Annotated in this window: 61 protein-coding genes and 1 pseudogene (1 of these 62 cut by a window edge); 17 read left to right on the plus strand and 45 right to left on the minus strand. The window is 41.3% G+C overall.

Features of this window, described 5'->3' with window-relative positions; translation table 11 throughout:
* The 6 genes and pseudogenes from FN732_RS00630 to rpoN all read right to left on the minus strand — a co-directional run.
* Positions 1-302: helix-turn-helix domain-containing protein (locus FN732_RS00630; RefSeq protein ID WP_142933554.1), on the minus strand; the 302-nt coding region annotated here is incomplete at its 3' end.
* A 33-nt stretch (positions 303-335) separates the two neighbouring features.
* On the minus strand, positions 336-1,016 hold the full coding sequence (locus FN732_RS00635; protein ID WP_185954189.1) for a hypothetical protein: 681 nt from the start codon (positions 1,014-1,016) through the stop codon (positions 336-338).
* Positions 1,009-1,644 carry a hypothetical protein gene (locus FN732_RS00640; RefSeq protein WP_142933558.1) on the minus strand — a complete coding sequence of 212 codons (636 nt, stop codon included), beginning with the start codon at positions 1,642-1,644 and terminating at the stop codon, positions 1,009-1,011. Before FN732_RS00640 ends, FN732_RS00635 begins: the two co-directional genes overlap by 8 nt.
* On the minus strand, positions 1,623-4,277 hold the full coding sequence (locus FN732_RS00645) for a [protein-PII] uridylyltransferase family protein (RefSeq protein ID WP_142933560.1): 2,655 nt from the start codon (positions 4,275-4,277) through the stop codon (positions 1,623-1,625). Before FN732_RS00645 ends, FN732_RS00640 begins: the two co-directional genes overlap by 22 nt.
* A complete protein-coding gene (locus tag FN732_RS00650) occupies positions 4,274-4,729 on the minus strand; it encodes a hypothetical protein (RefSeq protein ID WP_142933562.1) in 456 nt (151 codons plus the stop codon). The genes FN732_RS00645 and FN732_RS00650 overlap by 4 nt, the downstream gene beginning before the upstream one ends.
* Before the next feature lie 13 nt (positions 4,730-4,742).
* Positions 4,743-5,891: pseudogene (gene rpoN, locus FN732_RS00655) on the minus strand (RNA polymerase factor sigma-54); the annotation flags it as partial.
* A 137-nt stretch (positions 5,892-6,028) separates the two neighbouring features.
* Between rpoN and FN732_RS00660 the strand changes: the two are divergent.
* From FN732_RS00660 to FN732_RS00670, 3 genes are read left to right on the plus strand one after another with little or no spacing between them, the layout of a single operon-like run.
* Positions 6,029-6,913 (plus strand): M48 family metallopeptidase, encoded by an 885-nt coding sequence (locus tag FN732_RS00660; RefSeq protein ID WP_142933566.1) that lies wholly within the window; start codon positions 6,029-6,031, stop codon positions 6,911-6,913.
* On the plus strand, positions 6,837-7,793 hold the full coding sequence (locus FN732_RS00665) for a KpsF/GutQ family sugar-phosphate isomerase (protein ID WP_142933568.1): 957 nt from the start codon (positions 6,837-6,839) through the stop codon (positions 7,791-7,793). Before FN732_RS00660 ends, FN732_RS00665 begins: the two co-directional genes overlap by 77 nt.
* 56 nt (positions 7,794-7,849) lie before the next feature.
* A complete protein-coding gene (locus FN732_RS00670; RefSeq protein ID WP_142933570.1) occupies positions 7,850-8,080 on the plus strand; it encodes a hypothetical protein in 231 nt (76 codons plus the stop codon).
* 1 nt (position 8,081) lies between these two features.
* Here FN732_RS00670 and FN732_RS00675 read toward each other — a convergent pair whose 3' ends face one another.
* Positions 8,082-9,365 carry an anthranilate synthase component I family protein gene (locus FN732_RS00675; RefSeq protein WP_142933572.1) on the minus strand — a complete coding sequence of 428 codons (1,284 nt, stop codon included), beginning with the start codon at positions 9,363-9,365 and terminating at the stop codon, positions 8,082-8,084.
* A gap of 87 nt (positions 9,366-9,452) precedes the next feature.
* Here FN732_RS00675 and ilvB point away from each other — a divergent pair, with 87 nt between their 5' ends.
* The 3 genes from ilvB to ilvC are packed head-to-tail and all read left to right on the plus strand — an operon-like array spanning position 9,453 to position 12,751.
* Positions 9,453-11,192 (plus strand): biosynthetic-type acetolactate synthase large subunit, encoded by a 1,740-nt coding sequence (gene ilvB, locus FN732_RS00680; protein WP_142933574.1) that lies wholly within the window; start codon positions 9,453-9,455, stop codon positions 11,190-11,192.
* A gap of 10 nt (positions 11,193-11,202) precedes the next feature.
* Positions 11,203-11,718: an acetolactate synthase small subunit gene (gene ilvN / locus FN732_RS00685; protein WP_142933576.1), complete on the plus strand. Its 516-nt coding sequence runs from the start codon at positions 11,203-11,205 to the stop codon at positions 11,716-11,718.
* Between the two features lie 25 nt (positions 11,719-11,743).
* Positions 11,744-12,751 (plus strand): ketol-acid reductoisomerase, encoded by a 1,008-nt coding sequence (gene ilvC, locus FN732_RS00690; RefSeq protein ID WP_142933578.1) that lies wholly within the window; start codon positions 11,744-11,746, stop codon positions 12,749-12,751.
* Positions 12,752-12,764: 13 nt separating this feature from the next.
* On the opposite strand, the gene FN732_RS00695 is transcribed toward ilvC, so the two are convergent.
* Together FN732_RS00695 and cysE are read right to left on the minus strand one after the other, a co-directional pair.
* Positions 12,765-13,289, minus strand: a complete 525-nt coding sequence (locus FN732_RS00695) for a hypothetical protein (RefSeq protein WP_142933580.1) — start codon at positions 13,287-13,289, stop codon at positions 12,765-12,767.
* The gene (cysE, locus tag FN732_RS00700; protein WP_281279902.1) at positions 13,282-13,962 is read right to left on the minus strand and encodes a serine O-acetyltransferase; all 681 of its coding nucleotides are present in this window, start codon (positions 13,960-13,962) and stop codon (positions 13,282-13,284) included. Before cysE ends, FN732_RS00695 begins: the two co-directional genes overlap by 8 nt.
* A gap of 27 nt (positions 13,963-13,989) precedes the next feature.
* Between cysE and FN732_RS00705 the strand changes: the two genes are divergently transcribed.
* Positions 13,990-14,289 carry an ArsR/SmtB family transcription factor gene (locus FN732_RS00705; protein WP_142933585.1) on the plus strand — a complete coding sequence of 100 codons (300 nt, stop codon included), beginning with the start codon at positions 13,990-13,992 and terminating at the stop codon, positions 14,287-14,289.
* On the opposite strand, the gene mraY is transcribed toward FN732_RS00705, so the two are convergent.
* From mraY to FN732_RS00740, 7 genes are read right to left on the minus strand one after another with little or no spacing between them, the layout of a single operon-like run.
* Positions 14,290-15,366, minus strand: coding sequence for a phospho-N-acetylmuramoyl-pentapeptide-transferase (mraY, locus tag FN732_RS00710; RefSeq protein WP_142933587.1), 1,077 nt, complete (start codon positions 15,364-15,366; stop codon positions 14,290-14,292). It abuts the gene before it with no gap.
* Between the two features lies 1 nt (position 15,367).
* Positions 15,368-16,426: an ABC transporter permease gene (locus FN732_RS00715; RefSeq protein WP_142933589.1), complete on the minus strand. Its 1,059-nt coding sequence runs from the start codon at positions 16,424-16,426 to the stop codon at positions 15,368-15,370.
* Positions 16,419-17,408 (minus strand): ABC transporter permease, encoded by a 990-nt coding sequence (locus FN732_RS00720; RefSeq protein ID WP_142933591.1) that lies wholly within the window; start codon positions 17,406-17,408, stop codon positions 16,419-16,421. The genes FN732_RS00715 and FN732_RS00720 overlap by 8 nt, the downstream gene beginning before the upstream one ends.
* A 1-nt stretch (position 17,409) precedes the next feature.
* Entirely contained in the window at positions 17,410-18,072 is a 663-nt protein-coding gene (locus tag FN732_RS00725) for a 2,5-diamino-6-(ribosylamino)-4(3H)-pyrimidinone 5'-phosphate reductase (RefSeq protein ID WP_142933593.1), read from the minus strand.
* Between the two features lie 2 nt (positions 18,073-18,074).
* The gene (locus tag FN732_RS00730; protein ID WP_142933595.1) at positions 18,075-18,698 is read right to left on the minus strand and encodes a CDP-alcohol phosphatidyltransferase family protein; all 624 of its coding nucleotides are present in this window, start codon (positions 18,696-18,698) and stop codon (positions 18,075-18,077) included.
* Positions 18,698-20,029: a UDP-glucose dehydrogenase family protein gene (locus tag FN732_RS00735; RefSeq protein WP_142933598.1), complete on the minus strand. Its 1,332-nt coding sequence runs from the start codon at positions 20,027-20,029 to the stop codon at positions 18,698-18,700. Before FN732_RS00735 ends, FN732_RS00730 begins: the two co-directional genes overlap by 1 nt.
* Positions 20,014-20,934, minus strand: coding sequence for a Ppx/GppA phosphatase family protein (locus FN732_RS00740; RefSeq protein ID WP_142933600.1), 921 nt, complete (start codon positions 20,932-20,934; stop codon positions 20,014-20,016). Before FN732_RS00740 ends, FN732_RS00735 begins: the two co-directional genes overlap by 16 nt.
* Positions 20,935-20,988: 54 nt before the next feature.
* Between FN732_RS00740 and FN732_RS00745 the strand changes: the two genes are divergently transcribed.
* Positions 20,989-21,591, plus strand: a complete 603-nt coding sequence (locus FN732_RS00745; RefSeq protein ID WP_142933602.1) for a riboflavin synthase — start codon at positions 20,989-20,991, stop codon at positions 21,589-21,591.
* Here the strand turns inward: FN732_RS00745 and FN732_RS00750 are convergent, their stop codons facing one another.
* From FN732_RS00750 to FN732_RS00760, 3 genes are read right to left on the minus strand one after another with little or no spacing between them, the layout of a single operon-like run.
* On the minus strand, positions 21,592-21,927 hold the full coding sequence (locus tag FN732_RS00750) for a class II SORL domain-containing protein (RefSeq protein ID WP_142933604.1): 336 nt from the start codon (positions 21,925-21,927) through the stop codon (positions 21,592-21,594).
* A gap of 27 nt (positions 21,928-21,954) precedes the next feature.
* On the minus strand, positions 21,955-22,899 hold the full coding sequence (locus FN732_RS00755) for a SufB/SufD family protein (RefSeq protein WP_142933606.1): 945 nt from the start codon (positions 22,897-22,899) through the stop codon (positions 21,955-21,957).
* The gene (locus FN732_RS00760) at positions 22,899-23,633 is read right to left on the minus strand and encodes an ATP-binding cassette domain-containing protein (RefSeq protein WP_142933608.1); all 735 of its coding nucleotides are present in this window, start codon (positions 23,631-23,633) and stop codon (positions 22,899-22,901) included. Before FN732_RS00760 ends, FN732_RS00755 begins: the two co-directional genes overlap by 1 nt.
* A gap of 144 nt (positions 23,634-23,777) precedes the next feature.
* On the opposite strand from FN732_RS00760, the gene FN732_RS00765 reads away from it, so the two are divergent.
* Genes FN732_RS00765 through FN732_RS00775 form a run of 3 tightly spaced genes read left to right on the plus strand, consistent with a single transcriptional unit; the run spans position 23,778 to position 28,036 of the window.
* Positions 23,778-25,199 (plus strand): NAD-binding protein, encoded by a 1,422-nt coding sequence (locus tag FN732_RS00765; RefSeq protein WP_246051258.1) that lies wholly within the window; start codon positions 23,778-23,780, stop codon positions 25,197-25,199.
* Between the two features lies 1 nt (position 25,200).
* Positions 25,201-26,367 (plus strand): cation:proton antiporter, encoded by a 1,167-nt coding sequence (locus FN732_RS00770; RefSeq protein WP_142933612.1) that lies wholly within the window; start codon positions 25,201-25,203, stop codon positions 26,365-26,367.
* Complete coding sequence (locus FN732_RS00775) at positions 26,348-28,036, plus strand: radical SAM protein (RefSeq protein ID WP_142933614.1); 1,689 nt, start codon at positions 26,348-26,350, stop codon at positions 28,034-28,036. The genes FN732_RS00770 and FN732_RS00775 overlap by 20 nt, the downstream gene beginning before the upstream one ends.
* 2 nt (positions 28,037-28,038) lie before the next feature.
* On the opposite strand, the gene FN732_RS00780 is transcribed toward FN732_RS00775, so the two are convergent.
* The 7 genes from FN732_RS00780 to FN732_RS00810 form a co-directional block, all read right to left on the minus strand.
* Positions 28,039-28,836, minus strand: a complete 798-nt coding sequence (locus tag FN732_RS00780) for a 2-amino-3,7-dideoxy-D-threo-hept-6-ulosonate synthase (RefSeq protein WP_142933616.1) — start codon at positions 28,834-28,836, stop codon at positions 28,039-28,041.
* A 64-nt stretch (positions 28,837-28,900) separates the two neighbouring features.
* Positions 28,901-29,512, minus strand: a complete 612-nt coding sequence (gene gmhA, locus FN732_RS00785) for a D-sedoheptulose 7-phosphate isomerase (RefSeq protein WP_185954190.1) — start codon at positions 29,510-29,512, stop codon at positions 28,901-28,903.
* A complete protein-coding gene (rho, locus tag FN732_RS00790) occupies positions 29,509-30,780 on the minus strand; it encodes a transcription termination factor Rho (RefSeq protein ID WP_142933618.1) in 1,272 nt (423 codons plus the stop codon). Before rho ends, gmhA begins: the two co-directional genes overlap by 4 nt.
* 26 nt (positions 30,781-30,806) lie before the next feature.
* Positions 30,807-31,556 carry a twin-arginine translocase subunit TatC gene (tatC, locus tag FN732_RS00795; protein WP_142933620.1) on the minus strand — a complete coding sequence of 250 codons (750 nt, stop codon included), beginning with the start codon at positions 31,554-31,556 and terminating at the stop codon, positions 30,807-30,809.
* 8 nt (positions 31,557-31,564) lie between these two features.
* Positions 31,565-31,813, minus strand: a complete 249-nt coding sequence (gene tatA / locus FN732_RS00800; protein WP_142933622.1) for a twin-arginine translocase TatA/TatE family subunit — start codon at positions 31,811-31,813, stop codon at positions 31,565-31,567.
* 14 nt (positions 31,814-31,827) lie between these two features.
* The gene (trpA, locus tag FN732_RS00805) at positions 31,828-32,610 is read right to left on the minus strand and encodes a tryptophan synthase subunit alpha (RefSeq protein ID WP_142933624.1); all 783 of its coding nucleotides are present in this window, start codon (positions 32,608-32,610) and stop codon (positions 31,828-31,830) included.
* Positions 32,585-33,217, minus strand: a complete 633-nt coding sequence (locus FN732_RS00810; RefSeq protein WP_142933626.1) for a DedA family protein — start codon at positions 33,215-33,217, stop codon at positions 32,585-32,587. Before FN732_RS00810 ends, trpA begins: the two co-directional genes overlap by 26 nt.
* A gap of 67 nt (positions 33,218-33,284) precedes the next feature.
* Between FN732_RS00810 and rpmE the strand changes: the two genes are divergently transcribed.
* Complete coding sequence (gene rpmE, locus FN732_RS00815; protein WP_142933628.1) at positions 33,285-33,491, plus strand: 50S ribosomal protein L31; 207 nt, start codon at positions 33,285-33,287, stop codon at positions 33,489-33,491.
* Position 33,492: 1 nt separating this feature from the next.
* Positions 33,493-33,879 carry an FAD-dependent thymidylate synthase gene (locus tag FN732_RS00820; protein WP_142933630.1) on the plus strand — a complete coding sequence of 129 codons (387 nt, stop codon included), beginning with the start codon at positions 33,493-33,495 and terminating at the stop codon, positions 33,877-33,879.
* On the opposite strand, the gene FN732_RS00825 is transcribed toward FN732_RS00820, so the two are convergent.
* The 3 genes from FN732_RS00825 to FN732_RS00835 are packed head-to-tail and all read right to left on the minus strand — an operon-like array spanning position 33,876 to position 36,832.
* Positions 33,876-34,856, minus strand: a complete 981-nt coding sequence (locus tag FN732_RS00825) for a hypothetical protein (RefSeq protein ID WP_142933632.1) — start codon at positions 34,854-34,856, stop codon at positions 33,876-33,878. The two genes, FN732_RS00820 and FN732_RS00825, sit on opposite strands and share 4 nt — an antisense overlap.
* A gap of 7 nt (positions 34,857-34,863) precedes the next feature.
* Positions 34,864-35,775 (minus strand): cysteine synthase A, encoded by a 912-nt coding sequence (gene cysK / locus FN732_RS00830; protein WP_142933634.1) that lies wholly within the window; start codon positions 35,773-35,775, stop codon positions 34,864-34,866.
* On the minus strand, positions 35,747-36,832 hold the full coding sequence (locus FN732_RS00835) for a tRNA (guanine-N1)-methyltransferase (protein ID WP_142933636.1): 1,086 nt from the start codon (positions 36,830-36,832) through the stop codon (positions 35,747-35,749). The genes cysK and FN732_RS00835 overlap by 29 nt, the downstream gene beginning before the upstream one ends.
* A 54-nt stretch (positions 36,833-36,886) precedes the next feature.
* Between FN732_RS00835 and argJ the strand changes: the two genes are divergently transcribed.
* Together argJ and FN732_RS00845 are read left to right on the plus strand one after the other, a co-directional pair.
* Positions 36,887-38,059: a bifunctional glutamate N-acetyltransferase/amino-acid acetyltransferase ArgJ gene (gene argJ, locus FN732_RS00840; RefSeq protein WP_142933638.1), complete on the plus strand. Its 1,173-nt coding sequence runs from the start codon at positions 36,887-36,889 to the stop codon at positions 38,057-38,059.
* Positions 38,040-38,747: a type III pantothenate kinase gene (locus FN732_RS00845; protein WP_142933640.1), complete on the plus strand. Its 708-nt coding sequence runs from the start codon at positions 38,040-38,042 to the stop codon at positions 38,745-38,747. The genes argJ and FN732_RS00845 overlap by 20 nt, the downstream gene beginning before the upstream one ends.
* Here the strand turns inward: FN732_RS00845 and FN732_RS00850 are convergent, their stop codons facing one another.
* The 15 genes from FN732_RS00850 to FN732_RS00920 form a co-directional block, all read right to left on the minus strand.
* Complete coding sequence (locus tag FN732_RS00850; protein WP_142933642.1) at positions 38,748-39,002, minus strand: hypothetical protein; 255 nt, start codon at positions 39,000-39,002, stop codon at positions 38,748-38,750.
* 79 nt (positions 39,003-39,081) lie between these two features.
* Positions 39,082-39,948: a 4Fe-4S binding protein gene (locus tag FN732_RS00855; protein ID WP_142933645.1), complete on the minus strand. Its 867-nt coding sequence runs from the start codon at positions 39,946-39,948 to the stop codon at positions 39,082-39,084.
* Between the two features lie 11 nt (positions 39,949-39,959).
* The gene (locus tag FN732_RS00860) at positions 39,960-40,637 is read right to left on the minus strand and encodes a 4Fe-4S dicluster domain-containing protein (RefSeq protein WP_142933647.1); all 678 of its coding nucleotides are present in this window, start codon (positions 40,635-40,637) and stop codon (positions 39,960-39,962) included.
* A complete protein-coding gene (locus FN732_RS00865; RefSeq protein WP_142933649.1) occupies positions 40,615-40,986 on the minus strand; it encodes a chaperone NapD in 372 nt (123 codons plus the stop codon). The genes FN732_RS00860 and FN732_RS00865 overlap by 23 nt, the downstream gene beginning before the upstream one ends.
* Positions 40,987-41,073: 87 nt before the next feature.
* On the minus strand, positions 41,074-43,719 hold the full coding sequence (locus tag FN732_RS00870; RefSeq protein ID WP_142933651.1) for a molybdopterin oxidoreductase family protein: 2,646 nt from the start codon (positions 43,717-43,719) through the stop codon (positions 41,074-41,076).
* A 27-nt stretch (positions 43,720-43,746) separates the two neighbouring features.
* Positions 43,747-44,157 carry a hypothetical protein gene (locus tag FN732_RS00875; protein ID WP_142933653.1) on the minus strand — a complete coding sequence of 137 codons (411 nt, stop codon included), beginning with the start codon at positions 44,155-44,157 and terminating at the stop codon, positions 43,747-43,749.
* A gap of 43 nt (positions 44,158-44,200) precedes the next feature.
* Complete coding sequence (locus tag FN732_RS00880; protein WP_185954191.1) at positions 44,201-44,746, minus strand: cytochrome c3 family protein; 546 nt, start codon at positions 44,744-44,746, stop codon at positions 44,201-44,203.
* Between the two features lie 79 nt (positions 44,747-44,825).
* Positions 44,826-45,320: a tetratricopeptide repeat protein gene (locus FN732_RS00885; protein WP_142933657.1), complete on the minus strand. Its 495-nt coding sequence runs from the start codon at positions 45,318-45,320 to the stop codon at positions 44,826-44,828.
* A complete protein-coding gene (locus tag FN732_RS00890; protein ID WP_142933659.1) occupies positions 45,313-46,209 on the minus strand; it encodes a tetratricopeptide repeat protein in 897 nt (298 codons plus the stop codon). The genes FN732_RS00885 and FN732_RS00890 overlap by 8 nt, the downstream gene beginning before the upstream one ends.
* A 52-nt stretch (positions 46,210-46,261) precedes the next feature.
* Positions 46,262-47,413, minus strand: coding sequence for a multiheme c-type cytochrome (locus tag FN732_RS00895; RefSeq protein WP_221928584.1), 1,152 nt, complete (start codon positions 47,411-47,413; stop codon positions 46,262-46,264).
* A 330-nt stretch (positions 47,414-47,743) separates the two neighbouring features.
* A complete protein-coding gene (locus FN732_RS00900) occupies positions 47,744-48,580 on the minus strand; it encodes a PHP domain-containing protein (protein WP_142933661.1) in 837 nt (278 codons plus the stop codon).
* Positions 48,553-49,362, minus strand: a complete 810-nt coding sequence (locus FN732_RS00905; RefSeq protein ID WP_142933663.1) for a 50S ribosomal protein L11 methyltransferase — start codon at positions 49,360-49,362, stop codon at positions 48,553-48,555. Before FN732_RS00905 ends, FN732_RS00900 begins: the two co-directional genes overlap by 28 nt.
* Positions 49,349-50,401, minus strand: coding sequence for an alanine racemase (alr, locus tag FN732_RS00910; protein ID WP_142933665.1), 1,053 nt, complete (start codon positions 50,399-50,401; stop codon positions 49,349-49,351). The genes FN732_RS00905 and alr overlap by 14 nt, the downstream gene beginning before the upstream one ends.
* A complete protein-coding gene (locus FN732_RS00915; RefSeq protein ID WP_142933667.1) occupies positions 50,394-50,831 on the minus strand; it encodes an NfeD family protein in 438 nt (145 codons plus the stop codon). The genes alr and FN732_RS00915 overlap by 8 nt, the downstream gene beginning before the upstream one ends.
* The gene (locus FN732_RS00920; protein ID WP_185954192.1) at positions 50,821-51,678 is read right to left on the minus strand and encodes an SPFH domain-containing protein; all 858 of its coding nucleotides are present in this window, start codon (positions 51,676-51,678) and stop codon (positions 50,821-50,823) included. Before FN732_RS00920 ends, FN732_RS00915 begins: the two co-directional genes overlap by 11 nt.
* A gap of 79 nt (positions 51,679-51,757) precedes the next feature.
* Here FN732_RS00920 and purH point away from each other — a divergent pair, with 79 nt between their 5' ends.
* Both purH and FN732_RS00930 read left to right on the plus strand, forming a co-directional pair.
* On the plus strand, positions 51,758-53,353 hold the full coding sequence (gene purH, locus FN732_RS00925; protein WP_142933671.1) for a bifunctional phosphoribosylaminoimidazolecarboxamide formyltransferase/IMP cyclohydrolase: 1,596 nt from the start codon (positions 51,758-51,760) through the stop codon (positions 53,351-53,353).
* A 41-nt stretch (positions 53,354-53,394) separates the two neighbouring features.
* Positions 53,395-54,003 (plus strand): FmdE family protein, encoded by a 609-nt coding sequence (locus FN732_RS00930; RefSeq protein WP_142933673.1) that lies wholly within the window; start codon positions 53,395-53,397, stop codon positions 54,001-54,003.
* A 21-nt stretch (positions 54,004-54,024) separates the two neighbouring features.
* On the opposite strand, the gene gltB is transcribed toward FN732_RS00930, so the two are convergent.
* Positions 54,025-56,560: the 3' portion of a glutamate synthase large subunit gene (gltB, locus tag FN732_RS00935; RefSeq protein WP_142933676.1), read on the minus strand. 1,799 nt of this gene lie beyond the right edge of the window; 2,536 of the gene's 4,335 nt are visible here — the last part of the coding sequence; the start codon falls outside the window, past its right edge; the stop codon is at positions 54,025-54,027.

The following is a 56,560-nucleotide window of genomic DNA, read 5'->3' on the forward strand; positions in this document are numbered from 1 at the left end:
ATCTGAGGTTGTCTTACTCTGTGGGGTCTTTTGTTTCTGTCTTTGAGGCCTTCTAAACCGTACTTTTTGTATCTATTTTTCCATTTGTAGAAGGTGGTTGGACTTATTCCGAAGTATCTGCAGGTTAGTCTTGCATTTTGGTGTTTTTCGTAATGTTGAATCCATTTAAGTCTTTTTCTCACGTTTGGGTCTTTTGTTAGGTCGAGTTTTGTTTTTATTTTCGTTCCTCTTTTGATTGTTTTTTTGAAGGGTGTATTTGATATGTGCAGGGATGTTCCTTTGAATTTCTTTAATTGTTTCATTGGTGGACACCTCCTTTTGTTGGAGTTCAAATCTTATTTTAGGGTGTCCACCTTCTTTCTGAACTTCAACAAAAAACTTACAATCTCTGGAAATACCTTACTTGGATTCTCCTTGTAGAGCTCCAAAAGTTCCAACAGTTTCTCCTTGTCTATTTTCAGCATATTAAGGAGCTCTGTACTTCTAAGCAGGTGGTAACCTACAAACTGGAGGAGGTTTCTCGGTTTATCCTTGAACTTTGCACTCTCAAAGTCAATTATCCTGATTCTTCCATCAAAGATTAGGTGTTTTTCACCCTTTATCTCAGAGTGTTCAACCTTTGTTTCATCAAGGAGATAAACGCTCTCAAGGGCTTTTAGAACTACTTCTTTACCAAATCTTTTGAAGGCTTCTTTAAACGGTAACCCCTCTATCCACTCCATAACGATAAATCTGTTCCCACAAAAATAAGGCTTTGGAGCGGGATTTTTCTCGTTTAGTTTTTCATCAAGGTATTTAAGTATCTCACACTCCTTTTCCACTACGTTTTTCTTTTTAGAGTCGGAACGGGGAACCTTAACCGCAACGGGAATGCCATTCCAATTTCCCTTAAAGACTACTCCCCTGTATCCCTTTGAAACAAAGGAGAGCTCCTTAAGACCTAACTTTGAAATTTCTTCAAAGAGCTTTCTTCCACTGGAAGTATCACCTCTTGGATAGTCCAAGAGCTTAAACAATTGAGAATTCCGGTATTCCATAGACACGCCTTAGGCACTTCTTCACGAGGGTTCTCTTGGTCAACTTTACAATTTTCTTGTCCCAGTAGAAGGAGTACTTTTTCAGAAGGGACTCTGCCCTCTTCCTGCACTTTTTAGCCTTTGGAGAGTTTCTCTCAACAATTTTAAGAAACTCCTCCTCCAAATCTGCTAAAGACTTTTCAATTTCAAAGAGATTCGGATAGTTTTTAAGGGAAATTATCTTATCAACGATTGAAAAATCGGAGATGTTTAATTCGATTAAAACTGACTTAACGATTCTGGCCAACTTTTCAATTTTATTGTAGGGTAAATTATCCTCTTTAAAAGTTTTTCTTGCCTCCTCTGCCTCCTCTTTAGCCTCCTTTTTGTACCAGTTCTTCACAAATTCCCTTATGTCCTGAAGTTTAAAGTTGGGGGAGATTTTACCTTGGGACAAACCCTCAGAAATCGCAAAGAGAACATAATGGGGCTCAATCCCTATCATGTACCAGTCCCTGATTACGGCAAAATCGTCACTACTTCCTCCCCACTGATAGGTATCAAAGTGGTCCTTAATGCACTCCCATACCTCTTTGGCGTAATCCTCTACACTTTTAATGTCATCCAATTTACAAACTCCCTGTAAAAGGAACGTATCTCTTTCCTCAATTCATTAATTTTATCACCTAAAGAGGTTATCTCACTGAAAAGCCTTTTCTCAGTTTCGGCCTGCCTGATTAGTCGGTAAAGGTCCTCACCCTTAGAGAACCTCTCTTCCTCCTGTGACAGCGCTTTTAGTGATTCAAGGGTGTGCCTCAGCCATTTCTTTGAGTAGAGCTGATAGATGTAGGAGACAAACTCTAAGTCGACAACTCCACCGGGTGCGTACTTTAAAGTAGAAGATGGAAACTCCCTTTCAAGTCTTTCCCTCATAGATAGTATCTCATTTAAAACTTCCCTGTTGAAGGGTTTCTTAAAGAGGAATTCCCTGACAATTCTCTCCGCCCTTTCCCTGCCGTCTCCGACCAAAAACCTGAATCGGGTAAATGCAAGCCTCTCCCAGGTCCTCGCCGTCTCTTTCAGGTACTTTTCCAAGTAGGACAGCGTAAAAACCAGCTCTCCCTTTTCTCCAAAAGGCCTTAGCCTCGTATCAACCTCATATCCTAACTCTTCCAAGGACTTTACAAAATCAACAGCCCTTTCCGTTTCGTCTTCCACCTTTTCCTTGGATATAAACAGAAGGTCGAGGTCAGAACCAACGTTCATCTCCCTGCTTCCACACTTTCCCAAGGAGGATACGGCAAATTTAGGTTTGAGTTTTTCATACCTCCTTTTCAAGCAGAAATCGCAAATAGAGGTTAATTCGCTGAAAAACTCCTCTATCCTTGTTCTGCCCAACCTCTTTCTAAGGAGAGAAACGATTTCAAAGGTATTTTTCAAAAGTTGAAGGTTCTGGAGCTCCTTAAAAAATTCCTCCATTGAACTCTCGTTTACGGGAGATTCAATAAGTTCAGGTGAGAAGATGTGCTCTAAAACCTCTGGGGATTTTCTGAACCTCTTTAGGAAGAAGTCCTTTGTGGAAAGGAGGTAGATGAGAAGTTTCAGGAGATTTTCGTGGGAGAGGACGGAGAAGAAGAAAACCTGTCCTTCCTCCGTTTCCAGAAAGAGGAGTAAGTTCTTGATTGCAGTTTTTGATACAGGGGCCTCGTAGATTAGTTTAAGGAGTTTCGTTCCAAGAACGTCCAACTTTCTCTTCTTTTCAACGGATAAACTCTTTGAGTCAAAAAGTGCATCTATGAACCTTTTAATCTCTTCTGGTTCTTTAAATCCAAACCTTTCAAGTTCCTCAACTGTATAGGAGGAAAGAGGTTTAAGCTCCTTAGTTGGGAAAAACCTGTTGAAGTAGTAATTAACTCTCTTCATTACGGAGGAGAGCTCCCTCAAAAACTCATCCCTGCTTTTAAATCCCAACTTTTTAGAAAGTTCCTCGGCCTCCTCACTCTCGGGGTGAAAGGTTTGGGTCTGTCTGAAGTTTGTTACCTGGAGCATATGCTCGGCTCTCCTTAAGAAGATGTAGCTATTTAGGAGCTCTTCATACTCTCGTCTGTTAAGAAATCCCCAGTTTAAAAGTTTCTTTAAAGCTACTACAGTATTTTTGGACCTTATCTGAGGGTACTTTCCTCCGTATATGACCTGAAAGGCCTGAACGATAAACTCAATCTCCCTTATTCCCCCCTTTCCGAGTTTTAGGTCAATCTTTCCTCCTTTTTTTGAAACCTTGGCCCTTATCATCTCCTTTATTCTGAGAACCTCCTCAATTAAGGAAAGGTCAATGTACTTTCTGTAGACAAATAGGTTTGCAAGCTCTAAAAACTCTAAACCGACTCCCCCTATGTCCCCTGCAGAAGGTCTTGCCTTCAGCAGTGCTATCCTCTCCCAGGGTCTTGCAACTGCCGTATAGTACTGCTCAAGAGCTTCTATGTCGTTTGTCAGAGGTCCCATACTGCCGTTTGGCCTCAGCCTTGTATCAACAACAAAGCAGATTCCCTCCTTTGTTCTTTCGGATAGGAGTTCCGTTATCTCCCTTGAAAGGAGAGTGAAAAAGTCGTGGTTCTGCAGTTTCCCGTATGTTCCACCCTCTGTCTCTCCGTACCTACTTCCGTAAACGTAGATAACGTCAACGTCGGAGGAGTAGTTGAGCTCAAATCCCCCTGCCTTTCCCATATCAACAACGATGAAATTAGAGCTTGGCTTTCCGTACTTTTTTACTAAGTTCCTGTATGCAAAATCGTAGGCAGCTTTAATACAGGCGTCGTGAATGAGCGTCGTATCCCTCACAAGCTCTAAGAAGGGAGCCAAATGGAGGATGTCCCTTAAAACTACCCTTGCTATCTGAAGGTTTTTATAGACCCTTAGGGAGTCTATAAATTTCCTTCTATCCTGTGTGCTTATCTCAATCCTAAAGTCAGATGGAAGAAAAGTTTCCCTGTAAATTGACCTTAACTCCTCTATAAGCTCAACGTGGTTAATTAAAAATTCCCCTAAAAACTGGGAGTAGGAAAAGAGTAGTAACAGGTGAAAACCAAAATCACCGTGAAGGTAGTCTGAAAACTGACAGTTCAGTCTGTTGCTTAATTTTTCAATGAAGAGAAGAGCTCTCCTCGGATTTGGAAATTCCTCCTGTCGTTCTTCAACAGCTCTAACCAAATTCAGCCACTCTGGATTGAGTGAACACTTCAATTTTTCCAGTAGAAAATTCAATCTCCCCTCCTAATTCTTCCAGTTACTTTGTAGAAGTAGAAAATCAAAATAAAGAAGAGACCGGATGCTATTGTTAAAACAAAAATTAAAAATGAATTCTCGGGGACAGGTGAGAGGAGTATGAGCTTCCTCGTAATTACTATGAATCCTATTTCAAGCAGTGAAAGAACGTAGTGGATTCTCTTCTTGTAGAACATTGCAGATATGAAGTCAATTACTATAAGGACGAAGAGGGCATCCGTTAGAAACTCCCTCATCTCCTCAAAGGTTAGGAGGTAATGGGACGAGGAGAGGAAGTTAAACAGCTTTATTATTAAACTAAAAAGACTAAAAAGTAAGTACAGGATGAGAATCGAAATGAATACGAATCTTGAAATCTGAACCAGTTTTTGAAGAAGTCTATAGCTCTTTGAACTTATTAACTCCATTTTATCAGGAGTTTCTATTTTCATCTTAACTCCTCTTTTATCTAATCTTTCTCCCAAAAGCACCAGGAATTCCTAAGCTTTCCCTATACTTTGCAACTGTTCTCCTTGCAATTTTAAACCCTCTTTCCTTTAGAATCCGAGAGATTTTTTCGTCACTTAAGGGTTTCCTCTTATCCTCATTTTCAATGATTTCCCTTATCATCTGTTTTATTTCGTCCGTTGTTTGTTCTTTGTTCCCCTTTGGAAAGAAGAATTTAAGGGGATAGATTCCAAAAGGAGTTTCAACAAACTTTCTACTTACGCACCTGCTTATCGTTGATTCGTGGAGGGATACCCTTTCGGAAACTTCTGATAAGGTTAAGGGTTTTAAGCTCTTTCCGTCAAAGAGGAACTCCTTCTGTTTTTCAAAAATGGCCTTAATTACCTTCTCTAAGGTTTCCTTCCTCTGTTCAATTGCTCTCTTTAAAGAAAGAGCTCTCTGGTACTTTTCAAGGATGAATTTCCTAAGCTCTTTGTTACTTGCATGCTTAAGGTAGAACTTGTTTATCCTGAAATTAAAGTTTCTGAAACTAAAGACCTCCAACTTTACCTCTCCCTTTTCCAACCATACCCTTGCCTCAGGTCTTACAGGAGTGTTTAACACTGCACTGTCAAAGGGTCTTATGTCACACCTTCTAAAGTACGAAAGGAAATTCTCGTACTCCTTTTCACTTAACCCCGTTTTTAACTTAAAAGTTGAAGGTGAAGAGAGAAGCTCGAAGTATGAAAGGGCATCAATAAACTTAGTCGGAGCTCCCATCTCCTCAAACTGAACCTGAAGGAGCTCCTTGACAGAGTAAGAACCACAACCAACAGGATTTAAACGTTTTACCCTGTCTCGAATACGTTTTACAGTTCCAATATCAAGATTGAACTTCTCTGAAATTTCCTTCTCTGCAACTAAAAGAAGTCCCTTTCTATCTAAGTTGTTAACAATAAAAAGAGCTACATCTTTCTCTACTCCATCAAATTCGAGATTTATTTGTTCCTTTAAAATTTCTGAAATTGATTCAGGTCCCTTAAATTCACTATCAAAATTCTCTTCATAGTAGTAAGTTTTAGAGTTTTCAAGAACAAACGAAACGTTGTCCTCTACTTCAACAAGTGGGTTTGCCTCCAGTTCGCTAATAAGAAAGTTCTCTAAGTCTAAAGAGGATAGCTAAAGAACCTCAAGGCTTAGAGAAACCGAAGGTGTCAGTTTAAGCTGTTGTGAAACATTTTGTGAAAGTTCTAAGCTTTTCTTCATAAATTAAATTCCCCAAAATTGATAGAATTTCTTTCACTATGAGAAAAATATATTCCCTCTTTGGAGTAGTAATTTCCATTTTTCTGTTCGCATGTGGCGTTGTAAGGACGTCTCCATTTGGAGAAACCTCCCTTATTTTAATTCCAACATCCCAGGAAGTAGCTTTGGGAAGGGAGGCGGCGAAACAGATTGAAAGGAAGGAGAAACTTTGTAGTGACCCCGTCATCAATTCGTACGTAAGTTGGGTTGGACAGAGGATTGCTGCAGTTTCAGATAGGCACGACATAACCTATCACTACAAGGTTATTGAAAGTGACGTTCTCAATGCCTTTTCCCTTCCCGGAGGTTGGGTCTACATTTACACCGGACTTCTCAAACACTTAAAAAATGAGGCCGACTTGGCATTCGTTCTGGGTCATGAAACGGGACACATAGTTGGAAGGCACGCCATAAGAAGGCTCCAGTTCATCTACGGAATAAATTTCCTACTAAACCTTACTCTTGGAGACAAAAACCTCTCTCCTGCAGCTTTGGAGGTTCTAAAAGTTCTCTACCAAATAACGTTAGCTGGATACTCAAGAAAGGACGAGTTTGAAGCTGATGCCATGGGAGCCTACTATGCAGGAAAGGCTGGATGGAATCCCGTTGCAGGCATAGAGACAATACAGATTTTGGATTCCCTCATGAAGTTTAAGCCACGTGGGGTTATGGAACTCTTTATGGACCACCCCACAAACAAGAAGAGAATTGAAAACCTCAACAGGTGGATTAAAACATTTCCTAAGAAGTGGTTAAGGAATCCATTTAACGAGGAGAGGTACAGGGAGAAGGTTCTCAGGAGGCTCAATGGAAATTCTGAAAGAGGGAAGGAGAATTTTAAAGGAGGAGGCAAGAGCTCTCCAGAAGTTGGCAGAGCTGCTTGATGAAAACTTTGAAAGGGCAGTTCAAATTATCTACAGAACACAGGGAAGAGTAATTCTAACAGGGGTTGGAAAGTCGGGACTTATCTGTAAGAAGATTGCAGCTACACTCTCGAGTACCGGAACACCTGCCTTTTTCCTTCACCCAACGGATGCAGCTCACGGCGATTTGGGAATGGTCAGAGGGGAGGACACTGTAATTGCAGTCTCAAACAGCGGGGAAACGGCAGAACTCCTCTCAATCGTTCCAATTATAAAGAGCTTTGGAATACCTGTAATAGCCATTACAAGTAATCCTAAATCGACTCTTTCAAGAATTTCTGATGTAACAATAAATCTCCACGTTGAAAGGGAGGCCTGTCCGTTAAACTTGGCTCCTACAACATCAACAACCCTAACCCTTGCCCTTGGTGATGCAATAGCTGGAGCTCTGATGAAGCTCAAGGGATTTACCCCTGAGGAGTTCAAGAGGTACCATCCAGGAGGGAAGTTGGGAATTAGACTCTCCAAAATAGGGGAAATTATGAGGAGGGGAGAGGAAATTCCCAAGGTTTACCCGGAAACTCCTGTAAAGAAAGTAATTTTCGAGGTTTCTGCAAAGAAATTAGGTGCAACATTAGTTTTAGATAGAAGAGAAAATTTAGTTGGAATAATTACTGATGGGGATTTAAGGAGAGCTTTTGAAAAAGGTTACAACTTGGATTCAAAAGCACAAGAGATTATGACGAGAAATCCTAAAGTTATTAGAGAGGATGTTTTTGCTGAGGAAGCTCTTAAAATCATGGAAAAAAATAAAATAACAGTTCTTCCTGTTTTAAATAGACAAAATAAAGTTGTAGGCATCATCCATCTCCACGATATTCTTGGGAAAAGAGTTGTTTAAACTTTCCTTTTTTTTAATTTCTTGTTAAAATTAGCTAAAACTTATATGGAGGAATTATGGCAAGAGGAAAAAGGGGAAGAAAAAAAGGTGTTAAAAGTGTAAAACTCTCTCTTCCTAAAAGAACGTACTACATCCTCTACGGAATAGCCGGGAATAACGAGCAGAAACTCAACAGACTCATAAAGTTAATAGTTGAAGAGAAACTGGAAAACTCAACTGTATCCGAACTTTCCCAGATGTTGGAACCTAAAAAGAGAGAAGAAGAGGAAGAGAGTACAGAGGAGTAGTTTAAAGGCGAATTCCTAAACTTTCGAGGAGGGCTCTTCCCTTGTGGAGAGTCTCCTCATACTCCATTGAAGGGTCTGAATCCCAAACAATTCCAGCTCCTACTTGAAGTGTTCCTAAATTTTCTTTAAATAGGAGTGTCCTAATAACTATATTAAAATCCATATCTCCATTGAATGCCATGTATCCTACAGAGCCAGTGTAGAGGGCTCTCCTTGTCGGCTCCAATTCAGAAATAATCTCCATAGTCCTCACCTTCGGAGCTCCCGTTATAGTTCCCCCTGGAAAGAGGGCTCTCAAAACATCAACAGGCGAAACTTTCCTCTTTAAAATTCCTCTAACGTTTGAGACTATGTGGATAACGTGGGAGTACCTCTCTGGAACCATAAGTTCGTTAACCTCAACACTTCCGTACTCACAAATCCTTCCAAGGTCGTTCCTTTCAAGGTCAACAAGCATTATGTGCTCTGCCCTTTCCTTTTCCGACAGAAAGAGCTCCTTCTCAAGTTCAACGTCTTCCTGTTTACTTTTTCCCCTTCTCCTCGTTCCAGCTATTGGTCTTGTTTCAACGATTCCGTTCTTTACCCTGACAAGCCTTTCAGGAGAACAGGAGACAGCTGTAAAGTTACCCAACTCAAAGTAGAAGGAAAATGGCGATGGGTTAATTTCCCTCAATCTCCTGTAGAGCTCCAGGTGGCTTCCCTCAAAGAGAACGTCCAACCTTTGTGAGAAGTTTACCTGGAAAGAGTCCCCAGATGCTATGTAATCCTTAATTCTATTAACTGCCCAAACAAAGTAGTCCTTTTCCATGTTTGTCCTGTAGAAAGTGGATTGAAAACTGAGGGAAGGAAGGGAAAAACTTTCAGGAATCTCAATAAACTCTCCAAAACTTACTTGGTAGCACTCACTTTTGAGGTTATCGAAGATTAACGTTTGGTACGGAAGTATAAAATGGATGTCTGGCATTGAGAGATCGTTTATTGGGGGTGTAGGAATGTTCTCTATAAATCTATTAACATCGTAGGAAATGTAACCGTAAATTCCAAAGGGAAGTTCAGGAACAATAAATTTGCATTTGGAGGAGTAAAACTTGTAAAGCTTTGAAAGAGCAGTTTTATCATCCTTTAAAACAATTTCATCCTCAACGCCTACACAGATTATTGAGTATCTACCGGTCTTAGTGTTTGGATTTGCTGAGTCTAAAAAGAGTTTTACGGGATAGCCAGAGGTTTTAAGGTAAAGAAAAGTCTCAAAGGAATTAGTAAAATTCAACCTCCTAACTCTCAACGGTCACCTCCGATTAACAGCAAAGGAATATAGGAGGTTTGCAGGCCTTGTGCTATTATTTCCACTTACAAGCAGCAGGAGGAAAAGATGAAACTTTCTGGAGCTGAAATTTTACTGAGAGCTCTTGAACTTGAAGGTGTTGATAGGATATTTGGCTATCCAGGTGGTGCCGTTTTAGACATATACGATAGGCTTCCCTTTTCTCCCTTAAAACACTACCTGACAAGGCACGAACAGGGAGCTGCCCATGCTGCCGATGGTTATGCAAGGGTTACAGGAAAAGTGGGAGTCTGCTTTGCAACCTCAGGTCCCGGTGCGACTAACTTGGTAACAGGTCTTGCAACGGCTCAGATAGACTCTGTTCCTATTGTTGCATTTACCGGAAACGTTCCAACCTTCATGATTGGAAATGACGCATTTCAAGAAGTTGACACGGTAGGAATAACGAGACCCATTACTAAACACAACTTTTTAGTCAAGGATGTCAAGGAACTGGCAGATACAGTTAAAAAGGCCTTTTACATTGCCAAAACGGGAAGGCCGGGAGTTGTTTTGGTTGACCTTCCTAAGGACGTTACAAGGGAACTAACAGACTTCTTTGAGGAGGAGTACAAGTTCCCCGTCCAGATAAGGAGTTACAAGCCAGTTTTAAAGGGGCATCCGGGACAGATTAAGAGGGCTGCAAAGGCCATTGCCTCCTCTGAAAAGCCCGTTCTATACATAGGTGGGGGCGTTGTTTCATCCGGAGCTTCAGATTTAGTGGTAAAACTCTCCGAGGTTGCAAATGTACCGATGACTGCAACGCTAATGGGACTGAGTGCTGTTCCCGGCAACCATCCTTTCTTCCTTGGAATGTTGGGAATGCACGGAACCTATGCAGCAAACATGGCAATTCAAGAGAGCGATTTAATAGTAGCAATCGGAGCAAGGTTTGACGATAGGGTTACAGGAAAGCTCTCCGAATTTGCACCAAATGCGAAAGTTATCCATATAGATATTGACAGTGCAGAAATAGGAAAGAATAAGCCCGTTGATATTCCAATAGTCGGAGATGCGAAATTGGTTCTTGAGGAGCTCCTCCCCGAAGTTGAAAAACAGGTAGCAAAGAACAGGGAGTTCTATGCTTTAAGGGAGAAGTGGCTCCTAAAGGTTAGAAGCTGGGCTGAAAGGTATCCACTCTGGTACGAACCGAGTGAGAGGGTTATAAAGCCTCAGTTCGTTATTCAGAAAATCTGGGAAGTTACTAAGGGAGAAGCTATAGTTACAACCGATGTTGGCCAGCACCAGATGTGGGTTGCCCAATACTACAAACTCAAGTTTCCAAGGCAGCTTGTAACGTCCGGTGGCTTAGGAACTATGGGATTTGGAGTTCCTGCTGCGATTGGAGCAAAGGTAGGAAGGCCTGATAAAACGGTCTTCTGTATTTCCGGTGACGGTTCTTTCCAGATGAACATGCAGGAAATAGTTACAGCAGTTCAGTACAATATCCCAATAAAGGTTGGAATAATCAACAACGGATTCTTGGGAATGGTTCGTCAGTGGCAGGGAATTTTCTACCAGAAAAACTATTCCCAGGTTCACTTGGACGTTCAGCCAGATTTTGTTAAGTTGGTTGAATCAATGGGAGGAGTAGGATTTAGGGCAACAAAACCTCAGGAAGTAGAACAGGTCCTGAAGGAAGCAATGACTATTAATGACCGTCCTGTGGTCATTGATTTTGTAGTTGACAGGGAGGAGGATGTCTATCCTATGGTTCCTCCCGGTGGAGCTCTCCACGAAATGCTACTTCCAACCTACGGGAAGAAGAGGGAGAGAAAAGCAGTTTAGGAGAAGAGTTATGGATAAACAGTGCCACAGAAAACACGTAATAAGTGTTTTGGTCGAAAATCAACCGGGGGCTCTGGCCAGAATTATAGAGCTCTTTAGCTCCCGAGGATACAACATAGAGAGCTTAAACGTTGGACATACCGAAGACCCTTCAATTTCAAGGATTACGATGGTAGCAAAGGGTGATGAGCATACGATAGAGCAGATAGTTAAACAGCTCAGGAGAATAATTGACGTTTTCAAGGTGAGGGATTTAACAGACAGAAAAAAGGTCGATAGGGAACTTCTCATAGTAAGGGTAAACGTTGATAGTTCAGCTAAGAAGGAAGAAGCTCACAGGCTCGTAAAGATATTTGGAGCTCAAATAATTGATGTTTCTCAGGATACATACACAATTGAGTTAACAGGAGATGAGGAGCAGATAGACGCTTTTCTTGAACTAATCAAACCGTTAGGAATAAGGGAAATGGCAAGGACGGGCAGGGTTGCAATGGTGAGAGCTCTACAGGGAGAAACGTTCGAATAAAACAACAGATTGGAGGTAAGTAGAAATGGCGAAGGTTTACTACGATGAGGACGCATCCCTTGAATATCTCAGCGGTAAAACGGTCGCAATCTTAGGTTATGGAAGCCAAGGGCATGCACACGCTTTAAACTTGAGGGACAGCGGAGTCAACGTAATTATAGGTTTAAGGCCAGGAAAATCGGCTGAAAAGGCAAAAGCTGATGGCTTTGAGGTTATGTCACCTGAAGAGGCAGCCAAAAGAGCCGATATCATTATGTTTCTCCTCCCAGACCCGGTTCAGAAGAAGGTTTACGAAGAAGCTGTGAAACCTAACCTTGAGCCAGGAAAGGCCCTTGCATTTGCCCACGGATTTAACATCCACTTTAACCAAATCGTCCCTCCTGAAAACGTTGATGTGTTCATGGTAGCTCCAAAAGGACCAGGGCACCTTGTAAGGTGGACCTACCTTGAGGGAGCAGGAGTTCCGGCCCTTGTAGCAGTCCACCAAGATGCAACAGGTAAGGCGAAGGAAATTGCCCTTGCATACGCAAAGGGAATAGGAGCAACGAGGGCTGGGGTTATTGAAACAACCTTTAAAGAGGAAACAGAAACCGACCTCTTTGGAGAGCAGGCAGTTCTGTGTGGAGGAACAGCAGCCCTCATTAAGGCAGGATTTGAAACCCTTGTTGAGGCAGGATACCAGCCTGAGGTTGCCTACTTTGAGTGTCTTCACGAGTTAAAACTAATCGTTGACCTTATATACCAGCACGGCCTTGCAGGAATGAGGTACTCAATTTCCGATACTGCAGAGTACGGGGACTATACAAGGGGACCAAGGGTTATTGATGAGAGGGTCAAGGAAAACATGAGGAAAATACTAAAGGAAATTCAAACGGGAGAGTTTGCAAAAGAGTTTGTCCTTGAAGCTCAGGCTAACTACCCCGTTCTTAATGCCCACAGAAAGATGGAAGCTGAACAACCTATTGAAAAGGTAGGAAGAAAGCTTAGGGATATGATGCCATTCCTTAAGGCTCAAAAGAAAGAGCTTAAATAGTTAAGGGAGGGGATTATCCCCTCCTAAATTCCCTACTAAGAAGTTCCTCTGCTCTCTTTTTGAAGGAATCTGAAAGAACATCAAATCCACTCTTTCTGAAAATTTCAGATATCCTTTCATAAAGTGCTGCAGCTTCTATAAATCTTCCCTCCTTTAGATAGCAATCAGCAAGACTCTTTATTAAGAAGGTATCCTCTTTAAGGAATGAAATCACAGGTACCAAAATTTCCTCCAATTCCTCGCAGTTCTCCTCGGTAAGTAATCTTCCTACTAAAATGAGCAAATCCTCACTTTTTTTTAAATCTTTCTTGAGTCTACTTAGTAGTAGAAACCAAATTGTTAAAAGCATCAAAAAGAGAAGAATAAATAAATTCCTTTTGATAGTTACTTCCTTTTCTTTCTCCTCTGTGTAGATTGAAGATTCGCTCAAAATTCTATTAATATTTGATGATTTGAACTCAGCTGGAAAAGAAATAGTAGAAAGAGTTGTAACAATGGTAGTTATTAATAAAAAGGGAAGTAAAAACTTTCTAATCATTATCCTCTACCCTCTTTTTTAGCGATTTAACTTCAAGTTCCAAATCGTGAATTATCGTTAACATCTGTTTTAACGTTTCCATGACAGGGTCGGGAAGCTGACCGTGCTCTAAATCAACCCTCGTAGGCTTTATTCCATCCCTTTTTACAACCTTTCCAGGAATTCCAACAACTGTAGAATTTGGAGGAACATCCCTAATTACAACTGAGTTTGCTCCAATTTTACAGTTGTCCCCAATTTTAACAGGACCTAAAATTTTGGCTCCTGCTCCAATAACAACGTTGTTTCCTATGGTAGGATGTCTCTTCCCCTTTTTTGTGCTCGTTCCCCCCAACGTTACTTGGTGGTATATGGTAACGTCATTGCCTATCTCCGCTGTCTCCCCTATCACAACCCCCATTCCGTGGTCTATAAAAAACCTCCTTCCTATTTTTGCTCCAGGGTGAATCTCTATGCCGGTAAGCCAGCGAGAGATATGGGATACCAACCGAGCGAGAGTCTTTAATCCATGGCTCCAGAGCCAGTGGGCAATTCTGTGAAACCAGATTGCATGAAGTCCCGGATAGCAGAGTAAAACCTCCAAGATACTTCTCGCAGCAGGGTCCCTCTCAAAAACAGTTTGGATATCTTCCCTAAACCGTTTCAGCATGGACTTCTCCTCTTTTGGTAAAATCTCTTTTACAAGGGTAGGAGGTTCTTTATGGACAATTCCTGTGAAAAAAAGTATAAGAAATTTGAAGAAATGGCAAAACTTTTTGAAGTTCTCTCAAATCCAATAAGAATAGGAATAGTTGCTTCTCTTGCTGAAGGTCCTAAAAAACCGAAGGAAATTAGAAAGGAGTTGGGAGTTCCACAACCACTCCTATCTCAGCATGCTACAATTTTGCGTGAGTTTGGGATAATTGAAAAGGTTGACAGATTTAACGTAAAGTCTCCCTGTCGAATTAAGGATGAAAGAATCCTTGGAATTTTAAAAGCAGCAGGATTAAAATTGAAATAACTATCTAATTTTAAGCATACTTAAGGATATCAAGGCCAAAATAACGGATATTATCCAAAACCTAACAGTAATCTTAGGTTCCTCCCATCCCAACTTCTCAAAGTGATGGTGCAGAGGAGCCATTCTAAAGATTCTTCTCCCCTCTCCGTACTTTTTTTTCGTGTACTTGTAGTAGTAGCGCTGAAGAATCACAGAAACTGTTTCCAAAACAAAAATTCCACCTGCAATTGCAAGAATAAATTCCTGCTTCGTCAGAACTGCAACTGTTCCTAAAAGAGCTCCAAGGGAGAGCGACCCAACATCTCCCATAAAGACCTCAGCCGGATAGGAGTTGAACCATAGAAATGAGAGAGAAGCCCCAATTAGAGCGGCACAGACTATTGTTAGTTCTCCAACTCCTGGGACGTAGGGAAGTTGCAGGTAAGTTGCAAGTTTAACGTTTCCAGCTACGTAGGAAAATACGGAAAATACCAGTGATGTCGTAATAACTGAGCCTATAGCAAGACCATCGAGTCCATCGGTTATATTTACTGCATTGGAGGTGCCGACAATTATGAATACTGCCCACGGAATGAAGAGTATCCCAAGGTCAAAGTGGAGGTTTTTAAACACGGGAAAGTAGAGCTCCGTTGAAAATCCACTTTTGTAGAGGTATAGAGCAACGAAGGTGGCAAAGAAAAGCTGTGATAGGAACTTTGCCCTTTCAGAAATACCTTCAGGTCTTTTCAACTTCGCTTTTATGTAGTCATCAACAAAGCCAACAGCACCAAAGGTTACAACTACAAACAGAACTAACCAGACAAAGTGATTTAACAGGTTATTCCAGAGTAAAATAGAAAGGGATAAGGAAGTAATTATTAAGAGCCCTCCCATTGTTGGAACTTGCTTCTTCTTGTGACCTTCGGGCATATACTCCTTTATTGTCTGTTTAAACTGCAAGTCCTTCAGTTTTTTCTCAAAAATGGGATAGAGGAGAAAACCTATAAAGAGGGCTGTAACGGCAGAGTAAATACTTCTGAAGGTTATGTACTTAAATAGCGTTATGCCAAGGACTTTGTAAAGTATGAGATAGAGCATTTTACCTCTCTAACTTAACATCGAAGAAATCCCTAAGCCCGTCTCCTAAAAGGTTGAATGAAATAACAACTAACGAAATAGCAATCCCTGGGGAGAGTATCCAGGGATAGTTAGAAAGAGCATAAATGTTTTCTGCCTCTGAAAGCATATTACCCCAAGAGGGAAAGGGTTCCTGAACTCCAAGCCCTATCAAGCTTAAAGAGGCCTCACCTAATATGTAACCAGGAATACTCAAGGTAGCGGCAATTATAACGTAGGAAAGTGTATTTGGTAAAACGTGTTTCAAAATTGTATAGAAATCACTACCTCCAAGAACCTTAGAGGCCTTAACAAAGTCGTTTTCCCTGATTGATAGAACCATTCCCCTGATAACCCTTGAAAGTCCTGCCCAACCTATAAGGGATAGAATTGCAACAATTACAAGAAAAACAAGAACACTCGGCATATCTATTGGGAACATGGACCTTAAAGCAAGCATCAGATAGAAGGCCGGAAATGCCATTAGTATCTCGACCAATCTCATAGTGATAGAGTCTATCCTTCCACCAAAGTAACCGGAAATTCCTCCAATTAAAAGTCCTAATGAGAAGGATATAAAAACTCCAACAAGCCCTACAGTCAAAGAGATTCGCGTTCCGTAGAGTAGCCTTGAGAATATATCCCTTCCTAATCTATCGGTTCCTAAGAGGAAAATGTGTCCGCCCCTTTCAACTCCAAAGAGGTGAACATTTGTTTTGATAAATCCAAACAGATAGTGGGGATATCCCCTTACAAAGAGTCTCAATCTGTACTTTTCATTGAAGTTGACTGCGTACTTCTTCTCAACTGGGTCAACAAGCTTGTGTCCATAAACAAAGGGAACGATGTGAAAGTTTCCTTTCTCATCAAAGAAGTGAATAGGAGTAGGAGGGTGGTAGGGGTAGTGGCGAAACTGTACATCGTAAGGGTAAGGGGATATGAAATCGGCAAAGATAGAAACAAAGTAGAGAAATAAAAGGAAAAGAAGGGAGTATGCAGCAAGTTTGTTTCTCCTGTAGAGTAATATTAAAAACTTAAACACTCAGTTTTCCCTCCACTTCTCTCTCTCTAATTCTCGGGTCGTTCAGTGCAAGGAGGAGGTCTGAGATTAAATTACCAAAAAGGAGCATAATTCCACCGATGTAGAGGGAGCCCATAACAACAAACAAGTCCTGAGACATAACTGCATCGAACATTAACCTTCCCATTCCAGGCCAAGCAGTAACAATCTCAATCAGGGCAGCCCCGGAGAGGAGATTTGCTATGTCAAATCCAATGAGGGTTAAGAATGGATTTAAGGCATTTCTAAATGCGTGCTTTAGAACAACTCTCCTGTAGGGAAGACCCTTAGCTATGGCCAGTTTCACATAATCCTTGTTTAACTCCTCAAGGACTGTACTTCTAACAAGTCTTAAGAGGCCCGCTATACTCCCAACAACCAAAACCGTTAACGGTACTGCCATGTGCCAGAGCCTGTCCAAGATTTTTCCAAAGAAAGATAGATTCTCGTAGTTCTGTGAAACGACCCCTCCTATAGGAAAGAGTCCAGTTTTTGCAGCAAAAAACATTAGAAGGAAGGCAAGGAAGAAGTTAGGAAATGATATGCCAAATAGTGAGAAGAAAACGATGAGTCTGTCAAGTAACCTATCCTTGTAGACTGCCGCAACGATTCCCAGAGGAACTGATAAAAGCCACGATACGAAAAAGGAAGTAACTGTGAGTTCAAGCGTGTTTAAGAGTCTTTCCTCTATGAGGTCTAAAACAGGTTTATGGTATGCAAAGGAGTAACCGAAATTAAAAAGAAGAGCATTTTTAAGCCAGTACAGGTACTGGAGAAGTATGTTCTGGTCTAAACCGTACATTTTTCTTAATTCTTCTATTGTCTCTTTAGAAATTGATGGATTGAGCTCTAACTGGGTTAAGTAATCCCCAGGAGCAAGTTTTATAACAACAAAGGAAATAAACGTCATCCCTATAAGAATAGGAATCATCTGAAGGAGGCGTTTTATCAGGTACTTAAACATTTCAGAGCCGTAAGTACTCCGTAATCACTTGATTACCGCACTGGAAAACCCTCTTTATTTTAAATCTCTTAACTAACTCCAATTTTCCAAAACCCTCTCCAGATGTAAGCGAAGGAACGTCATTTCCACCTACAACAACTGGAAGGTGAATGAGCCTTATTTCATCAACCAAATCGTTCTTTATGAGCTCCCAGTTAACAGAGCTCCCACCTTCAACCATTAGTTTCTCTATTCCCATATCCTTAAGCTTTTTGAAAAGCTCCTTAAAGTCAACTCTATCTTCACCTGCAGTTATAACCTTAGCTCCCCTCTTCTTAAACTCTTCTATTTTCTCAAGGGGAGCTCTCTTCGAAACGGCAACTACTGTTGGTGCAACTTCTGTATTTAAAACGTTTGAATCTAAAGGAATATCCCCTTTTGATGTAGGAATGACTCTGACAGGATTTTTACCTTCAACGTACCTTACAGTAAGGTTAGGATTGTCGATTCTTACAGTATTTGCACCAACCATTATCCCATCACACTCAGCTCTTATCCGGTGGAGGTACCTGTTTGCCTCCTCGTCCATCAACTTCATTATCTCCTTACTTGAGACTCCCCTTGAGAGAGTGAGCTTTCCATCGATTGTAACCTCAGAAACAATTAAAACGTAAGGTCTTTCCATAATTAAACCTCGTACTCCTTTCCGTATTTCCTGTATAGATAAACCAACCTGTGGAGAAGGGATAGAAATGACATTACAGCTATAAACTCAACTCCATAGGTCAATACTTTATGGTTCCAAGGATAGAAAATTGATGAAAGAAAGAGAAATATAAATGTTTCAGGCCTTCCGAAGAACCCTGTATTTTCAAGGGGGTCCTTTATCTTCCCGGTACTTCTATTTTCATACCCTATCTCAGCATAGGCGACAGGTTTTATAAATGTATGAAGCATCGTTGAAACAACAGCTAAGAGGGCAACCCACTCGTTTGCATACTTTAGGGCAACTGCTCCAAGGACGAAACCATCAACCCACTTATCTGCTATCCAGTCAAAAACAGCTCCAAACTTTGTCGCTCTTTTATTGTTAACAGCAACGTACCCATCACAGAGGTCTAAGATGCCAGAAACGGATAGGAAAAAAGCTCCAATAACTGGATGCTTCGAAAAGTAGAGAACAGCAGATAGCGTTCCAAAGATAACTGCCAAAAGTGTTATTACGTTAGGTGAAACGTTGGCCTTTGCAAATACCCATCCAAAGGGTGAATAGAGTTTCTTTAAGGCATCTCTCTTACTTGTAATGTTCATTACGGTCTCCCAATACTTTCATACGTGCAGAATTGCTCCATGATAGAAGGTTCCCACAGGTTCCTTCCATCAATTACAACCTTTCCCTTAAGTTTATCAAAATCCACGTTCTCGAACTCCTTCCACTCTGTAACCAGAATCAGAGCTTCAGCTCCCTCAAGAGCTTCGTACTTATCCTTTGAGAACGTAAGCCTTTCTCCAAATTTCTCCAATTCCTCCTTAAAAACCCTCTTTGCATTCTCAACAGCAACCGGGTCGTAGGCCTTTACATTTGCCCCCAAACTTAAAAGCCTTTTGATTATTGGTATTGAAGGCGCTTCCCTCATATCGTCAGTTTCAGGTTTAAAGGCAAGTCCCCAAACTGCAACAGTTACTCCTTTCAAGTCTGGAATGTGCCTCAACAACTTCTCAACGGGTTTCAGCTTTTGCCTTTCATTTACAGAGATAACCGATTCAAGTAGTTCAGGTTCCTCCCCTGCCCCTTTAGCAGTGTTGATAAGAGCCTTTACATCCTTTGGGAAGCAACTTCCTCCAAATCCACACCCGGCCCTCAGGAAGTGGGGGCTAATTCTGTGGTCTAAACCCATACCCCTCGCAACTACAGTCACATCTGCTCCGTACTTTTCACAGATGTTTGCAACTTCATTGATAAACGAAATCTTCGTAGCTAAGAATGCATTTGAGGCGTACTTTATCATCTCTGCAGTTGGTAGGTCTGTTATCAAAATGGCAGGCTGAAGCTTTTCGTAGAGTGAGGCAACCCTTCCTGCAACATCCCTATCATCGGCTCCAACTACAACCCTATCAGGTTTCATAAAATCCTCTACTGCCTTTCCTTCTCTCAAAAATTCGGGATTGGAGACAACGTCAAACCTCTTCTCCGGCTCGTCTATTCCTCTCTCCTCTAAGAGCTTCCTTATAAATTCCTTAGCCCACCTTCCAGTTCCTACCGGAACTGTTGACTTGTTAACAATAATCTTGTAGTCCCCGTTATCTATGAATTTAGCTATGCTCCTGTAGGCACTTTCAACGTAGGAGAGGTCTGCAGAACCGTCTGGTCTTGAGGGTGTTCCTACGGCTATAAAGATGAAGTCTGAGTTTTTCACAGCATAGGAGTAGTCTGTTGTAAACTCAATTTTTCTGTTCTCAAGGGCACTCTTCAGAATTTTGTCCAGTCCAGGTTCGTAAATGGGGACCTCACCCCTTTTAAGCCTCTCTATCTTTTCCTCATCAATGTCAAGGCCTATAACTCTGTGACCTAAGTATGCAAAACATGCTCCGGAGACAAGGCCGACGTATCCTGTTCCTATTACAGCTATTCTCTTTTCCAATTTTTTGCCTCCTTCAAAGCTAAACTGTAAAGTAGTCCCAGTTCACTAACAGTCAAATACTCCTTCTCAAAAACATCACAGAAGACCTTAAAAAAAGCAAGCCCTGGAATAATAACGTCAGCTCTGTTTTCCTCTAAACCTACAACGTTCTTTCTCTCCTCTAACGTCATTGAGGAGAGCTTCTTATACCACTTATCTATCACTTCTTTTGAAACCCTGTATCCGTGGACAACTTCAGGTCTGTAAACTTCCATTTTTTCCTCCATTGCAACAACGGAGGTTATTGTTCCTCCAACGGCGAAGGTCTCGAAGTTCAAATCCCTTATTCCTACTTTAACTTCAAGGAGATTTTCAGATACAAACTCCTCTAACTTTAGGAGCTCCTCCTCAGCCGGAGGGTTGGAGTGGAGAAACTCTTCGTACAGAAAAACGACTCCAAACTTTAAACTCTTTAGGAGTTCTATTCTCTCTTTAGTTCCGTAAACGATTTCGGTACTTCCACCCCCTAAATCTACAGTCATTGCATAGCCTGAAGGGTTAAAGTGATAAACGTTTGCCAGAAAGACAAGCTCTGCCTCTTCCCTATCTGAGAGAATTTTAATGTCTATTCCAAGTTCTCTAACTTTATTCAGAAACTCCTCTGAATTTTCAGCAAGCCTTGTTGCTTCCGTTGCTACTGCAGTGATTTTGTCAACATTGTACTTAGAAATTATTTCCTTAAATTCCTTCAAAACCTCTACCGTCCTGTCAATACTCTCCTTTGAGAGAACTTTGGATTCCCTTAACCCCTGACCTAACCTCGTGACCTTTCCCGTTTTAAACAGAGGTATAACTTCTCCATCCCTAATTTCCGATATTAAGAGCCTTGTAGAGTTTGTTCCAATATCTATTGTCGCTAACCTCAAAACCTCCTCCAACTATAATTGAATATCAAATTCTACCAAGAAAGGGGTAGACGAATGTTTACAGGAATTGTTGAGGAAGTAGGAAGGGTAATTTCTGTTAGAAGAAAAAGTAAGGGTGCAGAGCTAACCGTTAAGGGAAAAATCACTACTCAGGAAACAAAATTGGGAGACAGTATATCCGTAAACGGTGTCTGCTTAACAGTAACAGAAATAGGTAAGGACTTCTTTTCGTTCTTCGTTTCATATGAAACTTTGAGGAGAACAAATCTGAAAGAAGTTAAACCGGGTGACTTTGTAAATTTGGAGAGAGCTCTTACTCTAAACAGCAGACTTGGAGGACACATTGTCCAGGGACACGTTGATACGACAACGAAGATAACGAGGATAAAAAGAGAGGGAGAGAGCTTTAAGTTTTACTTTTCACTGCCTTTGAGTTTCTCCCACCTAATAGTTGAGAAGGGCTCAGTCGCAGTTGATGGTATAAGTCTGACAGTTGCAGAAATTTTAAGTTCAGAATTTTCAGTTGCAGTTATTCCCCATACTTACGAAAGCACAAATTTAAAGTTTAAGAGGGCTGGAGATAACGTAAATCTTGAATTTGACATAATAGGAAAGTACGTAGAGAGAATGTTAAAAGTGCCCCAGAGGGGCACCTGACTACTCCTCAACTTCTACTTTAACCTCTTCACTGTGCCATAGGCCGTGAAGGTTGCAGTAGGCGTGAGCGGTTAGGGTAGCACTATTTTCAAGCTTTACTTTGAAAACAACTTCAGATGCTGCCCTTTCAGCTTCAAAGTCTGCCCTTGCAACTAAGAAGTTGTCTGCCCAAAGGGAAACGTGCTCAATCCAGTGCTCCTTTGTGTTTGGGTGTGGAATGTCCTTTCCTACAACAACTCTAACTTCAAACCACTCTCCCTTTTTAACCTTTGCAGGTGCTTCAACTACAGGGGTGTGCTTCCTCTTTCCTTCTGGTTCTGGACCGAATACTTTCATCTTACCTCCTCCAAATTTAGATAGTTTTTATCTGAGCATACCTTGAACTATAACATCAACTGCTTCATCCTCAGAGAGTCCCCTTGCCATCAAGGTTTCCAACTGTTTCTTATCAATACTACCAATTGCAGCCTCGTGGGTAACCTTTGCAGTCTCATCGTTAACAACAACAACAGGAACAGCTTTAACTGTTACATCCTTTCCTCTTATAATTTCAGAGCAGTCAATGTGTCCTCTACACTTTGGAGCATTACCGTAGGTCTCACCTACAAAGGTAGCCTTCGTCTCATCCACGGCAATAATACGGCTCTTTGAAATGCCCCTTGATTCCTCACCGTTGAGGTGGATTACATCCTCAACGTAAATCTCATCGTCCTTCTTTCCAATCATCTTTGTTTCAAATACAGCAATTCCCTTTTTATCTACATTGGCTTTCAAAACTATCCTTACCTTTCCAGCTCTACCTCTTGTCTGTTTGAAAACGGACCTGAAGTAGGCATTTTCACCAATGTAGGCATCAGTTTCCGTTTCCAACTCAACAAACGTTTCCTCTCCGTTGTAGTGAAGGTCTAAGAACTCAAACCTTGCCTCTTTCTCAACTCTAACCTTTAATTTGTTTTTGTGCTTCAGCTTTATTCCTTCAGCCATTGCCCCGTAAACCTGAAACTTAACGTCTGCACCTTCTCCTACAATAATTTCCCCTTCGGTTGTTTGGACTTCTGTAGTCTCTGCAGCTCCAAAACAGAGGGTAACCGGTTCCTCAAGTTTCGTTCCCGGCTCTACGTAAACCTTAGTTTTAACCCCTGTAGGAGTTTCATGAACCTCAGACCTCACTCCTGGAGCGGGATAACGAATAACAACTTTGTTCCTATCAACTAAGAGGTTAAACTTGTTCCTATCAAAGAGTTCCTTTGGAAGTCCTATCTGAACAAATTTTTTTGCTATATCATTAATGGAGTTCTTTGTAGCCATTACTTACCTCCTACAAGCTCAGGGTTTCTAACTTCACACTTAACACACATCGTCTTAAATTTTTCTCCAATTTCCTTTGGATTCCCAGTTTGGACAACCCTACCATCACACATGAGAGTTGCTCTATCGGCTATCTCAGCAATCTCCTCTCTGTGGGTTATCATTAAAACAGTCGTTCCATTTTCCCTCATTGTTTTAATCATGTTTGCTATATCTTCCATGGATGCAAAGTCTATTCCAGAGTCAGGCTCATCTAAAACTGCAAGTTTAGGTCTCATTGCAAGTATCGATGCAAGTTCAACCCTCTTCCTCTCTCCACCTGAAAGGGTATCATCAACAAACCTGCTCAAGTACGTACAGTCGAGCCCTACAAGCTCTAAACACTTAACTACATCAAGCTCTGGGTTGTTCCTACCTGAAAGCTTTAAATACTCCTCAACAGTTATTCCTTCAAACCTTGCAGGCTCCTGCCAGGCAAGTGTCACCCCCAACTTAGCCCTTTCATAAATTTCAAGGCCATTGAGTAGCTTATCCTTAAAAATAATTTCCCCTTCATCAGGAGATTTTAGCTCGTTAATTCCCATAATTAAGCTTGCCAGTGTTGACTTCCCAGCACCGTTGGGACCTAAAATCGCATGTATTTCTCCCTCGTTTACAACTAAATTAACACCTCTTAAAATCGGTCTCTCATCTATTGTAAGTTTTACATTGTTCACTGTAAGAAGCGGTTTCATCTACAACCTCCTTCGTTGATTAATTTAATCTTATTTTAAATTTCCTTAACTGTCAAGGGATAACTTGGCCTTATTGATAAAGATTATCAATTAAGCTCACTCTTTCTGTGTTAATATCTCAAAGTTAAAGTGTACTAAATCCTAATGGAGATATTTGAATTGAAGCTACTAATCGTTGGTGCAGGAGAGGTAGGCAGAGAACTTATAAAGAGGCTCCAGAAGGAGTGGAAGTTAATAGTAATCGACCTTAGTGAGGAAAAGCTTGTAAAGATAGTTGAAGTCTTAAACTCTGAATCCCTAAATAGGGTTAAGCTTATCCAGGGAGACGGAACAAGTAAACTACTTTTAAAGAGAGTAGGGATAGAAAGTGTAACGGCATTTGTGGCCTGTACGGGGGATGATGAGGTCAACATTGAGGCATGTAGACTCGCAAAGGAGTTTAACGTCCCCTCAATATTTTCAGTTTCAAACAGTAGAGAACACGACGAGTGGTACGAAAGGGAAGGGATTGACTACGTTAATAAAGCTGTAGCAACGGCCTCACTCCTTGAAAAACAGATAGAATCTGGAGTCGTTTCCCCTACAAACATAGGTCTTGGACAGGGGGAAATTATTGAGGTAACAATAACTCCTATGTCGATAGTTGCTGGATATCCCGTTGGGAAGTTTACATCAAGAAGATGGAGAATTGTAGCTATTTTTAGGGGGGATAAACTCATACTCCCTAAGCCTAAAACCGTAATAAAACCGGGAGATAGAATTTTAATCGTTGGAGACCCCAAAATTTTAAAGTACATAGCTGGATTAATAAGGTCTGGAGAACCTCAGTTTCCCCTTCAATTTGGGACGGAAGAGGTTGTCTTTTTGGAAAGAAGGAGTGATTCACTTTTAAAGGATGCGAAGTTTTTCTATGAAAACACAAAAGTTTCAAAACTGTCCTTTTATTCATGTGAAGATTTTGGAAAGAGAGTTGTAGAAACCTTTAAAGAAGCAAAATCTGGTGAAGTGAAAGTAAAGAAACTTAACGGTTGCGAGAAGGAGTTTTTTGAGATTGTAAGGGGAGAAAATTTCGGTATTTTAATCATGCCACCTAAGTACAGTGAAATCCCCCTATTTTTTGGTATAAAAACGTTTCCGGTTATTGTTGCAGAGGAGACGTTATCTCCTGTGGTTATAGCTAAAGGAACAACTCCGACTGAGAGAATTTTAGTTCCTGTTTCTGGTTCTTTCAGCAGTTTGAGGGCCCTTGAAGTCGGGATAGAAATCTCCCTAATGACAAATTCAGAATTAACTGCCCTCTATGTATCCCTCTACGAGAATGACCCGAAAATAGAACGGTTAAGGGAAAAATTGGCAAAGATTTCAAGTATGTACAAAAAGAACATTAACTTTAAAGTTAGGTATGGAAATCCAGTAAGGGAGTTTTCCAAGGAGAGTGAAGGATACAATCTATCAATCGTGGGATGTAGAAAGGGAAGAAAAACCAACTGGTTTAATCCTTATCCTCCCTTCCACATGGTTCACCGGTCAAAGTGTACTTCTATGCTTATCTGTGTAGGAGATTAGTATGGAGAGCTCCCTCATTTCCATATTTTTAATAACCATTGGAATACTGTTTGTTCCCTTCTTTAGTAAAGTTTTTAAAATTCCCGTTGCTGTTGGAGAGGTAATCTACGGAATACTCATTGGAAAGACCTGTTTTAACCTTGTTGAATCAAGTGAGCTGATAGACTTTCTATCAAACTTTGGATTCCTGCTTTTAATGTTCATTGCCGGTCTTGAGGTTAAATTTGTAGAGATAAGAAAGCAATCTCCAAAAACAAAAATTCTCACATTTATAATACCAACATTGGTATTTTTGATTGCTCTACTCTTAGGAAGTGAATTAAAACTCAACTTCCTCGTTTCCTTGGTGGTTGGAGCGATATCAGTCGGAGTAGTTGTTTCTGTTCTGAGGGAAAGGGAAATTTTAAATACACGGTACGGAAAAACAATTTTTTTAATAGGAATTGTGGGAGAAGTAATTAGTATTCTGCTTCTGACCCTTGCTTCTCTCTACACGAAGTACAAATTCTCTTTTGATTTCTGGATTGGAATAGTTGAACTTATCCTATTTTTTATAGTTTCACGAATTGTACTTCTGTTCTTACGTAGCTTTGTCTGGTGGTATCCAAACAGATTTAAGTTCTTCTTTGAAAGAAATCCATCTGAAATAGGAGTGAGAATAAGTCTTGCTGTTATGTTTCTCCTTTCAATAGATGCAACGCTTATCCACATTGAACCGATAATAGGAGCCTTTATAGCTGGAGTAATATTTGCAACCGTCTTTGAGGAAACAGAAAATATAGAGGAAAAATTATCAGGTATAAGCTTTGGTTTTCTAATTCCCATATTTTTTATCCACGTAGGAATAGAGTTTCAAATACCAAATTTAGATTTCCAGCTATTAAAGTTTTTACTTTTACTTACCGCTTTAAGCTTTTTAGCAAAGGTATTTCCGTCGGTTCTTCTCAAGTTGGAAGGATTTTCACTTACAAACTCGATAGCCGCGGGATTTCTCCTTTCAGCACCACTAACACTCGTTATTGTGATTTCAGAGGTTGGGGTTAAGTTGGGGGTAATTGACCACCATACTGAAGGAACCTTAATTTTACTTGCGGTATTAACGGGAATCTTAGCTCCAACACTGTTTAACTTGCTCTACAGAAGGGAAGATGAGAGTAGTAATACTTGATGGATACGTCGATGAACCAACGTGCCTTGGAGTTCCTCCCTATATCTCTACTTACGTGAGGTACGTTGCGGGAGCCCTCGTCCTTTCAGGAGTTAGTGAAGAGAGCATAAACTACGTTGCAATCGATGATTACAGGAGAAGTAAGGAAAAGAGGGAGTTAGTTGAAAGTGCCGATGTTGTCTTTCTAATTACTGGGATGACCGTTCCCGGAAGGTACTTGGGAGGAAAGCCCATTACCGAAAGGGAAATTGAGGAGATTGGAAAACTTCCCAACTATAAAGTTGTGGGAGGACCTATAAAGTTTGGATTTACTCTTAAGGGAGGAACAAGGGCAAAGAAGCTCTCATTTGAGAAGTTTGACCTTGTATCCTTAGGGGATGTTGAACTTGCAGCCTACCACGTTGGAAGAGCTCTCGTTGAAGGGAAGGAACTCCCTACTGGAACCTTCAGCTTAAAAAGAACAGCTGAGTTTGTCAACAAAGTTGCTCCATTGGGAGCATTTATTGTTAAGGAACACTTTTACTTCCCCTATGTAATCTGCGAGGTTGAAACTTTTAGAGGGTGCGAGAGGAAACACCACTGCTCCTACTGTACCGAAGGACTCTACGGAAAGCCGGATGAAAGGGAGTTGGAGAAAGTTGTTGAGGAAGTTGGAGCTCTCTACGAGACTGGAGTTAGGTACTTTAGGATAGGAAGACAACCTAACATACTGGGATATAAAGCTCTCAAAGGAAGTGGAGAGTTCCCAAAACCAAACTATGAGGTAATTTGTAAACTGTTTAGGAATATACGGGAAATCGGAAACATAAAAACGCTCCACATAGATAACGTTAATGCAGGAACGATAAACGCATATCCAGAGGAATCTGCCAAGGCCTTGAAGTGTATTGCTACCTACGATACCGAAGGGGATATAGCTCCCTTTGGACTTGAAAGTGCTGATGAGGAAGTAATAAGGAAAAACTACCTCAAAGTTAACCCGGAAGGTGTAAAGAGGGCAATAGAAATAGTTAACGAGGTAGGAGCGTTTAAGGAGAGGGAAAACGGACTTTACAAACTTCTGCCGGGGATAAACTTCCTAATTGGACTTCCAGGGGAAACAAAGGAAACTTTCAGAAAGAACATAGACTTCCTTAAATCCATCTTAGATGAGGGACTCTTAGTTAGAAGGGTAAACATTAGACAGGTCATGGTGTTTGATGAAACTCCAATATCTCAGATGACTAAAAGGACAAAAACGAAACACAGAAGGGAGTTTGAAAGATTCAAGGAGTGGGTAAGGGAAAATTTTGACCTGCCCATGATGAAAAGGGTCTTTCCTGTTGGAACGGTAATAAAGGATGTTCTCCTTGAGGCCTACGATGGAGCACACACGTTGGGAAGACAGATAGGCACCTATCCCATTTTGGTTAGAATTCCGGAGAAGTTGGAACTCTTTAAAAAAGTTGATGTTGTAGTTGTTGGCCACAGGGAAAGGTCTGTAATTGGAGTTCCAGTTCCGATAGAGATTAACAGGATTTCCCATAAACTTTTAACGTTCCTACCGGGAGTTTCTAAGAACTTAGCGAGTGAAATAGTCCTTAAAAGGCCTTTCAAGAACAAGGAAGAACTAATTTCCCTGTTTCCTCAGTTAGAAAAAATATCAAGGGAAATAAAAGTTGAGGGGTAGTACTACCCCTCAACCAATTTGAGAGCTTCCTCTGCAGATACCCCTTCATGAACTATTGCAGCAATGGCTCTAACAATCTTTTCTGGGTCGTCGTGTTGAAAGGCATTCCTTCCAATAGAAACTCCCTTAGCTCCTGCCTTCATTGCTCCTTCAACCATTTCAAGGATTTCCCTGTCGTTACTCATCTTTGGTCCACCAGCGATTACAACGGGAATCGGACAACCTTCCGTAACCCTTCTAAAGGTCTCTGGGTCTCCTGTGTAGGCTACCTTAACAATGTCTGCTCCAAGTTCCGCGGCAACCCTTGCACAGTGAGCTACTGTTTCTGGGTCAAAAGGATTTTCAATGTGTTCACCGCGGGCATACATCATAGCAATTAACGGCATTCCCCACTCTAAACACTTTTCAGAAATTCTTCCGAGGTCCTCAAGCATCTTATCCTCGTTCATATCTCCTAAGTTAACGTGGACAGAAACTCCATCGGCCCCAAGCTTTATAGCCTCTTCAACGGTACAAACTAAAACCTTAGTGTTGGGCTTTGGAGAGAGGTTTGTACTTGCAGAGAGGTGGACGATGAGGCCTACATCCTTTCCCCTCTTCCTGTGTCCATGGCGAACAAGACCTTTGTGAATTATAACAGCATTGGCTCCACCGTTTGCAACTTTATCTATCGATTCCCTAATATTTATTATTCCGGGAATTGGTCCCATTGAAACGCCGTGGTCCATTGGAATAATTACAGTATTTCCAGTTTCTCTATTGATAATTCTCTCCATTCTAATAGCTTTTCCTATTTTCATAGCAAAACCTCCCGAAATTTTAATTTTAGGTGGGATTTTACAGGAAATTTTATTGATTCAACTACTATCTATCTACTCCCTCCCCGAAGGGAGGGAAGTACTTTTCGTATGAAAAGAGATAACCTTCAATGAAATCGCAGAGAACGTGACCTAATGTTATGTGAACCTCTTGAACTCGAGGAGTTGAAAAGTTCTTAACGATAAATGGATAGTCCACAATATCTTTTAATCTACCTCCATCTTTCCCCAAAAAGCCAACTGTTAGAATTCCCATTTCCTTGGCTTTTAAAACAGCATTTACTACATTCTTTGAATTTCCACTTGTGCTTATACCTATTAAAACGTCTCCCTCCTCTCCTAATGCTTCAACCTGCCTTTCAAATATTTTATCAAAAGAGTAGTCATTTCCTACAGCAGTTAGAATTGAGGTATCCGTTGTTAGGGCAATTGCAGGAAGAGCCCTCCTTTCCATTTTGAATCTGCCGACCAACTCTGCCGCTATGTGCTGACAGTCTGCCGCAGAACCTCCATTTCCACAGAGTAGAATCTTTTTTCCCCTCTTTACCCTTTCGGCTATCTCCTTAAAGACATCAAAAATCCTATCCCTGTTCTCCTCTATAAAGGCCCTTTTCGTATCCGCACTCTCAAGAAAACTGTAATAAATCAGCTCCCTCATGCGTTCATCGCCTTTAAGAAGTCCTCGTTTGTTTTGTACTTTCTCAACTTCTCAAGGAGAAATTCCATAGCTTCAACGGGAGACATTGAGGTAAGGAGTCTTCTTAAAATCCAGATTCTGTTGAGTTCCCACTCAGATAGGAGGAGCTCCTCCTTCCTCGTTCCAGACTTATGGATGTTTATTGCAGGGAACACTCTCCTCTCAACCAAGGACCTGTCGAGAACAATTTCCATGTTACCCGTACCTTTAAACTCCTCGAATATAACGTCATCCATTCTACTTCCAGTTTCAACAAGGGCAGTTGCAAGTATGGTTAAACTGCCCCCCTCCTCTATGTTCCTTGCAGCTCCAAAGAACCTCTTAGGTTTGTGGAATGCATGGGCATCTATACCACCAGAAAGTATCTTTCCACTTGGGGGAGTTAACGTGTTGTAAGCCCTTGCAAGCCTTGTCAGTGAGTCTAATAGAATTACAACATCTCCCTTGTGTTCAACTAACCTCTTGGCCTTCTCTATAACTATCTCTGCAACTTGGGCGTGTCTCTCTGGAGGTTCATCAAAGGTAGAGGATATTACCTCGTCTGCCAAAGTATTTCTTTTCATGTCTGTAACTTCTTCAGGCCTTTCATCTATCAGAAGAATTATTAGGTAAGTATCTGGATAGTTTGTTTTTATCGCATTTGCAATTTTTTGTAGTAGAACAGTTTTTCCAGCCCTTGGCGGAGCAACAATCAATCCCCTCTGTCCTTTACCTACAGGCGTTATAAGGTCAACAACCCTCGTTGAAAGTTCGGATGGGTCATTTTCGAGTCTAAACCTCTCCATTGGATGGAGGGGAGTAAGCTGGTCAAACTGGGGTCTATTTTTGGCTACTTCAGGAGGTTCCCAGTTTATCGCATGAACCTTCAAGAGAGCGTGGTACTTTTCCCCTTCCTTTGGAGGTCTTACTTCTCCAGCAATTGTATCCCCCGTCCTTAACCCTAACTTCCTAATTTGAGAGGGTGAAACGTAAACATCACTCGAACTTGGGAGGTAGTTGTTTTCCGGGGAACGAAGGAAACCAAAACCGTCCGGTAAAACTTCTAAGACTCCTACCTTAAAAATGGAACCTCTTCTCTCAGCGTCCTTCTCCAAAATTCTCCTTATTAAGTCATCCTTTTTTGCAGACTTTGTTTCAACACCTAAACTTTTGGCAATCTTTCTTAGGTCAAAAATGCTCATCTTCTGGAGCTTTTCTAAGGAAAGGTTTTCCATTAAATTTTCAGCCATAAAAGGCTCCCTCCGAGATTGGGTTGTTAATAGATATCCTCCTCTCTATTCCTTCCGGCAAATTTCGATATCCAAATACTAAGCTCGTAAAGGGCTAAAAGTGGCAGAGCCATCATAACTTGTGAAAAAGCATCAGGAGGAGTTAAAACTGCAGCTACTATAAATATAACTAAAATAGCTATTTTTCTGTTCTTTTCTAACATTCTGTAATTTATTACTCCAAGCTTTGAAAGCAACCATACAACAACGGGTAATAGAAAAACAAAACCAAAGGCTAAAATCATTTGAATGACAAATGAAATGTAACTACTTATTGTGATTTGAGGAGTGAGCAAATCTCCCATAAATCCAAGTAGAAACCTCAGTCCAAAGGGAAGTATAACGAAGTAGGCAAACGCTGCTCCTGAAAAGAAGAAAAGAATAGAAAAGAACATAAAAGGTAGGATAAACTTCTTTTCATGCTCGTACAGTCCCGGCTCTACAAACCTCCAGACCTGATAGAGAACGTAGGGAAGGGATATTAGAATACCTGCAAAGAAGGAGACCTTTAATGCTGTAAAGAAGGCTTCTGGTGGGGATAGGAAGATAAGCTTACCTTGGAGATTTTCTGGTAGCGGCCTTTCAAGAAACAGGAGAATTTTTTTCTTAAAGGGCCATGCTATTAGAAAACCAACAACAACAGCAATGAAGGATTTAAAAAGCCTTTGGCGAAGTTCCTCTATGTGCTCAGTTACAGGGAGCTCTTCTTCGGGAACGTTGTTTAACTTTTCAGACATATCTCAAGCTAATCCTTGACTTTTATTTTTTCTATACTTTCCTCTTTTTCCTTCTCTGAAACAGCTTCGGATTTCACCTTTCTTTCTTCCTTAGACTCCTTCTTCTCCTCCTCATCCAAAACGCCAGATGAGGCCTTTCTAAACTCATTTATTGCCTTGCCAGTTGAGCGGGCAAGCTCGGGAAGCTTTTTAGGGCCGAAAATGAGAAGTGCTATAACGAGAATAATTATAAGCTCCTGAGTTCCAAGTCCAAACATTTTTTCCTCCAGGATTAATTTTTGGTTGCGGCTTTTAACGATGAAAGAAGCTCCTTCAGTCCCTCAATGTCCCAGTTTTCAATCCTCTTTACAACGGCACTTCCTACAACAAATCCATCAGGAGTATTATACATTTGCTTGATGTGTTGTGGCTTGGAAATTCCAAAACCGACAACGGTTCTTTTTCCGGTAATTTCCTTTATCCTCTTAATATTTTCCTCTATTTCTCTGTAGGCAAGTTCATCCCTCTCTCCTGTTATTCCAGTAACAGAAACGAAGTAGATAAATTCCCCGGTAACCTCACCTATAAGTTTTAATCTATCGTCCGTACTTGTTGGTGCTGCAAGGAAAACTGGGGACAACTTTATTGACTTAACCTTTCTCGAAAAGTCCAAACCTTCCTCAGGAGGGAGGTCTGGAACGATAAATCCATCAACCCCAGCTGACTTTGAATCCCTTATAAACCTATCCTCACCGTAAACAAATATGGGATTGTAGTATCCCATAAGAACGATGGGCTTTTCAGAAAAATCCCTCAGTTTTGAAACAAGCTCTAAGACTCTGCACGTATTTGCGCCCGAGGAAAGGGCTCTCTCGTGAGCCTTCTGGATGGTAGGACCATCTGCCAATGGGTCCGAAAATGGCATTCCAACCTCAACAATGTCCGCATATTCAAGAATAACTTTAAATACATCAAGGGACCTTTTGCAATCGGGGTCACAGGCAGTTGCATATACAATTAAGGGTTTTTCTCCTCTCTTTTCAGCTTCCTCAAAGGTCTTTTTTATCCTTTCCATAACGTCTCCAGAAAAAGTATACTGATAAAAGAGCTATGACGGTCAGTATTCCAAGAAACTTATGTCTAATGATATTTGAAAAAAACTCCTCTATCAAGTTCCCAAATATTAAGTAGGAGGTTGCCCATAGGAGAGCTCCAATCCCATTAAAAACGGAAAAGACAAAGTAGTTGGGTTTAAAAGCACCTAAAACCACAGGAAGTAGAGGTCTAACAATAGGAAAGAACCTACCAAAAATTAAGGAGAGCTCTCCTTTTGTATTAACAAAACTCTTTACCCTCTCAAAGTCATCCTCATTTACGTTGAACTTGTTGGTCAGTTTCCTTAAAGCTTCCTCTCCTAAAAAGTATCCGAGAAAGTATGAAAACTCGTAGCCCAAAAATGTTCCTGTTGATACACAAATAAGGTATGAAACGGGAGATACAATCCCCTTTGCAACTAAGAAGGAAGAGAGGAGAAGAACTTTCTCGGCGGGAAGAATAAGTCCCAACAAAAATGCAGTTTCTAAGAAAGACCAGAGAAAGAGAACTAAACACGAGAAATTAGGATGTTCTTTAATGAATAGAATACTTTTATCAACAAAGGAGTAGAGGGATGAAAATTCCACTTGACACCTTTACAGCTCTAACTTAAACTTTCCAACCACAAGCCAATTATACAGGAGGTTTGAGATAATGAAAAAGGGAATCCATCCTGAGTACAGGGAGACAAGAGTTGTCTGTGCCTGTGGAAACACTTGGGTAACAAGGTCAACAAAGTTTCCTGAAATTAAGGTAGAAGTCTGCAATGCCTGCCATCCTTTCTTTACAGGTAGCCAGAAACAAAAGGTTGTCAGGGGTAGAGTAGAGAAGTTCTTGGCTAAGTACGAGGGTAAATACTAAGGTGAAAGTCAAACTTCTCTCCTCTACTGAGAATTTCATCAAGGTCATAGCTACAGCTGCAAGGGTTTGTTACTCTGGGTTGCCCTTAGAGGAGCTCCTTTCCCGCTACTCGGAGGAGGATGATATTTCACTTATAAAGAGGGTAGTGGGAATGGGGCACCTTTCAGTTGTTGAACATGCAGTTTTTACATTTGAGGTTGATAGGGAACTAAAGGAGGAGCTTTTCAAAATCCTGATGGAGAAGCCCTACCTGAAAATTTCAGAAAGGGAAAGTTCTTTTATAGTTTCTCTTAATTTGAGAACAGCTTTAGAACTTATCTCGGAAATGCCGGAGTTGGAATTTGTAAACTCCCTCAAAGAATTCATTCCAGGATTTCTCATACCTTAGACATTAATCTCTAAGGAAATGCCCTCTCCTTTTAAGAGTTCCTTTAATGCCTCTTCTACTCTCTTTTCCTTTACTTGAGAGATAAAAACCGGTTTAAGGCCAATTTTTCTTAAAATTTCCTCCAACTCATTTGGTTTTACATGTTTAGAAAGTTCTCCGGTAGCAGAATACTCGATGGAAGCTTGGTTCTGGACTAATTGAACAACTGCCTTAAAGTTTCCTTTAGAAGTTGAGATATCTATAAAAGCCCTTGAGATATCCCTTTTTGAGTAGAAAACCTTTCCCTTAAAGTTTTCATCAATGTAAACAGGTACAGTTAAAACATTTGAGAGTGCATACAAAGAGTAAAGGCTAATTAAATTACTCATTACTTCAACAATTTCCTCCTTCCTGGGAGGATTTTTTAATTTTGAGCGAACTTCATCCTTCAAAAGGGCTAAAAGAGAGAGAATGTAGTGGGGAGAGAAAATTGCATTTCCCCTTGACATGTAGGCTTTAAACTCTGGAATCAATTCCGGTATGGAGTCCTTTATAAATTGAAAGACAACTTCAAGCTCTTCATGGGAGAGCTTTGGAAATTTTATTGTACTACCGAAAATTCTATTTATGCTTGTTCTAAGAATCTCTGAAAGTTTAACCTTTAAAGGAAAAACTAATGCTAACTCCACTCTTTCGTTTAAACTTTTGACCTTTAAGAGTATTTCTTCCCCCGGTTTAAATGTTTTATCAGTTTCAAGTTTTGCGCTTAGTATTAAATCACCGACTTTTATTTTTCCTCTACCACCAGATAAGTACTCCAGAAAAGTTGCTCTAAGAAGGTTTTCAAACTCAGAACTTGGATTCCCCTTCCCCTCTCCTTTTGATATGAGCGAAAGAAGTTTCTGCATGTCCCTGTAGGAAAAATTTTCCAACTTGAGGGGAAGGTCTCTGTTGACTCCTTCGATAGGGAGAATTCCTTCTATTCTCCTAATTTCCACACTATCCTCAATCAAAAAGGTCTGTTGATAGGTATCTCTCTCCGGTGTCTGGTAGAACTGTGACTACCCTTCTCTTTATGCCTAACTCATTTGCTAACTTAATTGCAACAGAAACGTTTGCTCCTCCTGAAATTCCCGTAAGGACTCCAAACTTCTTTGAGAGGAGGTTCGTGTAGAACTTTGCCTCATCGTACGATACTGTTTCAACTCTATCTGCAAGGCTCCTATCAAAAATGGAGGGAACAAAACCTGCACCAATACCCTGAATTTTGTGAATTCCCGGATTACCTCCCGAAATAACAGGGCACTCCTCAGGTTCAACGGCAACTGTGAAGCAGTTGCTGTTAACCTCTTTAAACCTCTTTGCAATCCCCGTGAACGTTCCTCCCGTTCCAACACCTGCAACGAAGAGTTCAGGGAGCTCCCCCATCTGCTCCAAAATTTCAACCGATGTCTTTTCGTAGTGAACCTTTGGATTTACCGGATTCTCAAACTGCCTTGCAGGAAAGTACTTTTCAGGATTTTTCTCTATTAGTTCTTTTACCCTTTCAACTGCTCCCCTTACCCCTTTATCAGCCGGAGTTAAAAGGAGCTCTGCTCCATATGCCCTTAAAATTTTCTTTCTCTCCTCACTCATGTTCTCTGGCATAACTATTAAACACCTGTAACCCTTCGCAGAGCAGACCAATGTCAAACCTATTCCAGTATTTCCACTCGTTGCCTCAATTACCGTTTTACCCCTGTTAAGCTCTCCCCTTCTCTCTCCATCTTCAACTATCTCAAGGGCTACCCTGTCCTTTATTGAACCACCAGGGTTGAACATCTCAAGTTTTAGAAAAAGTTCTATCCCTTCAATTTCCACTCTTAAAAGTGGAGTATTTCCTATAGCTTTAAGGATACTTCTTAAGTACGTCTTCATCGGAAATCTCCTCCAGAACGAAAACTTTCCTTCCCCTGACCTCCGTCTCACCTAAAACTTTATCAAATATTGAGGGTTTAAAGACAATAAAGCCACTAACGTGTTTTGAGGCCTTTTTGAAGATAAAGTCCGAAAAACCAAACTCTTCAATTAGCCATTTGAACTTTTCCTCAGGAATCCCCCGAACAATTTCTCCATTTACCAAAAATCTGACAATTTCCCTTTCTAAAAACTGTCTAAGGAATCTTAGTTTTGAATCCCTAGTCAGATTTCTCCTTACAACTTCGCAGAGTTCATCGGGCGATGTCAGATAGTCAAGAATTATTTTCACTATTTCATTTATCCTATCTGGAACAATTGATACAATCCCTTTGTAGGTAATTTTTCTGTGTTTAAACTCCTTCAAGATTTTTCCCGTTGACCCCTTCAACCTCTCCGAGGAATCAACAATTCCACCTACAACAATTAGAGTATTTCCATCTACTTCCTCATGGGTAAATTCTTCTTCAGCATTCGGATCTAAAACAATAACGTTTGAGTAACCCTCTATGGATTCCCTGATTCTAAAGGGAACTTTCGGCTTAAAGAAAGTTTTTAAAAACTCCTCCGCTTGGGGAGAGAGGTTAAAGACAAAGAAGTTTTCAGGAGTCAGGTAGTCCTTAACAATTCCATAGGAGAGCTCCAACTGAACGGCTAAACTTTTCTTTTCAGACGGAAGGAGTTCTCTAAAAAATGAGAGGTCGACACCTACATCAGGATATTTGAACTCAATGTAGGAAAGGTCAACTGTCCCCTTCCTCCTAATCACTGCAGAGTCTGGAACTTCGTCTCCTTTAAACCCTAAAAACTCAACATCCTTGCACTTCTCTATCAACTTTCCCGGTTTAATTTCAGGAATATCTCCCTTTCTCAAAATACCATACTTTCCCTTAACAACCTTGTATGCCGTTCTATTCAGAAAATCACCTCTTCCTGGATTAAAGAGGAATTTCAGTCTTTTTACTCCTAACCTGTAGAGTTCCTCACAAAAAATCTCCCTCGGCTTTTTGAACTTCACTGAGAGCTCCCTTAGAGTTAAACTTAACTTCCAAATTATATATGGAGGTTAAGGTTGAAAAAGGGAATAGCAGAAGTTCCGGGAATTCTCTGTGGAACGGCATTTGCAGGTATAAAGAGAACGGAAAAACCAACTAACAGACCTGATATTTTAGTTGTTGTAACAGAAAAATCTTCCGAGTTTGCCGCCGTTTTTACAAGAAACGATGTAAAGGCTGCTCCTGTAAGGGTAAGCATGGAAGTAAGGGGAAAGGTCTCTGGAATTGTTGCAAACAGTGGAAACGCCAATGCATGTACAGGAAAGAGAGGGTTGAGCGATGCCTACGAAATGTCGAAATTAACATCTCAACTAACAGGGAAGGGAAAGTTTTTAGTGGCTTCAACCGGAGTAATTGGGGAGCCCCTTCCAATGGATAAGGTTAGAAAGGGAATTGCCGAGGCCGTTTCTAACTTAGGAGAGGCAAGAGGGGAGGAACCTGCAAGGGCAATTATGACAACCGATACATTTCCAAAGACCTCTTTTAAGGAAGGGAATGGTTTTGTAGTAGGGGGTATAGCAAAGGGGGCTGGAATGATAGACCCCTCAATGGCGACAATGCTCTCCTTTGTTGCCACCGATGCTGATGTTCCAAAGGAGCTCCTTGAAAGGGCCCTGAGTGAGGCCGTAGATGTTTCCTTCAATTCAATTACCGTTGACGGTGATATGAGCACTAACGACTGTGTATTTCTACTCTCAACGGGGAAATCCGGAGTAAAAGTAGATGAGAGAAATTATGGAGAATTTAGAGATTTACTAACCAAAGTTTTGGAGGATTTAGCCTACCAGATTGTCAAGGACGGAGAGGGAGCAACAAAGGTGGCAAAAATTGTTGTTGAAAAGGCAAGAACAAAAGAGCAGGCAAAAAAGGTTTCAAGGAAGATTGCCCTATCTCCCCTTGTTAAGACAGCCCTCTTTGGTTGTGACCCGAACTGGGGAAGAATAGCTGCAGCTGCCGGGGCTGCCTTGGCGGGAGTTGATGAAGAAAAGTTGGAGATATACATAGGGAACTACCTCCTCTTTAAAGGTGAAAGAGCTTCTTACAGAGAAGAGGACGTTTACAGGTATATGAAGGAAAACAAAGAGATTGAGATAAGGGTAGTTTTAAATCAGGGAAACGAGAGTTTTAAGTATCTAACGTGCGATTTCTCCTACGACTACGTGAGGATAAATGCCGAGTACAGAACGTAAGGTACTGCTAATAGATGCCGGTAATACAAGGGTAAAGGGAGCTCTCTCAGAAAACGGTAAGGAGTTTAACTCAGTTTTTAACGTACCAACTGATAAATTTCGTTTAGAGCTCCTCTCCCCTTTTTCAAATCTCCCGATGGCCGTATCTTCTGTTGTTCCTGAGATTTCAAAAATTATTAAAGGGAAATTCCCTAAAGCTTTCTTTGTCTCTCAAAAGTTGAATTTACCTATTGAGATTAACTATAAATCAGAACTTGGAGCTGACAGAATCTCAAACATGGTTGGTGGACTTTTTTATGGCAGTAGTTTTATAGTTGGGAGCTTTGGAACTGCAACCGTTATTGACATAGTTGTTGACAGGAAATTTCTTGGTGGTTACATATTTCCCGGAGTTGAAACAATGGTAAAGGCACTGAGTAGATTTACAAGGAAACTTCCTGAAGTTAACATTACTCCTTCTTTAAACCCTGGTAAATCTACAGAGAAGTGTATCTCCTCTGGGATTTTCGTCTCAACCGTTGGAGCTCTATCGTTTGTTCAGAGAAAATTCAACCTTCCAACCATAGTTACCGGTGGATACGGAAGGTTAATTAAAGGGTTTTTAAATAGGACAGCCCTTGACGAGAATCTAACCTTCAGGGGAATCTATAGGATTTTTGAAATTAATGGGGGGAATTCCCCCCAATGATTACTTTCCAAAAACTTCCTTAGCTGCAGCTTTAAGTGCAGAATCGTTGTTCTTAACTGCTGCCATCATAGGATTTGTTGACTTTTTAGCTGCCTCGACAAATTTCTGAGGGGATTTCAACTTAGCTTTGAGCTGTGCCTTTGAAGGAGCTAAGCCTCCGTTATGGCATCCGGCACATTGGGTTTCCCAAACTCCTGCTGATGCTGGAAGTGAGAAGAGAACTGCCAATGTTAGAGCTCCAAAAATTTTTCTCATACCTTTCCTCCTTACTAAAAGTTTCTTCACAAGGGTAAATTTATCTTACATTTGAAGTAAGTCAAATGATAATAGTCAATCAAGAAATCTCTTCTTTTTTAGGAGGGGGAGCTACTAAAATCCCTCTATCCCTCCACACAAACTTTAGTGCATTTGTAGGACATACATCAACACATTCGGCACAGTTCCAACAGTAAACACTTTGACTTTCACCTATGCTTGGGTTGATTCCCATTGGACATCTCGTATCACAAATTTTACAGCCAACGCACACGTTTTTATCGTAGTGAATAACGAGCTGTCTCCACTTAGCAATTAAAGCAAGGATAGCTCCAAGGGGACACAGGTATCTACAGAAGAATCTCCTCGTTATTAAGTTCAGTAAAAGGACAAGTACAACGATAAATACTTCTGGAGTGATATGTTTGTAGAAAACGTAAAACATAGTTTCCCTTCCAACAAGTCCTGGAGGAGACCACCAGACGAACATGGGATATCCAACAATCATTGTCGTTAAAAGTTCAGCAATGAGGGCAAACCAGAGGGTTTTCTTTGCCAACCTAATTAAGTCTGGCCTGTACTTGAGCTTGTTTCCATACTTTGGAATTAGTCCAAGTATCTTATCCGTTAAAAGGGATAAAAACTCTATTGGACACATCCAGCTACAGAATACCCTTCCCATTAAAAAAGCAAGGGTAACAGGAACAACCATTCCCACCAAGGATGGCATGTAAAAGAATTTCGCCGTTAGGATTGATTCGAGTCCTTCCAAAGGAGAAACAACCCATAAATTACCCACTCCTAAAGATTGGAACCAACCCTGAATGAAGTTTATATCCCAGTAATAGTTTGTAAAAGGGTTTCCAACAACAGTGATAAAACACCCTGTTAAAAAGAGGTAGCGCCAAACTGTTATCCTTTTCCAAAAGACCTTTTTTCCGGCCAATTCTTCACCCCTTAGGATTTCTTTATATCCTCAAGTTTTATCTCTTTTATTTTCTTCCACTTAATTGGCATTATTGTTATAGCTTTTTTTCCGTTATTTTCTGGTAAAGTATCAGCTATACACGAATAGGCACATATACCACAGCCCGTACAGTTTTCCTCAACAATGTAGGGTCTGAAGTCATGGTCAATCTTTATTGCAATTCCTGAGAATGGACAAACGGAAAAACACGTCTTGCACATAAGTCCTGTTTTATTCTGCTGCCAGGTAACACAAATTTGCCTGTTTATTACAGCGACACCCATTCGTACTTCTTCTTTCTTACATGGAACTAAAGAACCGGTAGGGCAAACTTCAACACACTTCATACAGAGGTAACATGGTTTTTCAAGAACATCAACGTGAGGTGTTCCTGAAAAAACACCTCCATCTCTAATGTCAAAGTACTTGATGCAGTGGTAAGGACATACCTCCCCACATCTTCCACATCTTATACACTTCTGGGCAAAGATATTTTCAGGAACAGCTCCTGGAGGTCTCAAAACGTTTGGCCCGATGGGAGATTTAACCATTGTTTTTGGATTTTTCAAGTTCTTTAAATTGCAGGAAGTAAGAACTCCAGAGATAAAAGCTCCTAAAGCAACCTTTAAAAATTTCCTTCTATTTTCAGTTTTCTTCCTTTTCTCCATTTTCATCTTCCCCAAGCCAGGCTCTTTCTGCTTCCTTTTCAGCCTTCCTTAGCCCTCTGAATGGATTTATTGGATAAATCTCTCCTTCTTCAATTTTTTCAAATTCGTCCAAAAAGTGAGCTTCTATTACGGCAACTTGAAGAACACCATCGATACCTTTTATGGATTTTTCCATTTCTTCAAGGTCTTTGTACCTTAAAGCATCAAGAACAACTACTATGTGATAAGCATTTTCCTCCTCCTTTAACCCTCCTCCGTAAACTTCAACTCCTGGAATTTTTAAAAGCTCCGTTTCAACTTCCTTACCCTTCTCAGGGGTTGTTGTTACAACACAGCTGACAATAGGCATCAATCACCTCTCTTTTATATACTGAAACTCCGATTAAATAAAGAAAGGAAACTTAGGAAAAGGGGAGGGAGGAACCCTCCCACAAAATTACCTTTGGTTGGGGTCAAGTTCTGCATTGTGTAGGTAACCACCTTTAACCTTGACGAGCTTAACAAGGTACTGCTTGAGAGGTTGAGCTGGTGCATACTTCTTGATTCTACAAGCACAAATCTTAAACTCAGGCTGTTTGGAACCAGGGTCAAAAGCGTCAAGGGTACAGAAGTTAATCATCCTATCCTTGTGCTGGTCGTACCAGTAAACAAAGACCATTCCTTCCATTGGACCTTCGTCCGTTGAAATTCTTGCAGGAAGGATGTTTCTTCCACGGCGAGTTTCAACGAGAACAAGGTCTCCAGGATTTATTCCAAGGCGCTGAGCATCCTTCGGGTTAATTTCAACCCAAGCGTGAGGATAGTCTCCCGCAAGCTCTGGAATACGTCCAGTCATGTCTCCTGAGTGCCACATGTCAATAACCCTACCTGTTGACAGGTAGAATGGATACTCAGCATCTGGTGGCTCAGCAGGTCCTTTGTAAGGTCTGAGCCAAATCCAGAACTTGTGGTCCTTATGGAGGTGTCCGTAATCAACAACCTCCCAACCTTTTAGTCCGTGTTTCTTAACAAACTCTGTAGCAAGTGGGTCTTTTCCTACTACGAATCTCCTTAATGTTCCACCTTTCCTTGCAATCTCAACGGTTGGTGCAGGCCACTGAACACCGTCGGGCCTTTCGAGGAGAACCTCATAAGTGGCTCCAGCAAGTGTTGAGTCCCTACCTTTAGTTACATGCTGAGCGTATTCCGTCCAGACAGCTTTTGAGAGCTCCCACCATGGGTCTTTCTTAGCAGCTTTAATAAACGGAGCTACACACTGGTAAACCGTGTGAGCCCTTGCACGGAGTCTTGGGTCCCTTTCTCTTCTCAGTTTTTTAGCAAGGACTTGAGCAAATTCAACGATAATTTGAAGTTCAGGTTTTGTATTACCTGGAGCCTTAACTGCAACAGGAGTTAACTGTGAACGACGCTCAGTACAACCGTAAACTCCGGTCTTTTCAAAGTGGAAAGGAGTTGGGAGAATTAGGTTTGCAAATTCAGTAGTCCTTGTTGGGAATATTTCGTTAACTACTACAAAGACATCATCCCTTGCAAATCCTTCCCTGAACCTTCTCATGTTTGGAAGAGACTGGAGAGGTGTTGTTTCCTCTATCCAGATGAAGTGAATAGGTTTAAGTCCAGGGAATCTCCTTCTGTCCTCCTCTGTATAGGAAATCGCTGAGAACATCTTAACAGTGTGATAACCAGGCTTTGGAGGTATTGTTCCCTTTGGAACTCCCCATATTCTCTCAAGGTCTTCTCTCATTGCTTTAGATTTAACTACCCTGTGACCAGGAAGAATGTGACAGAGTCCACCACCTTCACGAACACCACCACAGGCGTTTGGCTGACCTGTTAGTGAAAGGGCGTCAGCTCCATCCTTACATACGTTTCCTGTTAAGAGATGGAGGTTTGTAACAAGGTTGTTAACCCAAACACCACGGGTCCTCTGGTTAAGACCCATAGTCCAGATGGAAACAGTTCTTGTTGTAGCAAATCTCCTTGCTACTTTGCGAATCATTTCAGGAGTTATGTTTCCACCACAAATTTGAGCTGCGTACTCAGGTGTGTACTTTTGGAGAAATCTCTTGTACTCTTCAAATGAAACTTCGTGACCAATGAGAGGTACTTTATCTCTACCCTTCGTAAAAATGTGGAATGAACAGTACTTACTTACAAAGTCCTTATCGTAAAGTTCTTCATTAACAATTACATGAGCCAATGCGTTAAGGAGTGCAAGGTCCGTTCCAGGCTTAAACTGCATGTGGATATCTGCAATCTTTGAAGTAGGAGAAACCCTTGGGTCAACGTTGATTACCATGTAACCACCAGGGTTTTTAAGCTTGTTGTGCATAATACGGCGGTATAGAATTGGGTGACACTCGGCTGTGTTTGAACCAATAATGAAGACTGTTTGAGCCTTGTCAAAGTCTGCATAACCACCTGCTGGTTCATCCGTTCCATAGGATGTTAAGTAACCACCAACTGCTGAAGCCATACAGAGCCTTGGGTTACCCTCTACATGGTTGGTTCCAATACACCTGAAGAGTTTTTGGAAGAGGTAGGTTTCCTCCGTTAAAGCCTGACCTGAACCGTAGTATGCAATTCCGGACCACCCAAAAGGTGTCCACTCCCCTTTCTTAATGGCTTTAATCATTTCATCGGCAATGATTTCGTAGGCCTTTTCCCAGGAAATAGGCTTAAATGGTTCCTTCTTGCTCTTTCTATAGAGAGGTTGAGTTAACCTATCTGGATGCCTAAAGAGCTTGTAGAAGAGCATTCCCTTCATACAGAGAAATCCAAAGTTAATAGCCGAATTTCTCTCTCCCCTTATAACGGCAGGCTTCCCATTTCTAAAACCTAACCAAACCTTACATCCCGTTCCACAGAAACGACAAACTCCCCTTACCCAGGTGTAACCACCTTCCTCCTTGTAAGCTGGAGATTTCTTAACTTCTTCAGGAATTCTCATTAAGTTTTCACCAGCTTTAGCGTCCTCTCCTAATGTAACTCCATCTGCCTTTATCTTTAAATTAATCCCCACAAGAGATGCTGCAGTTAGGGCAGCACTCTTTTTGAGGAATTCTCTTCTTCCAACTCCCATCGTACCCTCCATTAAACAATTTTTAAATTACTCAGCATGGAAATCCTTAGCTGTTTTAATTTTACTTACGCCATTTCCATGGAATTCAAAGATGTGAGCCTCATGGCAGTCCCAACACTTGGCTCCTGGTTTCTTCTCCTGCATTGTTACAACTTCCTGGTAGTGACAAGCCATACATTTAGTTATAGGAGGAATCTTGTGAAAATCACTAAATGTTCCATGACACTGGAAACAGCGAACGTTGGCAATTGCATGTCTTGAATGTGCCCACTGCTTGTAAACCTTTGGGGTTGTTTGTTTGTGACAAACTCTACATTGTTGCTGCTGAGGTGGTAAATTCTGAATGACGTTTGGTGGAACTGGGTGTTGGTCTGCCATTGCCAGCCCGCTTCCAGCAAACACAAGGCTGGCAATCAGCGATAGAGTTTTTCCTTTCACTTTGCACCTCCCCTTATTGATTTAAATACCTTTATCTATTATTTTACTCTTTATTTTCCTTTTTGCCAAAGAACTCCTTTAGCTTCTCCTCAAAGTCAAAGCCATGGCCAACGTACCAGTGACAGGTTAAGCAATCGCCCTTAATCTCACCAGACTTAAGTTTTTCATGCATGACGTTATCAGGTAAAGCCGTGTGACATCTTTCACAGTTTGAAACAAATACGTAGTGTTCTCTTTCTTTCCTCTTTTCTATCCAGTGTTCGAGATTATCACTGTAGCCACCTTTAAAGAAATGAGCAATTGCATCATTGGTACCAAACTTTGACTTGTTTATCAAGTAAGAGAGAACACTGGTATGTGGGAGGTGGCAGTCTGCACATCCAGCCCTTACTGCTCCCCTCTTGTTCCCAAGAGGACCGTGAGGACCTTTCTCCCACGCTTCAAACATCGGTTTCATTTCGTGGCACGAACCACAAAACTCCGGTTCAGCAGTGTTTTCAACCATCTGGGCTGAAATGAGAGCTCCCACTCCAGCAATAACAATTCCTACAATTCCCCCTACTATAAAGGCTTTAGTTTTCTCGTTCACTTTTCCCTCCTTAGCACATAAGGAATTTCTTATAAAGCTATTTAATTATAGCTAAACAAAATAAAAAGTTCAAGGTTTATTAATAATCGTCATCAGTAAAGTATTTTTTTAGTTCTTTAACCTCTTTTCCATTTGGATTTATAGAAAGCATACCGGAGTAACATTTAAATGCACTGTCCAAATCACCTCTCTTTAAATAGCCTCTTGCCGCCCTATAGTAAAGTTTATAAGCCTTGCTTTTATTCTCTTGTATATCGTTGTATACAGCTTCCATGTACAAAAGTCTTGGGTCTGATGGGGAACAATATTTCTTTGCACTTTCAATCTCGTCCTTTGCCCCTTCATAGTCGGAGGCTGTTATGTACTGGTCTGCAAAGAGGAGATGGCGGGTGCAGAGGTCAAGTTTTTTCGGATTGACGGGGGAAGAAATGGGGAGCTCCTGAGAAGGTTTTTCAGAAATTTTTTCATCCAAGGGGGATTTTTGAACAGGTGGAACGTACGATAAATTCCTCTTTTTTGAGGTTCCACATGAGACTATAAAAAAGAGGATTAGTAGAACGGCCAATCTACGCATGGTTACCCTTCAACTTTTTAAGATAGGGTGAATTTGGATTAGCAAGTTCAAGTTTTTTTATAACTTCTTTGTAAGCTTCTTTATCTCCTTTCTTCTTAAAGATTAAAGCAGCTTTGTAGTAGGCCTCTTCTGCAGCAGAAGAAGCTTCAGGTAAATCCTCTCCAAGGCTACCGCTGTACAAATTTCCAAGTTGGTAGTAAGCCAAAGCATTCTCAGGGTCAACTTTCACAGCTTCTTGAAGTTCCTTAACAGCCTTTTGAAGGTAGGTCAGTCTTTCTTCGTCTAATCTGTCCGATTCTCTCTGTGCTTTTGAAATTAGTCTATCTAAATCCTCTTCTTTTACTCCCATTTTTGAAAGCATTTCTTTATACTTTTTAGTATCCTTCTGGCTAAAACTGTCAGGAAATAGTTTTTTCTTTGTATAAAGGTTCATCAACTCTTCTATTTGGAAAAAGTTAAAGCCTTTTTTCTCCAAGTTTTTGTAGAAATCTGCATAGATTTTTTTAACGGAAGAATCATCTAAATTAAGAGATTTTTTGTAGTAGAGCATTCCTAAGAGCATGTGAAGGTCAGAAGCCACAGACTTAACGTGAGGGTCCCTAAGTTTTGCCTTTTTCTGAACTGCATTTGGAACAGTTCCATTAGGATTTTTTCTCATTAAAGGTTCTATTTCTTTCAAAGCTCTTTTTGCTTTTTCTATCCCATCATCAAATTTGTGGTTATGGTAATCTCTATAGATACAGTAGAAGTACACAGGTGGATTTGAGAGAAACGACTTTGGACACTGAATTTCCTTTTCTATCCTCTTTTGAAATGTTGCCTCTTTAGAGTAAGCTGGGAATGAAATCAGAGATAGAACTAAAACTGCTGGAAAAATCCTTTTAATCAAGATAACCTCCTGGTGGGATAATTAAGAAAGGGGGGCAAAAGCCCCCAATTGACTATTGAGCAGTTTGTCCGTAACGCTTGAGGTAGAACTCTGCAATCTTTCTGAGTTCAGACTTGGGCATACCCTTGAACCACTTGTGCTCAGGTCTGCTGAAGAGTTCTTTCTTAAACTTAGCCCAGTCTCTCTTATCCTTTCTTGTACCTTTTTCCTTAACGATTTCATCAGCTTCAGGAATGAGCTCAAAGTAGAATCTTTCAGCAACTTCAAAGAGACCATGCCAGTGTGTCCAGTCAGGAGCCATCATAGAAGCACCGTGTCTTGCCCTACGTCCTTCGTGGTGCCAGAGGAGGAAGTATGTCCACTCAATCTTCTCGTTGAACGGTGTTGGGTCGATGAGGTGTCTGCTCTTGAGGAACTTGATAATCTTGTTAGCAGGAATTCCAAACTTGGTGTTGTAGAGATTTACTAAGTTATCAAACTGGTAGTAGAATCCATCTACCCATACTCTTTGGTGGCATGCAGCACAAACCTTCTTCATTTCAGCACGCTTAGCCTGCCAGTTAGGCTTGTGCTTGGAGATTGGTGGACGGAGTGTCCAGGATAGCCTTGCACCAACGTCGTGTGTAGCTTTAGCTCCTGTTACAGATGCTCCCATGTGACATGTTACACAGTTTGGAGCTTGGTAGTAGTCCTCTCCGAGAACCCATTTAGCCCTATCGAGAGTTTGTTCAATTTCAGATTGGTGTGCTTTGTAGGCGATACCGTGCTTTGAAAGCTCCCAAATCTCAATCTGTGGATGGTCAGGTCCCTGGTGACACTTACCACACATGTCAGGTTCACGGACTTGCTTGAGGCTGAAGGAGTGTCTGAAGTGACATGCAGCACAGTTACCCTTTGAACCGTCAGGGTTAATTCTACCTATACCCTCGTTTGGCCAAGGTCCAAGAACAGGAAGTCCGTTCTTAACTGGAATTGTTCTACCGTGACACTGGGCACAACCTAAGTTAAAGAGAGGCTCTCCCTCAACAATCCTTCCGAGAACGTTGTCAAGAGAACCAACGAACTGTGCAGCCTTTGCGTGGTGGGATTCTGTAACTTCTTTTTCTTCCTTAGGGTGACACTTTCCACAGTCAAGAGGAGAAACGATTGTTGAGATTGTGAATCCAAAGTGCTGGAAAGCGTCCTTGTCTCCCTTGTTTGCCATGTGACACTCATAACATCCAACTCAGCCTCAGCGTGCTTGCTCACTCCCCACTGCTGAACAAGGGCCGGGTTCATACCCTTGTGACATCCAAGACACGCTTGAGACTCTTTTGAGATGTTTCTCAGGGCTGCTTGGGAATCGGTAGTATTAAGACCTATTACTGCAGCTGCAGCAAAGGTTACAGCAAGCAGCCCTGTGCGAAGCTTGCTTAGCTTCCCCTTCATGGTTTCCCTCCTTTTTGGTTGTGTTCCTCGATATAGTGATTTTATTTTAGTTAGTTTGTTGTGTCAAGAGTTTTTTTTACAACTATACTAATATATTAGTTAATTTTTATGAAAGAGGTAAACTAATTTCAAGTTCCGTTAAATTCAGCATCCCCAAATCAACACATGGCTTATTTTTACCATGAAAATCTGAACCTCCTGTAATAAATAAACTGAGCTCTTCAGACATTTCCTTTAAAATCCTTACATCGGGAGCTCCATGCCTGTAGTGGTAAACTTCCACTCCGCCAAGTCCTAACTCCTTTGCCTTTCTCAGGAAGCAGTAAACTTCCCTGTAAGAGATGTTCATCGTAACAGGATGGGCAATGACAGGAATTCCTCCTGATTCAACTATCAATCTCAAAACTTCCCTGTAATCCAACTTTTTCCTATCAACACCTAATGACGATAAAAAATCTATCGCTTCTTCTCTCTCTTCAAAGTGACCTAAATCAATTAATACCCTCGCTAAATTGGGCTTTCCAAAGTTTTCTCCAAACTCCTTCACCATCTCCTCGTAACTAATCGAATATCCCTTCTCTTCAAGCCTGAAGCAGAGCTCCCTGTTTCTCTCAATCCTTGAGTTTCTGAAAAACTCCACAAGCTGTTTCATCGAGGGAGAGTTTGGATTAAAGTGGTAACCTAAAATGTGGAGTTCCCTCCTTCCCTCTCCCAAAAATGATGTATCTGCAGTAACTTCAATTCCCGGAATTACGTTAATTCCTAATTCCTTTCCCTTTTTAATAGCCTCTTCTATACCTGAAACTGTGTCGTGGTCGGTGAGGGATAGGTGCTTTATTCCCCTCCTCTTTGCAAGTTCAACGATTTCAGATGGAGTCAACGTTCCGTCAGAATGGGTTGAGTGGCAGTGGAGATCTACCTTCTGCAGAGAAATGCTGTCCATTCTCCCTTACTCCTTTGAGATTCTAACTTAAAACCTACCCCTTCAACCTCCTTTAAAAACTCCCCAGCCTGAGACTTTAAAATTCCAGAGAAAATAGCTGTATTTTTTGTTCTCTTGTAAATTTCCTCTAAAAGTGGAGAAAGTAGGTGCTTTTCAATATTTGCAACCACAACGTCAAATTTGCCTGAAACACTATCAATGCTACCTTGAACAAACTCCACTCCCGATATACCACTTAAGGAACTATTTCTCTCAACTTCCTCTTCAATTCCCTCCTGAATATCACAGGCAACGACTCTTCCTGCACCTAACTTTTTGGCAAGGATGGAGAGAATTCCACTTCCCGTTCCAACATCTAAAAAGGAAATTCCCGGCTTTAAAGTTTCTTCCATGTATTCAATAACCAACTGAGTTGTCTCGTGGGTTCCCGTTCCAAATCCCCTTCCTGGGTGGATGTAGATAACTACGGAGTTTTCTGGTTCCTTAAATTTTCCCTTTTCCCAGGAGGGAACAATCCAAATCCCCTTTGTTATCTGAACGGGTTTATAGTACTTCTTCCACTCCTCGTTCCAATCCCTGTCCTCTAAGAAATTTTCCTCAATTACGTACTTAGAAATGTCATCTGGAATTTCAACTTCCTGTCTAAAGTAGACTCTGAATAGAACTTCTTCACTCTCTGAAACTATTTCAGTTCCGAGAGTTCCTAAAACAAAAACTTCGTCGGACAACCTTTCAAATTCATTCCTTGGAACCTTAAGTAAAATCTCCTTATACCTCAACATAAATCCTCCTAACCCTCTGGCTGATAGAGCACATCAATTCGTAAGGAATCTTGCCTATTTCTTTTGAAACTTCCTTAAATGGAATTTCCTCTCCATAAATAATAGCTGTATCATCCTTCTCAACTTTAACGTTATTAACAGAAACTACCGTCATATCCATACAGACCTTTCCTCTAATGGGGCACAGCTCTCCATTTAAAAGAAATTTCCCTCTGTTCGAGAGCTCCCTCGGATAGCCATCGGCATACCCAAAGCTCACAACAGCAATTCTCTCCTTTTTATTAGTTCTATAAGTTCTTGAATAGGAAACTGAAAAGTTTGGAGGGAGTTCCTTAACGGTTAAAACTTTTGCCTTTACCTCCATTACCTGTTCTAACTTAGGGTAGCCTTCACATGGCTCTACACCGTAGAGTGAAAGGCCTACCCTTGAATGGGTTAAAATTCCATTAAGCTTGAACCTTACAGCTGCACTGTTTTCCGAGTGAACTTCAACTTTATTAAATTTCCTCTTTAATTTATCAACAAAGGATTTAAACTTTTTCAACTGAAATTTTGTGTATTCGTAGTCCTCATCTGCAGAGGAAAAGTGGGTCATAACACCTATAAGTTTCGTTTCCCGAATCTCCTCTAAGAGTTTGTTCCATTCAGACTCTAAAAATCCTAATCTTCCCATACCCGTATCAATCTTAAGGTGGAAGGAAACAGAGAGCTCCTTAACAAGTTTAAGCTCATCAAAATCGTAGACAACGGGCGTTAACCGGTACTCCTTTAAAAACTTTTTTCCCTCTGAAATTGTTGAAGACATAACGAGTATAGGTTTCTTTATCCCCGACTGACGGAGCTCTGCCCCTTCTTCGTAGGTTGCAACACAGAAACCGTAAACAGAGGTATTTTCCTCCAAAGTCTTTGCAACTTGTACACTTCCATGGCCGTAAGCATTTGCCTTAACAACAGCATAAATTCTCTTTTTTGAAAGTTCTTCTATCTTCTTGAAGTTTCTAATTAACCTGTCCAAGTGAACTTCAGCCCACCTAAGCATCTACTACCTTTTTAACGAGGAGTTTGTTTCCCTTAATTCCAACAACTTTAACCTTGTCCCCATAGTTTAGCTTCTCCTCACTGTAAGCGTTCCAGACCTCCTCCCCTCCTGCACCCAAGGGAAACCTTATCTGATAAGTGAAATCGTCCGTTTGAGAGACAACAATTCCCTCCTGCGATTTAATCTCATTTAGAACTTCACGTATTCCCTTAATTTTCCTAACGTACTTAAAGCTCAAGTAGTAGAGAATACCAGTTGTCAGTGTAAATATTACGAGAGCTCCAAATATCCCTTTAAAAACAACTAAATAAATCCCTGAGAGGATAAAACCGAAACCTATTGGAAATACGTAAGCCGTAAAGAAGGAGAGTTCAAGAATTAGAAGGATTAATCCAAGGAAAAAGAGGGCTATTCCCAACTTAACTTCCATTCTTCTTCCCTATTAAATCTAAAAGTGAATCAACAGACGGAGGTAAAAGAACAATTTTTGAGTTTTTTGAAGATGCCATTTTTTCAACGGACTTAACAAAGTCGTCACCTAACAAGAACTTTCCTGCAAGTTCTGGATTGCCAACGGCTTCAATAACACTTTTAACGGCATTTGCTCTTGCTTGACCTATCCTCTCTATTGCCTCTGCTTCCTGCCACTTTGCAAGTTTGTATCCCTCTGCTTCAAGAACTGCAGCCTTTTTCTTACCCTCTGCCTCGGTTACCATTGCCCTCTTCTTCCTGTCTGCCTCTATGAGCATGCTCATTGCCTGAACGATGTTAGCTGGAGGCTCAATCTCCTTTACTTCAACTCTGTTTATTAGGATTCCCCAAGTTCTTGAAGCTCCCTGAAGAACCTCCTTAATTTTTGCATTTATCTTGTCACGGGACGATAGAATCTCGTCCAACTCCATACTTCCTATGATGTCCCTCAGGTTCGTCTGAATCGTTTGAATTATTGCATATTCAAGGTCTTCAATGTTGTAAACTGCATCCTCAGGTTTTACAACTGTAAAGTAGCAAACGGCATCAATTCTAACCAAAACGTTGTCCTTTGTTATTACCTCCTGTTTTGGAATGTCCAAAACCCTTTCCTTCAGGCTTACCTTAGCTCTGACTTTATCAAAAAATGGGAGAATTAAGTGGAGACCTGCTGTTAAGGTTCTGTGGTACTTTCCTAATCTCTCAACAATCCAAGCCTCCTTTTGAGGGACAACCTTTACGCAGGTTGCTAAGATAACTACAGAAAAAGCAAGAAGGACTATTAAAAGAGGAATAATATTTTCCACTTCATCTCCAAAAAAACGTTTCCCTAATTCTACTCCTTCCTCTGATAGAATTCGCCAAAAATACCTTTAAGGAGGTAGTATGAAACCTGTTAGAGCCCTCATCTCCGTTTCAGACAAGAGAGGAATTGTTGATTTTGCTAAAGAACTTAATGAATTGGGAATTGAAATTGTATCAACAGGTGGTACAGCAAGGCTTTTAAAGGAATCCGGAATACCTGTTCGTGAGATTTCAGACCTTACAGGATTCCCGGAAATCATGGAGGGAAGGGTTAAGACGCTCCACCCTAAGGTTCACGGAGGAATACTTGCGGACAGAAGTAAGGATGAACACTTAAGGGCCATGAGAGAGTTAGAAATAGAGCCAATAGACATGGTTGTTGTAAATCTCTATCCATTTAAAGAAACTGTGAAAAAGGGAGCAGATTTAGATGAAATAATTGAAAACATCGATATTGGTGGTCCTACAATGGTAAGGGCTGCTGCAAAGAACTTTAAGCACGTTGCAATAGTAACAGACCCTGAAGACTATGAAAGAATTATCAACGAACTGAAAGAGACGGGGGAAATTTCGCTTAAGACAAGGTTTTACCTTGCAAGGAAGGCCTTTAACTTAACTGCCCACTACGATGCTGTAATTTCAGACTACCTCTTTTCAATAGATGAAGAGGGTAAAAAAGTAGGCTGTAGGGAACTTAGAAATCCACTAACAATTACCTTTGAAAAGGTTCAGGACTTAAGGTACGGAGAGAATCCCCACCAGAGGGGAGCTTTCTACAGGGAAGTTTTTGTCACTGAACCCTGCGTTACAAGGGCAAGGAAGCTCCACGGTGAGAAGGAGCTTTCATTCAACAACATTTACGACTTGGACGGAGCTCTCAACTTAGCCCTTGAGTTTGACCCTGTGAAGGAGGGAATTTCCTGTGCAATCATAAAACACGCAAACCCCTGTGGAGTTGCATTAGGAAAAACGCCAGAGGAGGCCTACGAGAGAGCTCTGAAAGTTGACCCCCTATCTGCATTTGGTGGAATAATAGCCTTTAACAGCAGAGTAACCCCTGAAGCAGCAAGACTGATAGTTGAGAGGTTTTACGAGTGTATCATTGCCCCAGACTACGATGAAGAGGCTTTGGAAATCCTGAAAACGAAGAAAAACTTAAGGGTTTTAACAACAGACGGACTGAACGGCTTAAAGAACAGGGGAGAGGATTCACCGTTTGACTACAGAAGGGTTGTTGGAGGACTTTTGGTTCAGGATAGGGACTTGATGACCCTTGACCCTGAAAAGCTAAAGGTGGTAACTGACAGGGAGCCAACAGAGAAGGAGTGGGAGGATTTAATATTTGCTTTTAAGGTTGTTAAGTGGGTTAAGTCAAACTCTGTCGTTTACGCTAAGGATAAAGTAGCCGTAGGAATAGGTGTAGGACAAACATCAAGAGTTGATTCTGCCCGCTGTGCGGCAGAAAAGGCAAAGCTAATGGGAATTGACCTTTCAGGCTCAGTTTTAGCATCAGAGGCCTTTTTCCCCTTTAGGGACAGCATTGATGAGGCAGCAAAGGTTGGCGTTACGGCAGTGATTCAGCCGGGAGGTTCCATAAGGGATAAGGAGGTTATACAAGCTGCAAACGAACATGGAATGGCCATGGTCTTTGCAGGAATTAGACACTTTAGACATTAGTAGTGTATAATTTCGTTGAAAACCGAAAAAAGGAGGATTGAATGAACAAGAAATTAGAGGAACTTTTAGAGTTAGGTTTTAAGTTTCACGGCCACAAGTGTCCCGCAATGCCAATGGGACTCAGGGCTGGATTAAAAGCCATGGAAGTTTTAGGAGTGGAAAGGGCTCAAGACAAGGAGCTCTACGTAATTGCAGAAACGGGTAAGGGGCACGCAGCAGGCTGTTTCTTGGATGGAATCATGGTGGCAACGGGATGTACCTACGGGAAGTCAAACATCGAAAAGAAGTACTGGGACAAGATGGCATTTACCCTAATTGATACGGAAACAAACAGAGCTGTTAGGGTCTCTTTAAAGCCAAAGTTCTTTGAACAGGCTTTGAAGTCCCCGTTTGTGGAAATGAGAAAAAAAGGGATTCCTCCTCAGGACATACCTTACGAGGTGCTTAAACCCCTTTTGGACAAAATTCTCACAATGCCTGAGGAACAGTTCTTGGATATAAGTGAGGTTTTTGAGTACAAACTTGAGAGAAAACCGGGATGCTTCAAAGCTGAACCATGTGCTATCTGTGGTGAAATGACTTTTGAGAAGGCTTTAAGGGTAAAGGGCGGAAAACACGTATGTATTCCGTGTTCGGGATACGAAAAGTAAGGGGGGGAAGCTTTCCCCCTTTTAATCAGGAAGTCTATCGTAACCTGAGAGTTTATCCTCCAACTCCTTAACTCCAATCGGAACAACTTTTCTAATCCTTTCGAGGAGAGCTCTATCCTCTAAAACCCTTGCGGCCACTTCACTCTTTGTAAACTTGTAGTGCTTTGAAAGCAAGGACTTTAAAACGTCGTAGTCCCTCGGCTCCAACCTCCTTATCTCTACGTAGTCCCTGTTTATCTTCTCCTCAATCTCATCATCGAGTACAAAGGCTGTTCCCCCCGTCATACCTGCACCAAAGTTCTTTCCAACCTTTCCAAGGACAACAATAATTCCCCTAACCATGTACTCACAGGCGTGCTGTCCGGCTCCCTCAACAACGGCAATTGCACCACTGTTCCTTACGGCAAACCTCTCACCAACGACACCGGAGGCAAAGAGAGCTCCCCCCGTCGCTCCGTAGAGTATCGTGTTTCCGGCTATAACATTTTCGTTTGATTTCCCTCTAAACTCTTCAGGAAATCTCAGGACAATAGTTCCTCCCCCAAGACCCTTACCAACATAGTCGTTTGCCTCTCCAACGACCTCTAAGAGAACTCCGTAGGGTGCAAATGCTCCAAAACTCTGTCCGGCAACTCCATAAAATCTCAAATGGACAAGATTTTCAGGAAGCCCTTCCTTTCCAAAGAGTTCAACTATGTGATAGGAAAGCGATACTCCGATGCTCCTATCGATATTCCTTATTTTGTACTCCTTAAATACCCTTTCCCCCTTTTTTAAGTAGGGTAAAATATCCTTGACTATTCTATCGTTAAGGTTTGACTCAACAGGAGTGTAAGGAAGGTCTCTTCTATTAAGCTTATAAACGGGAACATCCAAGATGTTTTTCAAATTAAGGTTCTTGGCTAAAGGATACCTTTTCTTCAACTCTTCATTTTCCTCAAGGAGGTCGTACCTTCCAACAATCTCATCCAAACTCCTGTATCCCATTTCGGCTAATATTCTTCTAACATCCTCCGCCACGAGTCTAAAGTAGTTGATAACAGTTTCAACAGCTCCCCTAAACCTCTTTATTCTGTTTTCATCCTGGGTGGCTATTCCAACGGGACACCTGTTCGTATGGCAGTCCCTATCCATTACGCAGCCTTCAGCAATCATTGCGGCAGTTCCAAAACCAAACTCCTCTGCTCCCATGAGGGCAGCAACAACAACGTCTCTTCCTACCTTGAATCCGCCGTCAACCCTAAGGGCAACGTTTTCTCTAAGTCCATTGTTAATCAAATCCCTCTGAGTTTCAGATAGACCAATCTCCCAAGGAAGACCTGCTCCCTTTATTGAGGAAAGAGGTGATGCTCCCGTTCCCCCGGAAGCTCCACTTATCTGGACTATATCTGCCTTTGCCTTTGCAACCCCACTTGCCACCGTTCCAACACCTACCTCAGAGACCAACTTTACAGCAATTCTTGCCTTCGGATTTGCAAGTTTTAGGTCGTAAATGAGCTGTGCCAGGTCTTCAATGGAGTAAATATCGTGGTGGGGAGGGGGTGATATTAGAGCCACACCGGGAACAGAAAACCTTAGTGAGGCAATGTAAGGTGTAACTTTGTGTCCAGGAAGGTGTCCTCCCTCTCCGGGCTTTGCTCCCTGGGCAATCTTTATTTCAATCTCCTCGGCAGAGGCAAGGTAGGCTGGTGTTACTCCAAACCTTCCCGAGGCAACCTGTTTAATTTTGCTGTTCTTTATCGTTCCGTACCTTTCAGGGTCTTCTCCTCCCTCTCCCGAACAGCTCTTACTGCCTAAAATGTTCATCGCCTCAGCAATTACTTCATGGGCAACTTTGGAGAGAGCTCCCAATGACATTCCCGGAACCATAAGTCTCTTCACTATCGACTCAACAGGCTCCACTTCCTCAATAGGTATAGGCTTCCTATCGGACTTGATTTTAAGTAAGTCCCTTATATAGACAGGCCTTTCCTCAACTGCCTTTACAACTTCCTTAAAGTCCTCGTAACTACCACTCTTTGCTGCTTTAAAGATTCCCCTTACAACCTTTGGGCTCCACGAGTGGTAAATTCCATTTGGACGGGAACGGAGCTCCCCCAAAGGTTCTGGTTCTCCCTTCTCCTCCGCCAACTTGACCCTTTCCTTAACAACTCTCTCTATGTCCTCAAGCGTTATACCACCTATAGGGGACGATGTATGTGGAAAGTACTCTTTGACAACTTCTTCTGAAATTCCAACAATATCAAAGAGGTGTGAACGGTGGTATGAGGAGATAACGGAAATTCCCATTTTTGACATTATCTTCAAAAGCCCTGCATTAACGGCTTTTTTGTAGTTCTCCTCGAGCTCCCTGTAGGGTTTGTTTAAATCAAGCTCTTTTGACTTTAAGTAATCAAAGACCAAGTATGGATATACTCCTGAAGCTCCAAATGCAATTAGCGATGCTACCTGATGAGTATCCCTGACCTCTCCCGTTTCAACAATGATTGATACTCTGTAGAGGAGCTTTTCCCTCTCCAAGTAGGCACAGAGACCAGAAACTGCCAAGAGGGAAGGT

Origin of the sequence: Balnearium lithotrophicum, from assembly GCF_900182585.1 — a bacterium.
GTDB lineage: Bacteria > Aquificota > Aquificia > Desulfurobacteriales > Desulfurobacteriaceae > Balnearium > Balnearium lithotrophicum.

What these genes read in the sequence shown, in the direction of transcription:
- mraY (WP_142933587.1), bottom strand. Translation starts at nt 15,366, where the DNA reads ATGCTCTATCTCATACTTTACAAAGTCCTTGGCATAACGCTATTTAAG.
- FN732_RS00720 (WP_142933591.1), bottom strand. Translation starts at nt 17,408, where the DNA reads ATGTTTAAGTACCTGATAAAACGCCTCCTTCAGATGATTCCTATTCTT.
- FN732_RS00850 (WP_142933642.1), bottom strand. Translation starts at nt 39,002, where the DNA reads ATGAGAAAAATTTTTGGAGCTCTAACATTGGCAGTTCTCTTCTCACTT.
- FN732_RS00860 (WP_142933647.1), bottom strand. Translation starts at nt 40,637, where the DNA reads ATGGAGAAAAGGAAGAAAACTGAAAATAGAAGGAAATTTTTAAAGGTT.
- FN732_RS00725 (WP_142933593.1), bottom strand. Translation starts at nt 18,072, where the DNA reads ATGGAAAGACCTTACGTTTTAATTGTTTCTGAGGTTACAATCGATGGA.
- purH (WP_142933671.1), top strand. Translation starts at nt 51,758, where the DNA reads ATGAAACCTGTTAGAGCCCTCATCTCCGTTTCAGACAAGAGAGGAATT.
- FN732_RS00670 (WP_142933570.1), top strand. Translation starts at nt 7,850, where the DNA reads ATGGCAAGAGGAAAAAGGGGAAGAAAAAAAGGTGTTAAAAGTGTAAAA.
- FN732_RS00660 (WP_142933566.1), top strand. Translation starts at nt 6,029, where the DNA reads ATGAGAAAAATATATTCCCTCTTTGGAGTAGTAATTTCCATTTTTCTG.
- gmhA (WP_185954190.1), bottom strand. Translation starts at nt 29,512, where the DNA reads ATGAGGGAGCTGATTTATTACAGTTTTCTTGAGAGTGCGGATACGAAA.
- FN732_RS00885 (WP_142933657.1), bottom strand. Translation starts at nt 45,320, where the DNA reads ATGCGTAGATTGGCCGTTCTACTAATCCTCTTTTTTATAGTCTCATGT.
- trpA (WP_142933624.1), bottom strand. Translation starts at nt 32,610, where the DNA reads ATGGAAAGGATAAAAAAGACCTTTGAGGAAGCTGAAAAGAGAGGAGAA.
- FN732_RS00770 (WP_142933612.1), top strand. Translation starts at nt 25,201, where the DNA reads ATGGAGAGCTCCCTCATTTCCATATTTTTAATAACCATTGGAATACTG.
- FN732_RS00695 (WP_142933580.1), bottom strand. Translation starts at nt 13,289, where the DNA reads ATGATTAGAAAGTTTTTACTTCCCTTTTTATTAATAACTACCATTGTT.
- FN732_RS00750 (WP_142933604.1), bottom strand. Translation starts at nt 21,927, where the DNA reads ATGAAAGTATTCGGTCCAGAACCAGAAGGAAAGAGGAAGCACACCCCT.
- FN732_RS00930 (WP_142933673.1), top strand. Translation starts at nt 53,395, where the DNA reads ATGAACAAGAAATTAGAGGAACTTTTAGAGTTAGGTTTTAAGTTTCAC.
- FN732_RS00905 (WP_142933663.1), bottom strand. Translation starts at nt 49,362, where the DNA reads ATGTTGAGGTATAAGGAGATTTTACTTAAGGTTCCAAGGAATGAATTT.
- FN732_RS00915 (WP_142933667.1), bottom strand. Translation starts at nt 50,831, where the DNA reads ATGGAAGTTAAGTTGGGAATAGCCCTCTTTTTCCTTGGATTAATCCTT.
- FN732_RS00760 (WP_142933608.1), bottom strand. Translation starts at nt 23,633, where the DNA reads ATGAAACCGCTTCTTACAGTGAACAATGTAAAACTTACAATAGATGAG.
- cysK (WP_142933634.1), bottom strand. Translation starts at nt 35,775, where the DNA reads ATGAAGACGTACTTAAGAAGTATCCTTAAAGCTATAGGAAATACTCCA.
- rho (WP_142933618.1), bottom strand. Translation starts at nt 30,780, where the DNA reads ATGGCTGAAAATTTAATGGAAAACCTTTCCTTAGAAAAGCTCCAGAAG.
- rpmE (WP_142933628.1), top strand. Translation starts at nt 33,285, where the DNA reads ATGAAAAAGGGAATCCATCCTGAGTACAGGGAGACAAGAGTTGTCTGT.
- FN732_RS00865 (WP_142933649.1), bottom strand. Translation starts at nt 40,986, where the DNA reads ATGCCTATTGTCAGCTGTGTTGTAACAACAACCCCTGAGAAGGGTAAG.
- FN732_RS00745 (WP_142933602.1), top strand. Translation starts at nt 20,989, where the DNA reads ATGTTTACAGGAATTGTTGAGGAAGTAGGAAGGGTAATTTCTGTTAGA.
- FN732_RS00755 (WP_142933606.1), bottom strand. Translation starts at nt 22,899, where the DNA reads ATGGCTACAAAGAACTCCATTAATGATATAGCAAAAAAATTTGTTCAG.
- FN732_RS00650 (WP_142933562.1), bottom strand. Translation starts at nt 4,729, where the DNA reads ATGAAAATAGAAACTCCTGATAAAATGGAGTTAATAAGTTCAAAGAGC.
- tatA (WP_142933622.1), bottom strand. Translation starts at nt 31,813, where the DNA reads ATGTTTGGACTTGGAACTCAGGAGCTTATAATTATTCTCGTTATAGCA.
- FN732_RS00730 (WP_142933595.1), bottom strand. Translation starts at nt 18,698, where the DNA reads ATGAACATTACAAGTAAGAGAGATGCCTTAAAGAAACTCTATTCACCC.
- alr (WP_142933665.1), bottom strand. Translation starts at nt 50,401, where the DNA reads ATGCTTAGGTGGGCTGAAGTTCACTTGGACAGGTTAATTAGAAACTTC.
- FN732_RS00895 (WP_221928584.1), bottom strand. Translation starts at nt 47,413, where the DNA reads ATGGCAAACAAGGGAGACAAGGACGCTTTCCAGCACTTTGGATTCACA.
- FN732_RS00705 (WP_142933585.1), top strand. Translation starts at nt 13,990, where the DNA reads ATGGACAATTCCTGTGAAAAAAAGTATAAGAAATTTGAAGAAATGGCA.
- FN732_RS00665 (WP_142933568.1), top strand. Translation starts at nt 6,837, where the DNA reads ATGGAAATTCTGAAAGAGGGAAGGAGAATTTTAAAGGAGGAGGCAAGA.
- tatC (WP_142933620.1), bottom strand. Translation starts at nt 31,556, where the DNA reads ATGTCTGAAAAGTTAAACAACGTTCCCGAAGAAGAGCTCCCTGTAACT.
- FN732_RS00900 (WP_142933661.1), bottom strand. Translation starts at nt 48,580, where the DNA reads ATGGACAGCATTTCTCTGCAGAAGGTAGATCTCCACTGCCACTCAACC.
- FN732_RS00845 (WP_142933640.1), top strand. Translation starts at nt 38,040, where the DNA reads ATGCCGAGTACAGAACGTAAGGTACTGCTAATAGATGCCGGTAATACA.
- FN732_RS00870 (WP_142933651.1), bottom strand. Translation starts at nt 43,719, where the DNA reads ATGGGAGTTGGAAGAAGAGAATTCCTCAAAAAGAGTGCTGCCCTAACT.
- ilvB (WP_142933574.1), top strand. Translation starts at nt 9,453, where the DNA reads ATGAAACTTTCTGGAGCTGAAATTTTACTGAGAGCTCTTGAACTTGAA.
- FN732_RS00765 (WP_246051258.1), top strand. Translation starts at nt 23,778, where the DNA reads ATGGAGATATTTGAATTGAAGCTACTAATCGTTGGTGCAGGAGAGGTA.
- ilvN (WP_142933576.1), top strand. Translation starts at nt 11,203, where the DNA reads ATGGATAAACAGTGCCACAGAAAACACGTAATAAGTGTTTTGGTCGAA.
- FN732_RS00780 (WP_142933616.1), bottom strand. Translation starts at nt 28,836, where the DNA reads ATGAAAATAGGAAAAGCTATTAGAATGGAGAGAATTATCAATAGAGAA.
- FN732_RS00775 (WP_142933614.1), top strand. Translation starts at nt 26,348, where the DNA reads ATGAGAGTAGTAATACTTGATGGATACGTCGATGAACCAACGTGCCTT.
- ilvC (WP_142933578.1), top strand. Translation starts at nt 11,744, where the DNA reads ATGGCGAAGGTTTACTACGATGAGGACGCATCCCTTGAATATCTCAGC.